General features: G+C 65.1%; 53 protein-coding genes and 1 pseudogene. 26 read left to right on the plus strand and 28 right to left on the minus strand.

Annotated features, from left to right (window positions below):
• The first annotated feature begins 333 nt into the window (after window positions 1–333).
• Together EB835_RS05465 and EB835_RS05470 are read left to right on the plus strand one after the other, a co-directional pair.
• Window positions 334–1,476, plus strand: coding sequence for a calcium:cation antiporter (locus EB835_RS05465; protein WP_135808474.1), 1,143 nt, complete (start codon window positions 334–336; stop codon window positions 1,474–1,476).
• A 99-nt stretch (window positions 1,477–1,575) separates the two neighbouring features.
• Window positions 1,576–2,028, plus strand: a complete 453-nt coding sequence (locus tag EB835_RS05470) for a PaaI family thioesterase (RefSeq protein ID WP_135808475.1) — start codon at window positions 1,576–1,578, stop codon at window positions 2,026–2,028.
• Window positions 2,029–2,044: 16 nt separating this feature from the next.
• Here EB835_RS05470 and EB835_RS05475 read toward each other — a convergent pair whose 3' ends face one another.
• The 3 genes from EB835_RS05475 to EB835_RS05485 form a co-directional block, all read right to left on the minus strand.
• Window positions 2,045–2,329, minus strand: a complete 285-nt coding sequence (locus EB835_RS05475) for a helix-turn-helix domain-containing protein (RefSeq protein WP_135808476.1) — start codon at window positions 2,327–2,329, stop codon at window positions 2,045–2,047.
• A gap of 48 nt (window positions 2,330–2,377) precedes the next feature.
• Window positions 2,378–3,979, minus strand: coding sequence for an AMP-binding protein (locus EB835_RS05480; protein WP_135808477.1), 1,602 nt, complete (start codon window positions 3,977–3,979; stop codon window positions 2,378–2,380).
• A gap of 127 nt (window positions 3,980–4,106) precedes the next feature.
• A complete protein-coding gene (locus EB835_RS05485) occupies window positions 4,107–5,195 on the minus strand; it encodes a GmrSD restriction endonuclease domain-containing protein (protein ID WP_135808478.1) in 1,089 nt (362 codons plus the stop codon).
• Between the two features lie 313 nt (window positions 5,196–5,508).
• Here EB835_RS05485 and EB835_RS05490 point away from each other — a divergent pair, with 313 nt between their 5' ends.
• Window positions 5,509–6,204, plus strand: a complete 696-nt coding sequence (locus tag EB835_RS05490) for a hypothetical protein (RefSeq protein ID WP_168216638.1) — start codon at window positions 5,509–5,511, stop codon at window positions 6,202–6,204.
• A gap of 96 nt (window positions 6,205–6,300) precedes the next feature.
• On the opposite strand, the gene EB835_RS05495 is transcribed toward EB835_RS05490, so the two are convergent.
• Window positions 6,301–7,092: a sulfite exporter TauE/SafE family protein gene (locus tag EB835_RS05495; protein ID WP_135808480.1), complete on the minus strand. Its 792-nt coding sequence runs from the start codon at window positions 7,090–7,092 to the stop codon at window positions 6,301–6,303.
• Between the two features lie 84 nt (window positions 7,093–7,176).
• Here EB835_RS05495 and EB835_RS05500 point away from each other — a divergent pair, with 84 nt between their 5' ends.
• From EB835_RS05500 to EB835_RS05520, 5 genes are all read left to right on the plus strand, one after another.
• The gene (locus EB835_RS05500; protein WP_135808481.1) at window positions 7,177–7,932 is read left to right on the plus strand and encodes an AraC family transcriptional regulator; all 756 of its coding nucleotides are present in this window, start codon (window positions 7,177–7,179) and stop codon (window positions 7,930–7,932) included.
• Window positions 7,933–8,048: 116 nt separating this feature from the next.
• A complete protein-coding gene (locus EB835_RS05505; protein ID WP_135808482.1) occupies window positions 8,049–9,314 on the plus strand; it encodes an MFS transporter in 1,266 nt (421 codons plus the stop codon).
• Window positions 9,315–9,429: 115 nt separating this feature from the next.
• The gene (locus tag EB835_RS05510; protein WP_135539022.1) at window positions 9,430–10,836 is read left to right on the plus strand and encodes an MFS transporter; all 1,407 of its coding nucleotides are present in this window, start codon (window positions 9,430–9,432) and stop codon (window positions 10,834–10,836) included.
• Window positions 10,833–11,492, plus strand: coding sequence for a GntR family transcriptional regulator (locus EB835_RS05515; RefSeq protein WP_135539024.1), 660 nt, complete (start codon window positions 10,833–10,835; stop codon window positions 11,490–11,492). The genes EB835_RS05510 and EB835_RS05515 overlap by 4 nt, the downstream gene beginning before the upstream one ends.
• Window positions 11,493–11,791: 299 nt before the next feature.
• Window positions 11,792–12,097 carry a helix-turn-helix domain-containing protein gene (locus EB835_RS05520; protein ID WP_135539025.1) on the plus strand — a complete coding sequence of 102 codons (306 nt, stop codon included), beginning with the start codon at window positions 11,792–11,794 and terminating at the stop codon, window positions 12,095–12,097.
• 42 nt (window positions 12,098–12,139) lie between these two features.
• Here EB835_RS05520 and EB835_RS05525 read toward each other — a convergent pair whose 3' ends face one another.
• Complete coding sequence (locus tag EB835_RS05525; RefSeq protein WP_240688565.1) at window positions 12,140–13,264, minus strand: helix-turn-helix transcriptional regulator; 1,125 nt, start codon at window positions 13,262–13,264, stop codon at window positions 12,140–12,142.
• On the opposite strand from EB835_RS05525, the gene EB835_RS05530 reads away from it, so the two are divergent.
• Complete coding sequence (locus EB835_RS05530) at window positions 13,255–13,620, plus strand: VOC family protein (protein ID WP_135808483.1); 366 nt, start codon at window positions 13,255–13,257, stop codon at window positions 13,618–13,620. The two genes, EB835_RS05525 and EB835_RS05530, sit on opposite strands and share 10 nt — an antisense overlap.
• A 54-nt stretch (window positions 13,621–13,674) precedes the next feature.
• Window positions 13,675–14,685, plus strand: a complete 1,011-nt coding sequence (locus tag EB835_RS05535) for an aldo/keto reductase family protein (protein ID WP_135539029.1) — start codon at window positions 13,675–13,677, stop codon at window positions 14,683–14,685.
• 77 nt (window positions 14,686–14,762) lie between these two features.
• On the opposite strand, the gene EB835_RS05540 is transcribed toward EB835_RS05535, so the two are convergent.
• Window positions 14,763–15,203, minus strand: a complete 441-nt coding sequence (locus EB835_RS05540; protein WP_135808484.1) for a hypothetical protein — start codon at window positions 15,201–15,203, stop codon at window positions 14,763–14,765.
• Between the two features lie 502 nt (window positions 15,204–15,705).
• Here EB835_RS05540 and EB835_RS05545 point away from each other — a divergent pair.
• Window positions 15,706–17,256, plus strand: a complete 1,551-nt coding sequence (locus tag EB835_RS05545) for an MDR family MFS transporter (protein ID WP_276605984.1) — start codon at window positions 15,706–15,708, stop codon at window positions 17,254–17,256.
• Between the two features lie 28 nt (window positions 17,257–17,284).
• Here the strand turns inward: EB835_RS05545 and EB835_RS05550 are convergent, their stop codons facing one another.
• Window positions 17,285–17,836 (minus strand): TetR/AcrR family transcriptional regulator, encoded by a 552-nt coding sequence (locus tag EB835_RS05550; RefSeq protein ID WP_205749871.1) that lies wholly within the window; start codon window positions 17,834–17,836, stop codon window positions 17,285–17,287.
• Between the two features lie 114 nt (window positions 17,837–17,950).
• Here EB835_RS05550 and EB835_RS05555 point away from each other — a divergent pair, with 114 nt between their 5' ends.
• Window positions 17,951–18,457: a DoxX family protein gene (locus EB835_RS05555; protein ID WP_135808486.1), complete on the plus strand. Its 507-nt coding sequence runs from the start codon at window positions 17,951–17,953 to the stop codon at window positions 18,455–18,457.
• 147 nt (window positions 18,458–18,604) lie between these two features.
• Complete coding sequence (gene cycA, locus EB835_RS05560) at window positions 18,605–20,119, plus strand: D-serine/D-alanine/glycine transporter (protein ID WP_135808658.1); 1,515 nt, start codon at window positions 18,605–18,607, stop codon at window positions 20,117–20,119.
• A gap of 92 nt (window positions 20,120–20,211) precedes the next feature.
• Here the strand turns inward: cycA and EB835_RS05565 are convergent, their stop codons facing one another.
• Complete coding sequence (locus EB835_RS05565) at window positions 20,212–21,444, minus strand: MFS transporter (protein ID WP_135808487.1); 1,233 nt, start codon at window positions 21,442–21,444, stop codon at window positions 20,212–20,214.
• A 322-nt stretch (window positions 21,445–21,766) separates the two neighbouring features.
• Entirely contained in the window at window positions 21,767–22,954 is a 1,188-nt protein-coding gene (locus tag EB835_RS05570) for an integrase (RefSeq protein WP_135808488.1), read from the minus strand.
• Window positions 22,955–23,118: 164 nt separating this feature from the next.
• On the opposite strand from EB835_RS05570, the gene EB835_RS05575 reads away from it, so the two are divergent.
• Window positions 23,119–24,243: a helix-turn-helix transcriptional regulator gene (locus tag EB835_RS05575; RefSeq protein ID WP_135808489.1), complete on the plus strand. Its 1,125-nt coding sequence runs from the start codon at window positions 23,119–23,121 to the stop codon at window positions 24,241–24,243.
• A gap of 282 nt (window positions 24,244–24,525) precedes the next feature.
• Window positions 24,526–25,029, plus strand: a complete 504-nt coding sequence (locus EB835_RS05580) for a hypothetical protein (protein WP_135808490.1) — start codon at window positions 24,526–24,528, stop codon at window positions 25,027–25,029.
• Window positions 25,030–25,041: 12 nt separating this feature from the next.
• Here the strand turns inward: EB835_RS05580 and EB835_RS05585 are convergent, their stop codons facing one another.
• Window positions 25,042–25,497 (minus strand): NUDIX hydrolase, encoded by a 456-nt coding sequence (locus EB835_RS05585; protein WP_135808491.1) that lies wholly within the window; start codon window positions 25,495–25,497, stop codon window positions 25,042–25,044.
• Entirely contained in the window at window positions 25,494–26,114 is a 621-nt protein-coding gene (locus tag EB835_RS05590; RefSeq protein WP_205749873.1) for a DNA-3-methyladenine glycosylase I, read from the minus strand. The genes EB835_RS05585 and EB835_RS05590 overlap by 4 nt, the downstream gene beginning before the upstream one ends.
• 118 nt (window positions 26,115–26,232) lie before the next feature.
• On the opposite strand from EB835_RS05590, the gene EB835_RS05595 reads away from it, so the two are divergent.
• Complete coding sequence (locus EB835_RS05595) at window positions 26,233–27,087, plus strand: aspartate dehydrogenase domain-containing protein (protein ID WP_135808493.1); 855 nt, start codon at window positions 26,233–26,235, stop codon at window positions 27,085–27,087.
• Between the two features lie 131 nt (window positions 27,088–27,218).
• Here the strand turns inward: EB835_RS05595 and betT are convergent, their stop codons facing one another.
• From betT to aztD, 4 genes are all read right to left on the minus strand, one after another.
• Window positions 27,219–29,288: a choline BCCT transporter BetT gene (betT, locus tag EB835_RS05600; RefSeq protein WP_135808494.1), complete on the minus strand. Its 2,070-nt coding sequence runs from the start codon at window positions 29,286–29,288 to the stop codon at window positions 27,219–27,221.
• 266 nt (window positions 29,289–29,554) lie between these two features.
• On the minus strand, window positions 29,555–30,934 hold the full coding sequence (locus EB835_RS05605) for a short-chain fatty acid transporter (protein ID WP_135808495.1): 1,380 nt from the start codon (window positions 30,932–30,934) through the stop codon (window positions 29,555–29,557).
• 186 nt (window positions 30,935–31,120) lie between these two features.
• Window positions 31,121–32,500 (minus strand): NAD-dependent succinate-semialdehyde dehydrogenase, encoded by a 1,380-nt coding sequence (locus tag EB835_RS05610; protein WP_135808496.1) that lies wholly within the window; start codon window positions 32,498–32,500, stop codon window positions 31,121–31,123.
• 313 nt (window positions 32,501–32,813) lie between these two features.
• Window positions 32,814–34,091, minus strand: a complete 1,278-nt coding sequence (aztD, locus tag EB835_RS05615) for a zinc metallochaperone AztD (protein ID WP_240688566.1) — start codon at window positions 34,089–34,091, stop codon at window positions 32,814–32,816.
• A 226-nt stretch (window positions 34,092–34,317) separates the two neighbouring features.
• Here aztD and EB835_RS05620 point away from each other — a divergent pair, with 226 nt between their 5' ends.
• Window positions 34,318–34,671, plus strand: a complete 354-nt coding sequence (locus EB835_RS05620; protein WP_135808497.1) for a nuclear transport factor 2 family protein — start codon at window positions 34,318–34,320, stop codon at window positions 34,669–34,671.
• A gap of 110 nt (window positions 34,672–34,781) precedes the next feature.
• Here EB835_RS05620 and EB835_RS05625 read toward each other — a convergent pair whose 3' ends face one another.
• Complete coding sequence (locus tag EB835_RS05625; protein WP_135808498.1) at window positions 34,782–35,702, minus strand: 3-hydroxyacyl-CoA dehydrogenase NAD-binding domain-containing protein; 921 nt, start codon at window positions 35,700–35,702, stop codon at window positions 34,782–34,784.
• Window positions 35,703–35,810: 108 nt separating this feature from the next.
• Between EB835_RS05625 and EB835_RS05630 the strand changes: the two genes are divergently transcribed.
• The gene (locus tag EB835_RS05630) at window positions 35,811–36,674 is read left to right on the plus strand and encodes a hypothetical protein (RefSeq protein WP_135808499.1); all 864 of its coding nucleotides are present in this window, start codon (window positions 35,811–35,813) and stop codon (window positions 36,672–36,674) included.
• Window positions 36,675–37,004: 330 nt separating this feature from the next.
• Window positions 37,005–37,976: a hypothetical protein gene (locus EB835_RS05635; protein ID WP_135808500.1), complete on the plus strand. Its 972-nt coding sequence runs from the start codon at window positions 37,005–37,007 to the stop codon at window positions 37,974–37,976.
• A gap of 109 nt (window positions 37,977–38,085) precedes the next feature.
• On the opposite strand, the gene EB835_RS05640 is transcribed toward EB835_RS05635, so the two are convergent.
• From EB835_RS05640 to EB835_RS05660, 5 genes are all read right to left on the minus strand, one after another.
• Window positions 38,086–39,717, minus strand: coding sequence for a long-chain-fatty-acid--CoA ligase (locus tag EB835_RS05640; RefSeq protein WP_135808501.1), 1,632 nt, complete (start codon window positions 39,715–39,717; stop codon window positions 38,086–38,088).
• Between the two features lie 161 nt (window positions 39,718–39,878).
• Window positions 39,879–40,640 (minus strand): enoyl-CoA hydratase, encoded by a 762-nt coding sequence (locus EB835_RS05645; protein ID WP_135808502.1) that lies wholly within the window; start codon window positions 40,638–40,640, stop codon window positions 39,879–39,881.
• A 269-nt stretch (window positions 40,641–40,909) separates the two neighbouring features.
• Window positions 40,910–41,488 carry a GNAT family N-acetyltransferase gene (locus EB835_RS05650; RefSeq protein ID WP_135808503.1) on the minus strand — a complete coding sequence of 193 codons (579 nt, stop codon included), beginning with the start codon at window positions 41,486–41,488 and terminating at the stop codon, window positions 40,910–40,912.
• Window positions 41,488–42,720: a trans-sulfuration enzyme family protein gene (locus EB835_RS05655; protein WP_135808504.1), complete on the minus strand. Its 1,233-nt coding sequence runs from the start codon at window positions 42,718–42,720 to the stop codon at window positions 41,488–41,490. Before EB835_RS05655 ends, EB835_RS05650 begins: the two co-directional genes overlap by 1 nt.
• Window positions 42,721–42,797: 77 nt before the next feature.
• Entirely contained in the window at window positions 42,798–43,715 is a 918-nt protein-coding gene (locus EB835_RS05660) for a LysR family transcriptional regulator (protein ID WP_135808505.1), read from the minus strand.
• Window positions 43,716–43,801: 86 nt separating this feature from the next.
• Here EB835_RS05660 and EB835_RS05665 point away from each other — a divergent pair, with 86 nt between their 5' ends.
• The gene (locus EB835_RS05665) at window positions 43,802–44,974 is read left to right on the plus strand and encodes a YeiH family protein (protein ID WP_135808506.1); all 1,173 of its coding nucleotides are present in this window, start codon (window positions 43,802–43,804) and stop codon (window positions 44,972–44,974) included.
• A 287-nt stretch (window positions 44,975–45,261) separates the two neighbouring features.
• Window positions 45,262–46,701, plus strand: a complete 1,440-nt coding sequence (locus EB835_RS05670; protein WP_135808507.1) for an SLC13 family permease — start codon at window positions 45,262–45,264, stop codon at window positions 46,699–46,701.
• Window positions 46,702–46,728: 27 nt separating this feature from the next.
• Here the strand turns inward: EB835_RS05670 and EB835_RS05675 are convergent, their stop codons facing one another.
• Window positions 46,729–47,316 carry a GNAT family N-acetyltransferase gene (locus EB835_RS05675; RefSeq protein ID WP_135808508.1) on the minus strand — a complete coding sequence of 196 codons (588 nt, stop codon included), beginning with the start codon at window positions 47,314–47,316 and terminating at the stop codon, window positions 46,729–46,731.
• A gap of 127 nt (window positions 47,317–47,443) precedes the next feature.
• On the opposite strand from EB835_RS05675, the gene EB835_RS05680 reads away from it, so the two are divergent.
• Entirely contained in the window at window positions 47,444–47,770 is a 327-nt protein-coding gene (locus EB835_RS05680; protein ID WP_135808509.1) for a GNAT family N-acetyltransferase, read from the plus strand.
• A gap of 9 nt (window positions 47,771–47,779) precedes the next feature.
• Here EB835_RS05680 and EB835_RS05685 read toward each other — a convergent pair whose 3' ends face one another.
• Window positions 47,780–48,334, minus strand: a complete 555-nt coding sequence (locus EB835_RS05685) for a DUF2306 domain-containing protein (protein ID WP_135808510.1) — start codon at window positions 48,332–48,334, stop codon at window positions 47,780–47,782.
• Window positions 48,335–48,525: 191 nt separating this feature from the next.
• Between EB835_RS05685 and EB835_RS05690 the strand changes: the two genes are divergently transcribed.
• Window positions 48,526–49,227 (plus strand): MerR family transcriptional regulator, encoded by a 702-nt coding sequence (locus EB835_RS05690; RefSeq protein ID WP_168216639.1) that lies wholly within the window; start codon window positions 48,526–48,528, stop codon window positions 49,225–49,227.
• Window positions 49,228–49,424: 197 nt separating this feature from the next.
• Here the strand turns inward: EB835_RS05690 and shiA are convergent, their stop codons facing one another.
• From shiA to galU, 4 genes are all read right to left on the minus strand, one after another.
• Entirely contained in the window at window positions 49,425–50,750 is a 1,326-nt protein-coding gene (gene shiA / locus EB835_RS05695; protein WP_135808512.1) for a shikimate transporter, read from the minus strand.
• A gap of 394 nt (window positions 50,751–51,144) precedes the next feature.
• Window positions 51,145–53,286: a hypothetical protein gene (locus EB835_RS05700; protein WP_135808513.1), complete on the minus strand. Its 2,142-nt coding sequence runs from the start codon at window positions 53,284–53,286 to the stop codon at window positions 51,145–51,147.
• A 109-nt stretch (window positions 53,287–53,395) separates the two neighbouring features.
• Window positions 53,396–53,998, minus strand: a complete 603-nt coding sequence (locus tag EB835_RS05705) for a GNAT family N-acetyltransferase (protein WP_135808514.1) — start codon at window positions 53,996–53,998, stop codon at window positions 53,396–53,398.
• Between the two features lie 65 nt (window positions 53,999–54,063).
• Complete coding sequence (gene galU / locus EB835_RS05710; RefSeq protein ID WP_135808515.1) at window positions 54,064–54,966, minus strand: UTP--glucose-1-phosphate uridylyltransferase GalU; 903 nt, start codon at window positions 54,964–54,966, stop codon at window positions 54,064–54,066.
• A 45-nt stretch (window positions 54,967–55,011) separates the two neighbouring features.
• Here galU and EB835_RS05715 point away from each other — a divergent pair, with 45 nt between their 5' ends.
• Window positions 55,012–55,755 (plus strand): 5-formyltetrahydrofolate cyclo-ligase, encoded by a 744-nt coding sequence (locus EB835_RS05715; protein WP_240688567.1) that lies wholly within the window; start codon window positions 55,012–55,014, stop codon window positions 55,753–55,755.
• Between the two features lie 123 nt (window positions 55,756–55,878).
• Window positions 55,879–56,019 (plus strand): annotated as a pseudogene (locus tag EB835_RS20815) (FmdB family zinc ribbon protein); the annotation flags it as partial.
• Window positions 56,020–56,033: 14 nt separating this feature from the next.
• Here the strand turns inward: EB835_RS20815 and EB835_RS20820 are convergent.
• Window positions 56,034–56,219, minus strand: a complete 186-nt coding sequence (locus EB835_RS20820) for a hypothetical protein (protein ID WP_346763141.1) — start codon at window positions 56,217–56,219, stop codon at window positions 56,034–56,036.
• Between the two features lie 128 nt (window positions 56,220–56,347).
• Between EB835_RS20820 and EB835_RS05725 the strand changes: the two genes are divergently transcribed.
• Complete coding sequence (locus EB835_RS05725) at window positions 56,348–56,977, plus strand: SAF domain-containing protein (RefSeq protein ID WP_135808517.1); 630 nt, start codon at window positions 56,348–56,350, stop codon at window positions 56,975–56,977.
• Window positions 56,978–56,996: the final 19 nt, after the last annotated feature.

Here is a 56,996-nt window from a genome sequence, read left to right on the forward strand (position 1 = left end):
GAACAAGAAGATCCGGGAGTTCATCGACGGGTGGAACAAACGCAAACACCCCTTCGTGTGGACGAAGACACCCGAGCAGGTGCTGGAGAAAGCGAAACCTAAACCAACTTCAGAAACGCGACACTAGCTCGTCTGCCTACCAGCAGACTTGACGCAGTCGTTTCCGTCGACGGGGCGTTCGCCCACCTGACCCTCTTTGCGGCGGCACTCCCCCCGCCCCGATTTGCCCGGCTAGATGGGCCTGGATAACCTGAAAGCGGAAGGACCCGGCCGGGACGACCCGGTCGCAGTGAAGTCACGATGAGGACGGCCTCAGAGACAGGAAGACCCCTCATGACCGCCGCCCTCCGCAGCATCATCACGCCGACCGCGATTCTTCGGCTCATCCTCGGCTGGGGTGCCTACGTCGCCCTCCTCATCGCAGGCCCCCTCCTCGAACCACCGGTCCCGGGTGCTCTGCTTGTCACCGCACTCATCGTCATCATCGCGGTCATCCTCATCTGCGCCTTCGGCGTCGTCCACGAGGCCGAGCACTTAGCCAGCCGCCTCGGCGATCCCTATGGTTCGCTCGTGCTGACCATCTCGATCTGCCTCATCGAAGTCATCCTCATCGCCGCCGTCCTGCTGGGCCCCGGCGACCACGCCACGATCGCCCGCGACTCCGTGATGGCGGTGTCGATGATCATCCTCGGCGCGGTCGTCGGCCTGTGCCTGCTCATCGGCGGACTGCGCCACGGCGCGATGGTCCACAATCGCACGGGCGTCTCGTCCTACCTCGTCATGATCGTCGTCTTCGCCGCGCTCGCTTTCGCCGTACCCGGCCTCATCGGGGCGAACGGCAGCTACGCGATATGGCAGGAGATTCCGATCATCGTCATCACCGTGGCCGCCTATGCCTTCTTCCTCTACCGGCAGATGGGCCCGCAGGCCCACGAATTCACCGAGGTGGCCACCCCAGCTCAGTCCGAATCGCGGAGTTCCGACGACGAACCGCAGGGAATCGTCGAGATCCTCTCGACCCATCGCTTGGAGATCACCCCCCGCCTGATCCTGCTCGTGGCCACGGTTCTGCCGATCGTCCTGCTCTCCCACGATATGGCCACGCTCCTCGATGACGGTTTGGGCCGCCTCGGCGCTCCGGTGGCTCTGTCCGGGGTGATCATCGCGATGATCGTGTTCCTGCCCGAGACGCTGACATCGCTGCGTGCGGCATGGAACGGCGAGATCCAGCGCGTGAGCAACCTCTGCCACGGCGCACAGGTGTCGACGGTGGGGCTGACGATCCCGACGGTGCTCGTCATCGGGATGCTCACCGACCAGCAGATCGTACTCGCCGAATCCCCGATCAATCTGGCGCTGCTGGCGATCACACTGCTGGTCACGATCATCGCGTTCGCGGGCAGACGGGTCACCGCCATCCACGGCGTCGCGCTGCTCGTCGTCTTCGCGGTCTTCGGGCTCGCGCTGTTCTCGTGAGCCGGGCCCACGACAGTCGGTGCGATCTGAACGCACACGGGTAAGGTGGATTTCGAACGTTCAATCAGCCTCTGGTTGTGCACCCTCGAAGGAGAACCTATGAATAACGACGCCGCCTCACAGCCCAACAGTGCGGCACTGCCCGATGTCTCTTTGCAGGGTTCGAGCCGGTTCGTTGCGGCCACCGGCCTCGTCGTCGAGGAGGTCACGGCCACCTCGGTGCGGGGACATGCGGATCTTGATGAGAACCACCACACTCCGTGGGGCGTCGTCCACGGCGGCGTCTACACCAGCATCGTCGAAAGCGCCGGCAGCATCGGGGCCAGCCACGCCGTGGCCGATCGCGGCGAGTTCGCCGTCGGCGTCCACAACGCCACGGACTTCCTCAGGCCCAGCCAGGGCGCCAGGGTCGCCGTCGAAGCCACCGCCCTCTACCAGGGACGGACTCAGCAGCTGTGGGAGGTGATCATCACCGATTCGGCGACGGGCAAACAGCTCTCGCGCGGTCAGCTGCGCCTGCAGAACGTGCCGCTGCCGAAGCAGGACAGCTGATGTGACGCTGCCCGCCTCAGACCAGCGCGACGCGCTTGTGCGCAACACGGGCCAACCGCTCCAGCATTCCTGTGCCGGGCATGACAGCTCCGTTTTCGATTCGGGCGATGGCCGCCTGGGTTGTGTGCATTCGCTTGGCCAGTTCAGCCTGAGTCAGCCCGAGCTCCATCCGCTCGTCGTAGAACAGCTGAGAAATGCGAATGCCGGCGTCGATCTCCTCATAGCCAGCTTCATATTCGGTGCGCTCTTTTTCGGACATCCGACCGAGCCGTTCCGCACTCATCTGCTCCAAAGTCGTCATGCCGCGAATGATACTCGCACCTCCACAGAGCCGTCGTCCCAGAAGACTTCAGCTCCCCGCCATCTCCCGCAACGCGTTCTTGCGGATCTTGCCCGTCGACGTCGTCGGCAGCGCGTCGACGAATTCGGTGCCGGCCGGTGCCTTATACGAGGCGATGCGGGTCTTGACGAAGGCGATCAGTTCGTCCGCGTCGAGGCTCGCTCCTTCTCTCAGCACCACGTAGGCCAACGGTCGCTGTCCCCACTTCTCGTCGGGCATTCCGACGACGGCCGCCTCGGCGACGGATTCGTGGGCGACGATCGCCTGCTCGACCTCGATGGTGGAGATGTTCTCTCCACCGGAGATGACGATGTCTTTGGCCCGGTCGAGGATCTGGACATAGCCGTCGGGGTGCATGACCGCGAGGTCTCCGGTGTGGAACCAGCCGCCGCGGAAGGCCACCTCGGTGTCCTCGGGAGAATTGAGATACCCCTTCATCACGTTGTTGCCGCGCATGACGATCTCGCCCATCGTCGCCCCGTCACGGGGCACGTCGGTGAGCACATCATCGTCGCGGAGCTCGACGACGCGCATGCGATCAGCGCTGATCATGCCGATCCCCTGCCGTGATTTCAGGGCCGCGCGTTCCTCGACGGGCAGGCCGGTCCATTCGGGCTGCGGTTCGCACGAGGAGTACGGGCCGTAGGATTCGGTGAGTCCGTAGACGTGGATGACCTCGATTCCCAGTCCCTCCAGGAGGGCGATCGTCGTCGGCGACGGCGGGGCTCCGGCCGTGGTGATCGACAGCGCGCCGTCCATGGAGTGGGCTTCCTTGGCACCGGCGATGGTGTTGAGCACCACCGGTGCGCCGGCCATGCGCGTGACTTGCTCGTCGTCGATGAGCCGCCAGGCCTCGGGTCCGCGCACGGCCCGGATGCACACGTGCGTGCCCGACACCGCGGTCAGTGCCCAGGTCGTGCACCAGCCGTTGCAGTGGAACATCGGCAGCGTCCACAGGTAGCGGGTCAGCGGTGCGAAGTCCTGCGTGATGACCTCGCCGAGCGAGTTCAGGTATGCCCCGCGGTGGGTGTACATCACGCCCTTGGGTCGGCCCGTGGTGCCCGAGGTGTAGTTGACCGTGATCGTCTCGGTCTCGTCTGCGACCTCATAGGCCCGGGGTGATTCCGGCGCCGAGGCGGTCCAGTCCGCATACGCTTCCACGCTGAGATCCGCGGCGCTGACGTCACCGGGGGTGCCGTCTTCGTCGGGGTGGACGACGATGGTTTCGACCGCGTTCGCTGCACCGGCGTCGATGACCGGCTGGAGGAGGCCGGCGTCGCCGAAGAGGAACTTCACCTCACTGTGGCCGAGGATGTACTCGACCTCGGGCGGGGCCAGACGAGTGTTGAGCATGACGAGCACCCCGCCGGCCAGAGGGACCGCGTAGTGGGCGATGAGCGCCTCGGCGCTGTTCGGGGCGAGCACGGCGACAGTGTCGCCGTCCTTGAGGCCGCGGCGGACCAAGCCTTCGGCGAGGTTCTGCACGGTCTCGGCCATGTCTCGGTAGGTGAAGCGGCGGGGCCCGTCGACGATCGCCTCGCGATCGGGGTGAGCTTCGAGCGAGCGCTCGAGGAAGCGCAGCGGGGTCAGGGCGGTATCCAGTCCGGACATGGTGGGGCTCCTCTTCGTCGGTGACCAGGGTCGGTGTTCGCGGCGGGCTCGCCGACGACGAACATCGGGTCTGCGCTTAGATTACCTACCGGTTTTGTGAGCCAACACACCCACCCCGCCGAGGCGGCTATTCGCAGCCGACTCCGTCGCCGTCCCGGTCGAGGTGGGAACCGTACCCGGGATCTCCCCGGTGGACAGGGGTGGCCCCGGCCTCGCGTGCGGCCGTGCAGTTTTCGAAGGATGTCGATGAGTTCGACGATCCGCTCGATGACGAGCCTGAACCTGACGCTCCGGCGCCCGACGGCGAGCTGCCCGAGGATCCCGAGCTCGAGGACTTCTGTTTCGCTGGGCGGGTCTCTTCTTTCGTGGTGACGTTGTCACCGTCGCCGGGGCCGGGCCAGTCGACATCCTCGGTGAAGGCGGGCTGGTCCTCGCAGGTGTCGAGGACGCGCTCCATGGCGGCCTTCTCCGGTTTGACCACCCAGAGGTCGTACTTGTGCTTGACCGCGATCTGTCGGGCGACGTATTCGCAGCGGTAGGACTTGTTGGGCGGCAACCAGGTCGCGGCATCAGCGTCACCCTTCTGCCGGTTGAGGCTCGAGCTCACGGCGAGCAGGTTGAGCGGATCGTTGCCGAATTCCTTCAGCGTCTCCTCGTCGAACTGTGCGGCACCGGTCTGCCAGGCATTCGATCGGGCGACGACGTGGTCGATGTCGACGGCATTCGCGCCGCGATCGAAGTCATAGGTCTCGCCCTTGTACGAGTCGGCGATCGTGCCGGCCAGGACGATGCAGCCCTGCGTACCCGCCTTGAGTGTGATGTCCGTGAGGTCGCGGCGGAGCACATCGTTGCGGGTGTCGCAGCCGTTGTGGTCGGTGTCCGAACGCCATTTGAACAGGTCACCGTCGTAGCCGGTCTTCGGTGCCCGGCCCTTGACCGCAAGTTCGTCCAACATCGCCGAGGCGGTGCCGGGCGTCGAACTGCCTGCTCGACCTTCGTCCCCGTCCTGGCCGTCGTCGCCGTCATCGGGTGTCGTCGGCGCAGCGGAATCGCTGGTCGTTTCCGGGGCCTCCCGACTGGGCTTGGGGTCGGCCGTGCTGGATGAGGCGGTGTCGACGGTCGGCTCGGTCGCCTCGGCGCATCCGGAGAGGAGGCCGAAAGCGAGGACTGCCGCGAGTGCCGCAAGGGCGCGGCGTGGGGAAGAGAGCAAGGGCATGGACTTTCGCAAGGTGCAGGCTCGCCGGTGGGGCGAGATCGTTCAGACGTGGTCGTGGACCGAGCCGACACGAATGCCGCTGCTCGATCCACTTCGATCAGTGTAGAGCGGGCGGAGTGTCGATGGCGCACGATAGGCCAGAACGTATCCCATTCGTTAGATCAGCGGAGAGTTCGTCGGTGGCGTGTTCTTCTCAACGCACGAACCGACTCCGGGCTACGGCTCCTTCCGCCGGCTGTTAACCCTGACCCCACCGGCGGGTGGGTGCATGATGGAAGGGGACGGTGAGCAACCTCGGCGAGGAGGATTGTCGATGCGACACGATGAGGAGCGCCCGCGCACCAGCGGATTCCTGGCAGACGGAATAGTACCCGGGCACTGGACGCAGGTGCTCGGGTCGATGCGGGCGAATCCGTTCACCCATCTTTCGCCTGATGAGGTGCGCACCGAGGAGGTCCACCAACTGATCGTCGCGCCCTCCCCCGAGGTGGCCTGGGCGTGCTTCGGGGAGTTGCTCGCCGCAGTCGAGGAAGGGTCTCTTCACGAGTCCCGCGTCACGATCACAACGCCAGATGATCTCAACCCCTCCGACGTCTCCGCGGGGACGTGGGTGTTTCTGCCGCACCGACAAGACGGGTGGACGGAACTCGAGGACGCTTCGGCGAAACTGCGGGCGAATTTGGTCAAGGAGAACTCGACGCGAGAAGCAGGCAGCAAGCTGGTTCTCATGGAGTACGGGATCAACCTGTGGATGTGGGCCGAGCCGCCGTCAAGCGGAGGCGACCCCGTCTGCCACGCGGGCGAGCTCATCAGCTGGGAGAGCGCGTGGGCCCTGGGCGCCGGCGGTGCCGCCGATGCGAGCAGCTCCGGTGGCTCAACGTCTGCCGCCGACCACGACACCCCTGCTGCCTCGGCGCATGCAGCCGACTCAGTGCCTACCGCCCCGGCGCGCCCGCCGATCTACTTCGGCCTGCCGCCGATTCTGCGCAAGCGCCGCTGGGAGAGCTGAGCACCTTCCTCGAAACCACTGTCTTGCGCCGAGACAACGGTGCACACACAGTGGTCTCGGCGCTCAGGCGTTGTCTCGACACTGAGCTGCCACCCCTCACGCCACGGCGACAACGACCCCGGCGGCGATGAGCAGGATGAAGTAGCCCCAGGCGTGGAGGATCTCCGGGATCTTCGGGACGCGCCTGCGCAGGAAGACGATGATCGGCATGCCGCCGATGAGCAGGGCAGCAGCGGACACCAGGTCGAGGGCTCCGACGATGCCGGGGGCGTCGATAGAAGCCGGGGCGAGGATCGTCACGAGCACGGCCGGGCTCATGATCACCAAGGTCAGTGGGTTGGCCAGGGTCGTGGCCACGGTCATCGTCGCCCCCGACCGGCGCATCATCGGCACGGTCATCACCGATCCGCCGACGCCGAGGAACGACGCCAGTCCGCCGATCGGCACACCCCAGATCGCTGCGATTCCGCGTCCGCCCTCGCCGGTCTCCTCCCTAATGCGGGCGGCGGGGCGGAAGAAGCCCGGACGCAGCAGGAGGTCAACGGCGGTGACGGCGATGTAGATGACGAATCCCCACTGCAGCATCGTATCCGGGGCGAAGCCTGCGCTGAGCGCCCCGAGCCCTCCGCCGAGGGCGAGCAGCCCGAGCAGCCACCACCGTCCCTTGAGATGGGCGAGCGTTTCCCGTTTCGTCGAGACCGTGGCAACGATGGCATTGACGAGCATGACCAGCGCCGAGGTGGCCGCCGCCACCCGTGCCGTGTCTGATCCGAGATCGGCATCGACGAGCGTGATGATCGGGACGGTGACGAAGCCGCCGCCGAAGCCGAAGAGCACGGTCGTCAGGCCGACGAGGCAGCCGATGAGAATGAGTCCGATAAATTCCACTCACCTATCTCAGCGCACAGCACCCAAGGCAGGCAATCGATAGTCTGCCGCCGATCTGTGAGAATTCGCCACTACACTCGAGTCGTGCCCAACCTCGCCATCGACGACGTCGACTCCCATCCGTGGGACGTGCTGTCCGTCGGCACGCAGTACCCGCCGGACACGGTCCTGCCCTATCACCGCCACCGGCGAGCGCAGCTGCTCTACGGGTCGACCGGGGTCATGCTCGTCGAGACCCAGGACGGTTCGTGGACAGTCCCGACGCATCAGGCCGTGCTCATCCCCGCCGAGGTGGACCACCTTGTCCGCTTCCTCGACGTCACGACGTGGAGCCTCTACATCGAACCGACCAGCGTTCCGTGGTGGCCGGAGACGTGCACGGTCATCACGGTCACACCCTTACTGCGTGAGCTTTTGAAAACCGCGGATTCGTTCGAGATCGCCGAGGATATGACCGCCTACCAGCATCATGTGTTCGCGCTCATCCTTCTCGAACTCCAGCGAGCCTCGGCGGTTCCGTTCGAAGTGCCGCTCCCCCGTGAGACCCGTCTGCGGCAGGTCTGCATCGACTACCTCGACGGACCCGAGCTCGGGCTGAGCAATCGCGACTGGGCCGGGCAGCTGCAGATGAGCGAACGCAGCCTCGACCGTGTCTTCCGTGCGCAGACTGGGATGAGTCCGGCGGCATGGCGGACCCGCGCACGCATGCTTGTCGGGCTGCGGCTGCTCCGGTCGGAAACGATCACGCAGGTCTCCGAGCGACTCGGCTATTCTTCACCGGCAGCGTTCTCCACGGCCTTCTCCCGCGAGATCGGCCGCGCCCCGTCCTCGTTCCAGTGAGAACTTCTGCGCCTAGGCAGTCCGCGAGCACATCAGCCGCCGCACCTGCCACGGCCGCCGTCTCAAACTGAGGCCGCCCATCGGCCTGGGACCAGCCGCGGCTAAGGTTGGCAGGGATGTCAGACGCACCCGATTCCCCATCGCCGCGGGGTCGACTTCCCCACCCGCTCGCGGCCCTGATCCTGGCCATGGCTGCGATCCTCCTTGTCGGGCTGAGTCTGCGGATCCCGACCATCTCACTGTCTCCACTCGTGCCCGCCATGATGGACGACACCGGACACGGAGAGACCTTCGTTTCCCTGCTGACCAGCGTGCCTCTGGCCCTGACGCTGCTGGCAGCGCCGATCGCTCCGGTGTTGGCGAATCGCCTCGGGCGCAGCCGCACTGTCAGCCTCTCCCTCCTGGCGATCGTGGCCGGAACGGTCATCCGCTCCATCCCCGGAGAGGCCCCGCTGCTCATCGGAACCGGGATGCTCGGCTTTTCGATCGCGATCGTCACAGTGCTCGCCCCTTCGATCATCTCCGCCGAACGCACCACCCTCCGTTCCCGCCTCACCGGGGTCTATTCGATGTCATTGAGCCTGGGCCCGGCACTGGCCCTGGCACTGACCGTCCCTGTCGGAGAGTTCCTCGATCTCGAATGGCGCGGCACACTGCTCATCTGGATCGTGGTCTCCGCCGGTGCGCTCGTGTTGTGGTGGTTCTACTCGCGCACCTACGCCGAAGGCACCGAAGGCACAACTGATGAATCGGTTGACCCCGCAAACGAACCGCGGGGCAGTAATCCACGTGGCGGGCACGATCCGCGCGGCGGACACGGGGCGAAGGCCGTCCTCGGCGATGTCGATGTGTGGATGCTCGCGCTGTTCCTCGGTGTCACCTCTCTGATGTTCTACACCACCTCGGCGTGGCTGCCTACGGTGTTCGTCGGCGACGGGATGTCGGCTCAGGTCGCCGGAGGGTTCGTCTCCCTCATCAATGTCATCGCCATCCCCTTCGGGCTCATCGCACCTGCTCTCCTCGGCAGAGGAGCCTCTCGCATCCTCGCTCCGTTCGCTCCGCTGCTGGCCGTCGGCGGCGTCGTGCTCCTGCTCATCGCAGGCTCTCAGACCGCTCTGATCGTCACGATCCTCCTCGGTGTGGCCCAAGGTCTGTGCCTCGGGGTCTCCTACGACCAGATCATCGGATACGGCCGATCACCGGCTCACACCGCGTCCGTCTCGGCCGTGACCTCGGCAGTCGGCGTGGCACTGGCAGCACTCGGGCCCTTCGCCTTCGGCCTCGGCCTTGAAGTCGCAGGGTCGGCGGCGGTTCCGCTGCTCGGTCTCGCACTTGTCGCTGCTGCCCAGTCGGTCATCGGACTGCGCACCTCGCGGCTCTGAGCTGTCCCTGAGCCACCGTCTCAAACTCCGCACCCACATCTTGTATCCAAGATGGATCCAAGATAGTTTTGGCGGGTAACTCGACAGCACTACTGCGCAGGGAGGCGAGGCATCGATGACGAGTCGCGCTCGCGAACAGGCCAAACTCATCACCGCCCAGCTGCTCTCCGGAGCCGGCATCGCCTCGGGATATGCCGTCGGCGGTCTGCTCGCCGAGGAGATCACCGGCCAGACCTCGATGGCCGGACTCGCACAGATGAGCGTCATCCTCGGTGCCGGTCTCATCGCCTATCCCCTCGCGGTGCTCGCCGGCAGGTCCGGCCGTCGCAAGGCACTGACCCTGGGCTTCGGCATCGGCACGCTCGGCGCGGTAGTCGTGCTCATCGGTGTCGCCCTCCAGCTCCTCCCGGTGTTCATGCTCGGGATGATGATGTGCGGGTCCTCGACCGCCTCGGGGCTGCAGGCCCGTTACGCCGCCGTCGATCTCGCCGATCCTGCAGCCGCGGGCCGTGCGATGTCCCTGGTCGTGTGGGCGACGACAGTCGGGTCCGTACTCGGCCCGAATTTCACCGATCCCGGCGCCCACCTCGGCGAGGCCCTGGGCATGAACGGTCTGGCCGGGCCCTACATCATCTCGATGGCCGCGTTCGCTCTCGCAACCCTGTTCGCCTCGACCCTGTCGCGGTCGATCGCCGCAGGCACGGAGCAGCCGCCCGCGAACGCCGACCTCGACGCCGATCCGGCCATCGAACACGATGCCTCATCCGACGCAAACGCAGCGGCCACCTCGGCGAACGCTGTCGACGGATCCCCCGCCGAGGTGGTCCCCGCCCGATCCGCTCGATCGGAACAGACGGCACCGCCGGCCCAGTTGAGACTCGGCCAGGCGCTGCGGTTCGCGCTCGCACGCCCGGTGCCGCTGTTCGCGATGATCACGATCATCACCGGGCAGATGATGATGACCAACGTCATGGTCATGACCCCGGTGCACATGGATCACCAGGAGTTCAGCCTCGGCGCGATCGGCATCGTCGTGAGTATCCACATCGCCGGCATGTACGCCCTCTCCCCCATCTTCGGATGGATGGCCGACCGGTGGGGTGCGGGCGTGGTCATCGCCGGCGGCACGGTCATCTTCGCCGCCACGATCGCCCTCGGCGTCATGGACGCCCTCGCCCCGGTGTCGTCGATGGTCCTGCTGAGCACTGCGCTGTCGCTGCTCGGAATCGGGTGGTCGATGTTCCTCATCGGCGGTTCGGCGCTGCTGACCGCCTCGGTGCCGGCCCATGCGAAGGTGCCGCTGCAGGGGGCATCGGACTCGGCGATGAACCTCGGCGGGGCGCTCATGGCGGCCATGGCCGGCACCGTGCTCGAGGCCGGTGGATTCCTCTGGATCAATCTCATGGCGACGTTCGTCCTGCTCATCACCCTCGCCTTCGCGATCCGCGCGGTCCCGCTCATGACCTGGCCCGGCCGCCGAGCATCGACCCGCGCCGAGGCGCCCGCCGAGGTGTCCGAATGAGCACGAAGACGGAGTCGAAGAGCGCGGCCGAGCGCGCCTATTCATTCATTCGCGGGCAGATCCTCGATGGCGACCATCCCCCGGGAACGATGCTCGGCGAGGCAGCACTGGCGGCCGAGATCGAAGTCAGTCGCACCCCGGTGCGCGTGGCTCTGGCCAGACTGCAGGACGAGGGATGGATCCACATCTACCCCAAGCGTGGGGCAATCGTGCAAGGCGTCGACGAACGGACGATCGTCGAACTCGCCGATGCTCGCTATGTGCTTGAGACGACCGCAGTCGAGCGCGCTTCTGAACCTCTGAGACAGAGTCTGACCGACACACTCACTGAGCTCATCAGCCAGCAGCGGGCAGCCTTCGCCGAAGCGGACATCGCCCGGTTCATCGAGCTCACCCTGGAGTTCCACCGTGGCTTCGTCGAGGCCGGTGACAATCAGGTGATGCTCGAAATGTATTCGATGCTCTCCGATCGGCACAGGTTCATTCTGTTCATGAACGGCAGGCACCTCCTCAATCGCTGCGATGAGATCATCGCCGAACACGAAGCGCTGGTGAATCATCTCCGGGCAGGCGCTTCCGAGGAATTCGCGGCCACACTGCAGGGGCATATCGAGGAGAACGCCGGCCCGCAATCGGCCGGGTTCGGAGTACGCTGAGAGCCTTCTGCCGGTGACGGCACAATTCGAAACGAGCTGCGCCGGTTTGACCACGCCTGTGGCACCGACGCTGTCCAAGCCGAACGTTCAATAGACGGCCGACCAACTTCGCGGCTCCAGTAAGGCACCACCTCGGCGTTCATCCGTCCCACGCCATCAATCGTAGAACCTATAGGTTCTGCACTTTGTATATGTGGGAGGTGAATGTCCAACTGGACTCCGGTTGGCTCTCGTAACTGCCTCGATACACAGGAGCTGCTTGACCAACACCTGATGAGATTGAGAGGAAAGTGAAAACTATGGTTGAAACACTGAGCGATTTCCTCGACCACAATGCAATCAACCGTGAGAACGTTGACAACCACAGGCAGAGGATGCTCGCGGAAGTCCGCGCCTACCGTCTGAAGGAACTCCGATCAACCGCCGGACTCACTCAGCACGAGCTCGCGGACAGAATCGGCGTTTCACAACGTCAAGTCTCCAAGATTGAACACGGAGACCTAGAGAACACCAAGATCGGCACGGTTCGACGATACCTGGAGGCAGTTGGAGGAAATCTGACGCTCGACGTCGTCTTCGGAGAAACTCGAATCCAAATCGCCTGATCCGTTCTACTGGTTTTCACCGCTTGTCACACCGGCGATACCTCAGTGTCGTGCCGCCATGTCTCCGGCCAGCTTCTTGACCAGCTCCCGTGCCGAAGGAGGATCGATGACTTCGATGTGATCGGTGAACTGCATGAGCTGTCTGACCCCGTCGAGCTGGTCATAGGCGACAGTGATACGCATTTTCAGATCATTGGTCGGTAACGGTTCGACTGACCGCAGTCGACTGCCGAGGATCCTGTGAGCCAAGTCCTCTCTGTCAGCATCGAGATACGCAGTCACGATGACGTCATTCCTGCTCTCGAGCCGATCGACCAGATCACCCGCGACGTCCTGCAACGTCGCTTCCGGCCTGGTCCTCCGGTCGGCGTCAAGTTCAGTCCACCCCCTCAACCGAGACATGGCGAACATGCGTGGACGGCTATCGACATCGCCAACGAGGTACCACCGCCCACCGCGCAGGTAGAGCCCATACGGGTCGACCTCATAGATTCGCGATTCGGCTCTCCCGCTTGATCGGTACTCGACGCGAAGCCGTCGAGTCGACCGGAGAGTCTCGACGAGGTCAGCGAAGTCGACTGCTGCTTCGTCGGCGAACCAGCCCGAACTGTCGATCTCGACGACCTCGCTGAGAGGAACCCAATGCTGATCAGCCCGCCCCAATGGCTTCGAGCGACGTGTGTCCAGCCGCTGAAAGGCGCGAAGCATCCCTTCTTCGAGACCGAGTTGACGTGCGCTCCTGCTATCCAGACCGACCAGCGCCAATGCTTCAGCTTCCGTCTCCGAAAGCCGATTGACATCGATCTGAGTCCCCACTTGCAGGGAGATTCCGCCGTAGCGGCCAGGCTCGGCAGCGACTGGCACATCGGCCTCGATCAATGCTTCTATGTCACGCAGAATCGTTCGCGCCGAGACACCGAACTGTTCGGCGAGGCGGGCCGCCGTCGTCTGCCCCGCGGACTGGAGCGCCACGATGATCGACAACAATCGCTGCGGACGTTTCACTGCAGACTCCCTCCGACCACTTTCTTCCGAACCGCATCGCCAAACACGACATGGACTGTCACCTATTGCTGTCAGTGTAGAACCACGGCCCCGCAAAGAGTGGTTGCCGAGTACAAGAAGCCCCAAGACTGAGCAAAGAAAAGGAGTTGCCCGTGCCCACACCCAACCTGTTCCTCACTTACGTCACCGACACCGCCTCCGCAACGGATTTCTACAGCCGCCTCTTCGAGATGGAGCCCGCCATGATCACACCCCGGTACGTCTCGTTCGAAATCGCACCTGGCGTTCTGTTCTCCCTCTGGAGCGGCGCCAGCGATGCGGTGACGGCAACACCGGTACGCACCTCAGAAGTCGGGCTCATGGTGCCCGGATCCGCCGAGGCAGTCGATGCCGTCTTCGCCGACTGGTCTGCAAAGGGCGTCGATGTCGTCTCAGAACCTAACGACGCGGTCTTCGGCCGAACTTTTGTCGTCGCCGATCCGGATGGGAATTACATCCGCGTCTCACCGGTGGACTGAACCTCGGGCCCAGTGTGCACCTCACCCCTTGACCTGCGGACGTAGGCTGGGGACATGGAGCACAGATATCTGGGAAACAGCGGCCTTAAGATCTCCGAAATCACCTACGGAAACTGGCTCACGCACGGTTCACAGGTCGAGAACGACACGGCGACGAAATGCGTCCATGCCGCACTCGACGTCGGCATCTCGACCTTCGACACCGCCGATGTCTACGCAAACACCGTGGCCGAACAGGTCCTCGGCGATGCCCTGAAAGGTCAGCGACGCGAATCGCTCGAGATCTTCACAAAAGTCTACTTCCCCACCGGCCCGAAGGGTCACAACGACACCGGCCTGTCCCGCAAGCACATAATGGAGTCCATCAACGGGTCGCTGTCTCGACTCGGCACCGACTACGTCGACCTCTATCAGGCGCACCGGTATGACTACGAGACCCCACTGGAAGAGACGATGCAGGCCTTCGCCGACATCGTCCGCGCCGGCAAGGCCCTTTACATCGGGGTCAGCGAGTGGAATGCCGATCAGCTGCGGGCGGCCCATCATATGGCCCGCGAGCTAGGAATCCAGCTGATCTCGAATCAGCCGCAGTACAACATGCTGTGGCGAGTCATCGAGTCGCGAGTGGTGCCGACGTCGAAGGAGCTCGGCATCTCTCAGATCGTCTGGTCCCCGATCGCCCAGGGTGTGCTGACCGGGAAGTACAAAGTCGGGCAGCCGCTGCCCGAAGGCTCCCGCGCCACCGACGAGGAAGGCGGCGGCGCTGACATAATCAAGAGCCGCTACCTCAACGACACCACCTTGTCTGCGGTCGCGAAGCTCGAACCCATCGCCGCTGATCTCGGACTGACGATGGCGCAGCTCGCCGTCGCCTGGGTGCTGGCCAACGACAACGTCGCCACCGCCCTGGTCGGCGCCTCTCGCCCCGAGCAGATCGCCTCGAATGCCGAAGCAGCCGGTGTCACACTCGACGCCGAAGTGCTCACCCGCATCGACGAAGTCCTCGGCGACCTGCCCGAGACGGCCCCGTCGAAGACCCGGTCACCCGAGACCCGCCTGGTCTGAGCTTTCCGCAACGAGCTGACGGTCCGGCGCTGGGCTGAGAGCAAAGCGTCGGACCACGTGCTGCGCGGCCCTGCTCTTCAGCTCGGCAGGAGGGTGCCGTAGTGGGCGGTATCGACGGGGCGCAGGATGATCGGGCCACAGGCCGCCGTGAGCAGTCCCGAAATCACCGGAAGAGCGAAGGCCAAGGGTTCGATTTCTGTGTTGGACACCGTGTACACCATCGGAATATTGCCGTGGAAGAACAGCGCCAAGACCCCTAATGCGACCACCGCCGAGGCGGCACCAAGTCCGAAGAGAAACAACAGCGACGATGCACGGCTGGAGAGGCGACGGACGAACAGACGCAGAATCGCATAAGCCGGGGCGCTTGTCACGAGACCCAACGCGGCTCCGGCAACAGCAAAGAACGGGGCCCACGCGAGATTTCCCGCCAGGTCACCTAGTCCGCTGGATACGCCCATCAGGACGAGACTCCAGATGGCCGCACTGACAGCCCCGATACCGGTGACAACGAGCACAAATCGTCCCAGAGTGCTCCACTTCCCGAGACTCATCTGCCTGACCGCTCCTCATTGACAACGTAACCTGACCTCAACCGTACTGCCTTTCGGCCAAGATCTGGGAGAGCTTCCAGGCGAAGCTCCCCTTCTGGTCCCGGATCACGGGCAATAGTGACTCAGTCGTGCCGTCTGCTGGACCCACCGCGCTTCCCCTGGCAGGTCTCTTCCGCCACTCCCTGACCGGCAGTTTGGTCGTGAGGGGAATTCTCTGGTCGATCCACGGCGCTGTCGACGCTGAGACCGCGGTGGATCGACCAGAGAATACCGGTCAGATACCGCTGCGAAGACACTTCCGTCGTGCGATGGCGCACAACCCGATTTTCGATGGCGCCTTCGCCGAGGCGGTCGGCCTCCTTCCGAACCGAACGACAGATGAACTCGATGAATCTCACACTGCCCCGGGGCCGCCTCGGCGAGGGTGGTGCGCTAAACTGCATGAAGCGGTTATATAACCAAGGAATTGACTTCCGGGCGCGATGAGGGGCCGATTCAGCGCACCGCCTCAGGCGGGCTGGCGCTGAAGGACGAGAAGAGACGCAGACGACGAACAGGTGAGGGGATGCCATTGGCGGACGGAGACAGCAACCAGAAGGACCCGGCAGAAGGCACCCCGATCAACCGGAACCTCGTGCTTGCGGTTCTCGTCTCCGGTGCGTTCGTCATCATCCTCAATCAGACGCTGCTCAACACCGCTCTGCCGGCGTTCATGAACTACTTCCACATCACCTCCGGCGCTGCCCAGTGGGTGACGACGAGCTTCATGCTCGTGAACGGCATCATGATCCCGGTGACCGCGTTCCTCATCGAGAAGTTCACGACGAGGGGCCTGTTCTTCACCGCCATGGGCCTCTTCATCATCGGCACCCTCGTGTGTGCGATCGCTCCGGTCTATCCGGTGATGCTCATCGGCCGTGTCATCCAGGCCTCGGCCGGCGGCATCATCATGCCGCTGATGCAGACGATCCTCTTCGCCATCTTCCCTGTGGAGAAGCGCGGCACGGCTATGGGCACGTTCGGACTCGTCATCGCCTTCGCCCCCGCGATCGGGCCGAGCCTCTCCGGCTGGATCGTCGACCACCTGCCGTGGCAGGTCCTGTTCTACATGATGCTGCCGATCGCGATCATCGACCTCATCATCGCCTATTTCCTGCTCAAGAACGTCACCGAGCGGACCTTCCCACGCCTCGACGTGCTCTCGATCATCCTCTCCACCCTCGGGTTCGGCGGACTGCTGTTCGGCTTCGGCACCGCCGGTGACGCCGGATGGCTCAGCGCCGAGGTGCTCACGCCCCTGATCATCGGCGCGATCGCACTGACGTTCTTCATCACCCGGCAATTCAAGCTCGAACAGCCGATCCTCGAGTTCCGCATCCTCCGCTACCGCATGTTCACCCTCAACACCCTGCTGGGCATGTGCGTGTTCATCGTTATGGTCGGCGGCATGATGGTCCTGCCGCTGTACATGCAGAACATGAATGACTTCTCGGCGATGGAGTCCGGCTTGGTCCTGCTTCCGGGCGCCGCGGTGATGGGACTGATGTCGCCGGTGACCGGTCGCGTGTTCGATGCCATCGGCGCGAAATGGCTCGCCGTCGCCGGCTTCGTCCTGCTCACCGGAACCACGTTCCTCTTCGCTCGGCTGGGCCCGGACACCTCGTTCGTCTACCTCGCCGTGGTCAACACGGTCCGCATGTTCGGAGTCGCCATGGTGATGATGCCGGTGACCACTGCCGCGCTCAACCAGCTGCCCTCGCACCTCATCCCGCACGGCACCGCCCTGAACAACACGATGCGCCAGATCGCCGCCTCGGTCGGCACCGCAGCACTGGTGACGATCATGGTCTCGGCCGCGCGGAATCCCGAAACCTACGGCATGGCGGGCCTGGTCCACGGTGCGAACGTCGCCTTCTTCGTCGCCGCCTGCGTCGGCATCCTCGGCATCGTCGGAGCATTCTTCATCAAGAACTCACACGGACTCGAACCAGGACAGAAGAAGACCACCGGAAAGTGATTCCGGGGTCGCCGAGGGGACCGACCCGTCAACGATCCGTGTCTGCCCCTTCGACGAGGTGGCCCGCCACGATGCGCGCCTGCTTGAGCACGTCGTCGGGCTCCACCGCCCCGCTGAGAACCAACGTGGCATATCCGTGGACGATCGACCACGCTGCCACCCCGAAATCGGAGTCCGGCTCCGATCTGGTCTTCGCGACTCCGACGGAGAGCGCAGCCCACGCTCGCTGTCGGGCCGCAACCAGCTCGGCATCGTCGTCGTGGAGCAGCCGGGGCTGAAACATCACCGTGAAGTGAGACGGGCGGGCGAGCGCGAATTCGACATAGGCGACCCCGCGGTCAATGAGTCCGCCGTCATCGTCGACTCCGGCCATCGCTTCCGCCAGGAGGTCGAACCCCTCAGCCGCGAGGGCCGTGAGAAGACCGGATTTGTCACCGAAATGATAGGTCGGGGCAGCGTTCGAGACTCCGGCCCGTTTGGCCAGCGCACGCATGCTCAGTTTGGCCACGCCATCGTCGGCAATCGCCGAGGCGGTCTCCGCCAACAGCGTGCGACGCAGATCGCCATGATGATAGGTCACACTCCGATCGTACCGGAGCAAACTTTCCATTGACAAGATGCTTCTCAACGGCCTATCTTTTCATTGTAAAGATTCGTCGTGGCCGCGAGGCTTCGTCCTTCGAAGGAGCCGCTCATGGCACCCCTGCTCTTCCTACTCATCACCACACTCGCCACCTACACCGTCGGACACTTCAGCACCGCAGCGGCCCGGCATGACTTCAGCACATGGCCGGTGGCGATCCGGTTCGGGCTGGCGGTGATGTTCATCGTCACCGGCGTCTCCCATTTCGTCGGCATGCGCGAGGCCCTCATCGATATGGTGCCGCCATGGCTTCCCGGCGCACCCATACTCGTCACAATGACCGGGGTGCTCGAACTGCTCGGAGCGATCGGGCTGCTGCTGAAGCAGACTCGTCCGTGGGCGGCCGGCGGGCTGGGGCTGATGCTCATCGTCATGTTCCCGGCTAATGTGCACCTGGCACTGACCGGCGAGAACCTGCCGTGGGACGATCAGCTGCTGCCGCGCACGGCCATGCAGCTGATATTCTTCGGCGCCGTGCTCACGGTGCTCGTGCCCGAGATCCAGTCCCGGCGGAAGCTTCACAGACTCGCCGAGGTGGAGCGGCAGCGGCAGCGCTGAGCGGGATGGCCCAGCCGATCCGGGCATCTGCTTTCGCCCAATGATCCCTGTGCTGGAGCCCCCTAGGAACCCGCTGTGAGTCCCGCGTCACAGTCGTGTGTATGCTGACCGACGGACCTGTTCGATGTGAGTCCGATCTCGCCTTTGATGATCGCCCCATCACCTCGGCCCTTCCCTCATCAGCCGACCACCGTCAAGGAGCAGAGAAGCACTGTGACCTCCCAGAACCCCACCGAACTCAAACGCGCGCTGTCGAACCGCCATATCCAGCTCATCGCGATCGGAGGTGCGATCGGAACCGGCCTATTCATGGGCTCGGGCAAGACGATCTCGGTCGCCGGGCCTTCGGTCATCCTCGTCTACCTCGTCATCGGCTTCATGCTCTTCTTCGTCATGCGTGCGATGGGCGAACTGCTCCTGTCCAACCTCGAATACAAGAACTTCAGCGACTTCGCCGGTGATCTGCTCGGACCGTGGGCCGCCTTCTTCACCGGCTGGACCTACTGGTTCTGTTGGGTGGTCACCGGTGTCGCCGACGTCGTCGCGATCGCCCACTACGTCTCATTCTGGTGGCCGCAGCTGCCGCTGTGGATCCCCGCGGTCCTGTGCATCCTCGTCCTCGTCGGACTCAATCTGCCCACCGTGAAGTCCTTCGGCGAGACTGAGTTCTGGTTCGCACTCATCAAGATCATTGCGATCCTCGCCCTCATCGTCGTCGGCCTCGTCTTCATCCTCTCCGGATTCGAACACGGCGGAGACCGCGCCTCATTCGCCCACCTGTGGGATCACGGCGGCTTCTTCCCCAATGGCTTCATGGGCTTCGTCGCCGGCTTCCAGATCGCCATCTTCGCCTTCGTCGGCATCGAACTCGTCGGCACCGCCGCAGCCGAGACGAAGGATCCACACACCACCCTGCCCAAGGCCGTGAACTCCATCCCGGTGCGCATCCTGCTCTTCTACGTCGGAGCGCTCATCATCCTCATCTCGGTGCGGCCCTGGGACAGCTTCAGCGCCGACGAGTCCCCCTTCGTCGCCATGTTCGCCCTCGCCGGACTCGCCGGTGCGGCCGGTGTGGTCAACTTCGTCGTCCTCACCTCGGCGACCTCGAGCGCGAACTCCGGAATCTATTCGACCTCCCGGATGGTCTACGGTCTCTCGCTCCAGGGCGATGCCCCCAAGGCCTTCTCGCGACTCTCGAAGCGGCGGGTGCCGCAGAACGCGCTGCTGTTCTCCTGCATGTTCCTGCTGGCCGGCGTCGTCCTCCTCTACGCGGAGGGAAGCGTCTCATCGGCCTTCACCCTCGTGACCACGGTGTCGTCGCTGTGCTTCATGTTCGTCTGGACGATCATCCTGCTCAGCTACATCGTCTACCGTCGCCGTCGCCCTCAGGAGCACAAGCGCAGTACGTTCAAGATGCCCGGCGGCGCCTTCATGCCGTTCGTCGTCCTCGCGTTCTTCGCCTGCATGCTGTGGGCGCTGACGACTCAGCCCGACACCCTTGCCGCAGAGCTCGCCACACCCGTCTGGTTCGCCGTCCTCGGTCTGTTCTACCTGCGTGTGCGCCGCAGTCCGGAACACCGTGCACTCCGTGAGGCTCACCGCGTCAAGGTCGCCGAAGAGCACCGGCAGGCATCGGCGTCGAGCGCTCACTCACCGGTCTGAGGAGCCCGCTCCCCCGCCGATGGCGAGAGCGATGACTGCCCAGGGACTGCCGGACACTGCCCGTGCCCGGCAGTCCCTGAGCGTTGTGCGGTTCAGTCGGCGTTGCCTCGTCGGCCCTGCAGCGTCCGTGCGATCCATGACAGCGCCCCGGTAAGCAGCAGGACCAGGGCGCACACTAGGAAGGTCGACGAGGATCCGAGGTAGGTGAAGCCGAGTCCGCCGACCACTCCGGCGATGGCGAGGCCGATGTCGAAGTTCATATTCCAGGCGACGCTGGCCCGGCTCGGTGAGCTGACCGAGGCGAAGGCCATGACGAGGCTCGCCGACTGCATGGCACCCAGCCCCAGACCGATGATGAGCATCGCAGCGAACAGCGCCGCACCGTAGAAGACGACAGCGCAGACCAGGCCGATCGCTGTCAGGACGAGGCCCAAGATGTTGAGAGCGAAGGGCGGGAAGTTGTCCGAAACGGCCCCGACGACAAAGCGTCCGATCACTGCCGAGATCTGCATGCCCGCGATGAACAGCGCCGCCACCGCGACATCCTCGCCCGGTCCGAAGCCGACGATGATCCCGAAGACGATCATGCCGACGAGGAACGGAGAGAGCATGAGGACGAGCCCAAGGGCCTCCCCCGCACGGCGTCCCACCTTCCGCAGGCTCCGTTTCTCATTGCGTCCGGCCCGAACACCGACCGTCGCGTCGTCGCCTGCCGATGCTCCCGCTTCGCCCTCCCCTCGCCGAGGCGGCCGTCCGGGAACGTATTTCAGCACCGTGGGGATGGCCAGGAGCAGACAGGCGCAGACGATGACACGGAAGATCCCGATCGGAATCGTCTCGACCAGCCACAGTCCCAGCGGCGCTCCGACGGCGGCAGCCAGGGATGTGATCCCACCGAAGAAGCCGAGTGCCTTGCCGATCCGCCCGGGTGAGGTCGTTCCGGGAACCGCCGCATTGGCGAGGACGACGAAGAGTCCGAACCCGACACCGCCGCAGAGCCCGGCGAGGACGAGCGCCAGCAGGGGCGGGGTCACGAAGAGCCCGAGCAGCTGGCCGAGGAACTGCAGCACGAGAGCGAACAGCAGCGAGGCCTTGAAACCGAAGACCCGCCCGGCCCATGGGGCGAAGGGCTGGACGGCGATGACACCGATCATCATCGTCGTCAGCACGGAACCGCCGGTGACGGTCGACAGTCCGTCTGTCGCAGCGATCGTCACCATCGTCGAATAGCTGAAGAAGAAGGCGGAGAACCCGAACATCGCCGTCCACACCAAGCCCAGCAGGGCCGGGGTGTATGTCCGTTGAGGCTGGTGTTCGGGGCTCATAGTCCGAGGTTACGACATCGGCACTGCATCTGCCGTGTCCGAGATGTCTGCTGCCCATCCGGCGGAGAAGTGTTCACCTGCGCGTCAGAATTGTCGCCTGCCATCGGCCCGAAGACGAAGGTCCGCGAATCGTTCACACGCCAGCACTTCCTCAAGGACGCCGAATGGAAGGCCGTCGGAGTCCTGCCGAGTCTCGAGGAGATCTCACCCGACGACATCGATTTCGTCACCGGCATCGTTCTCGAGGACGGCACGCCCAATCGCTTCTGTCTGCCGCTGCTCCTGATGCTGCCCGGAGTGGCAATCCCCGACCCAGCCGTACTCAGGCGGCCAGCTCCTGCAGACGCTTCTGCCAGAACACGATCTCTTCGGTCAGCCGGGCCGGGTCGAGACCGTGCGCATATTCGCTGAGCTCGCGCTCCTGGGTCGGTGACATGACCCCGGCTGCGCGCAGACGTTCGAACGGTGTGCTCGGTTCGTCGTAGATGCGCCTCTGCTCGCCGTGACCGTCATCTGCCCAGCCCGCGGGCTTGCGCGTGGGAGTGAAGTAGTTGAGTCGGTCGTCGACGGCACGCCAGAGTTCGTTGAGGGCAGTCCGGGCCTCCTCGGTGTCATAGCGACGGATATTGCCGTACTCGTGAACGAGATGCTGATGCCGCGACGCTTCCGGAAGCCGATCGCGACGGAGATCTTTGAGCACCGGACTGAAATGGATGTCCAGGCCGCGTGCCCAACGGTCGGCCGCCTCGTGGACGGTGTCATCGGCATTGCTCAGCTCAACGGCGTTGACCCAGAAGGGAATCCCCTGCACCTCATCGAGTGACCACTGCAGCATCTCCACCATGGTGTCCGGAGCGTTGTCGGCAATGCTGCGCGTGAAGACCCAGCCGGTGTGCAGGCATGAGGCACTGATTGTGAACACGCAGTTCGAGGCTCGGGTCGGTCCGGCATGGGCGATGGTGTCGACGAGGAAGAAGCCCGGTTCGTACTCATTCGGTCCCGACGCGAAATCGAGAAAGTCTTCGCTGGGACTGGTGAACCGTTTCGTCGACACTCTGCGGTCGCGGAAGTCATCGGCTCGCGCGGTGCGCAGATACCGGTCGATCGAAGCCGGACTGACGGCGAGCAGTTCAGAGCGGACCTCGAGACTGTAACCCTCCCGGTCAGGCACCAGTGCGCCGTGGCGTTCTGCCGCATCGAGCAGCTGCGGCATCACCGCGGCCAGGTACTTGCCGCTCTGATACCCCGACCATTCCCAGATCCGAACGAGGAGTGCCCGTGATTCGGGTGAGTACTTGCAGCACCGCGACCGTGGATGTTCGGTGGTCGGATCGTCGTATCCGGTCTCGTCGTCACCGACGCGGAAGGCAGCCAACCGGCGCCGTGCATGGTCACGCGACCACCCGGTGAGGATCATGACTTCGTCCAGGATCCACCCTTTGTCCTTCTTGCGTGCCGACGAATACAACTCGAGATAGTCGTCGACATCGAATTCTGTGTCTGTTGTCATCGGGTATGAAATACCTTGAATACTCTGCTGATCGTGCATCAATTTCGCTTGATCCTCCGAAATCGGGAAAGCCATTTCATTGTTTCGCTCTGTCCCGGAACGATTTGCATAATGCTATTCTGAGTTCAGGCAGGAGGTCTTCCTAAACGACGGAAGACGCAGAGATGTCACAGACTGCAGCACGGCTGCTCGGGTTATTGTCACTGCTGATGGTGCCCCGAACCTGGTCGGGAACGGAATTGGCAGATCGTCTGGAAGTGAGTCCGCGGACCGTCCGGAACGATATCGGCACGTTGCGCGATATCGGATATTCGATCGACGGCACGCGCGGAACCGAGGGCGGCTACCGCCTCTCTTCCAACGGCGCAGGAATCCCGCCGCTCATGTTCGACGCCGATGAGGCAGTGGCGGTCGCCGTCGGCCTGCATTCCGGGCTGAGCTGCATCATCGGCGGGATGGAAGAGACCTCGGCCCTGGCATTGGCGAAGCTTGAGACGATTCTTCCCGCCGCGGTTCGGGCACGGGTTCACAGCCTCGCGCACTTCACTGTTCCGGTCGTCGGCAACCAGCCGATGCCGATCGTCGACCCCAACCTCATCGTCACCCTCATCGACCACTGCCGTCGGCATGAGCGCCTGCGCTTCACGTATCGCAGCGAGGCGGCCGACCGCCCGCCCGGCCGCACCGCCGAGCCGGGCCCCGTTGAATCGGGCACCGTCGATCCGGGCACCGTTGGGCCGGAGGCCGCGAGCAGTTCCCCAGCACACGAGGCCCACCTCGAAGTCGAGGCCTACCGGCTCGTCAACCGTCAACACCGCTGGCACCTGCTGGCCTTCGACCCCCGAACCGAGGCCTGGCGGGTCTTCAGCGCCGAACGCATCGTGCCGAAGACGCCCAGCGGTCGCAGCTTCACTCCGCGCCCGCTGCCGGCAGACGACATCGGAGACTTCGTCGAACGACACGTGGCCGAACCCAAGTGGCGGCATACGGCCTCCGTCATCGTCGACGCTCCCGCGGCCACGGTGATGAAGAGACTGATGTCCGCCGAAGGCACGGCCGAAGCCCTCGAGGATGACCGCTGCCTCGTCACCGTCGGCGGGCAGAGCCTGACCACCATGGCCCTGGCATTGGCCCGATTGGACACCGACTTCACCGTCATCGACAGCCCTGAACTCCGCACATGTCTGAATCGGCTCTCGCAGCTGCTCAGCCGCGGAGCCGACGAGGGCGCATTGCCCGATCTCGCGGCTGCAGACACGAGGAATGCGGTTCACCGAAGGATGAAATAGGGATAAAGGCACAACCCGGCATAAAGACCTTTGTGCGAATATGTAGATTTTCGCGGGCATGACACGTGAGTCATGACCATTCCTTGTCTCCTGAGAACACCGAGCGGTAACTTTCCTGGATACGTTTCAGGTCCTGGCCCGCACGGCGGCGACTAATCCGTTCGGGCCATTGTCGACCACAATCCCTTAATTCCCTGATTGGAGAATTGCGATGCTTCTGTCGTGCTTCGGCACAACAACGAGTCCTCATGCCACCTGCCTCGACTCCGACGGAAGGCCACAGTGACAGCAACAGACGGCGACCGGTCGATGACGACCGGGCACCTCCGCAATGCCGACGACCTCGCCGAGCGCATTCGTCGCACCAACATCAACTATGCCCGCTTCTACGGGCCGCTGGCGGTGTTGGTCATCGCCGCATCGTTCTTCCCCTACTACTCCCCCGAACCGGACAGTTCCGTCACATACGGAAACCTGTGGCAGGAAGTCCTCATCATCGGTCGCGGAGTCGATCTCTTCACGCTCTTCGCACTGCTGTTCACCACCGGTCTGCTGTGCTTGGCAGCAGTGGGCCGAACGACGACCGCTGTCCTCATCGCGATCCTCACCGGCTCGATCGTCATCGGATGCACTCTCCTGCAAGCGCCCGGCTATGTCAGCCCACCGGCGCTGACGATCTTCGGCATCATCGACATCGCACTCAGCTTCCTCATCGCAGCGATCACCCTGGTGCACTCCCTGCACCTGTTCACCCTCGACCTCGGGTTCCAGCGCCGCACCGCGTGAGACCATCTCAGCTCAACCGGCCGATTTGGCCTCCGAACGTCCCGCGGCGTGCAGTGCGGGGATGACCTCATCGCGGGTCAGCGGTGCGAACTGGCGGACATCGGTGTCAGCAGGCAGCGGATCGATGGGGAACCATCCGGCCTCGGCGATCTCGGCCAGATGGGCGATGTTCTCCACATCGATCTCTTCCGGCAGACCGTCGTAGCAGAACACATCACCGATGACTCGGTGATCGGCTTCGTTCGCCGCCGCTGCCGCAAATGTGCCCAAAGCGTGCAGCCGATGGCGGTCCAGAGTGAGTCCGAGCTCCTCGGCGATCTCCCGGACGATGGTGTCCTCGGCGGTCTCCCCCTCCTCGGGTTTGCCGCCGGGCAGCATGAATGAACTGGTTCCGGCTTTGCGGACCATGAGCAGCTCCGGGCGCTGCGGATGGAGGAGGACGAGCGCGGAGACGCGGATATCGTTCATTCCGACCACACCCCGGAAGTGCCTCGGCGGTGGGAATCGAGCAGGTGCGTATCGACCATGCCGATGGCCTCCATCAGCGCATACATCGTCGTCGGTCCGACGAAGCGGAACCCCTTCTTCTTCAGTGCCTTCGACAGGGCCGCGGATTCCGGACCGGTCGTCGGGATCTCGGCGATGGTGCGCGGTCGCGGTGTCTGCGCAGGCTGGAACGACCACAGGAAGGCGTCGAGTCCGCCGTCTTCACGCAGTTCGATCACGCGAGCGGCATTGTTGATGCAGGCTTCGATCTTGCCGCGGTGGCGGATGATGCCGGGATCGGCCAGCAGCGTGTCGATCTCGGCTTCACCGAAGCGGGCGACGGCGTCGGGGTCGAATCCGGCGAAGACTTCGCGGAACCGCTTCCGCTTCTTCAGGATCGTCAGCCACGACAGTCCGGCTTGGAAGCCCTCGAGGCTCATCCGCTCGAACAGTCCCGCTTCGTCGTGGATGGGCAGTCCCCATTCGCTGTCGTAGTAGTCCAGCAGCATCGGGTCCCCATACGCCCATGGAGTGCGGGCCAGACCGTCGTCGCCGATGACGGCTGCGCCGGAGGGGCTCGGCTGTGATTCGTCGTCCATTCTGCAACCGTATCGCGTCGCACTGACATGGCGCGCGGGCCCCATTCTCCGGCCCTCTCCCTCGCTCTGTTCTCAGCGTTCTGAGCCCCACGTCAGTCGTCTCCGATAAGGTGCGGCCATGACCTCAGTGCTCCTCCTCGGATTCGGTGCCATCGGCCGTCACGTCGCCCAACTGCTCTCTCCTGAGCTCGATTCCGGAGCGCTCAGCCTGACCGCTCTGGTCTCGGATCGGACCAAACATGTCGACCGTCCGGATCACGGCGCCGAGGTGGTCGACGTCCTCCCTCCGCCGAGGCTGTTCTCCGGTTTCGACGTCATCGTCGAATGCGCCGGGGTTCCCGCCGCAGCCCAGTTCGGCCCCGCGGTCATCGCGTCCGGCCGTCCACTCGTCCTCACCAGTGTCGGTGCCCTGGCCGATCCTGAGACCCGTTCGAGCCTGCTCGCCGGGCCCGGCCGGCTGCACGTGACCAATGGGGCGATCGGCGGACTCGATGTGCTCGAAGCGGCTGCGCAGGCAGGCGGACTCGACACCGCCCGGCTCACCACGTCGAAAGAGGCGACCGGACTCATCCGACCGTGGATGTCCGAGACCGAAGCCGATCGGCTGCGTGCCCTCCGCCCCGACGACGGCCCCCTGACCGTCTTCACGGGCAACCCCGCCGAGGCGATCGAGAAGTTCCCCGCCAACGTCAATATCGCGGTCGCTCTGGCCTGGGCCACCCGCGGGCTGCCGCAGTCCCCCGCCGACCCCGCCACTGATGCCGACCTGCTCGCCGCCGCGCTCAAGCGGGTCCGGGTCGACCTCGTCGCTGTGGCCGGCCAGACCCAGTCGGCCCACCGCATTCGAGCCGCGGGATCTGCCGGAGAATTCACCTTCGACATCCGATCGACGCCGAGCCCGGAGAACCCCGCCACCAGCGGACTCACTGCCCTGTCCGTCACCCGCACCCTGCGCCAGGTCATTGCCCAGTGAGCACGCAACGATCGCGCCGCCTCGGCGAGGGAATGACGACGCCCGGGGCACACGACCTGAAGATCGCGGTTCCCGGGCGTCGCTGAGGAATCGAACCGCTGACGGACCGATTCCCTTGACGGATCGAGCCGTCAGTCCTCGCCGTGAGCGAAGTTCTCCTGCATCTGCAGGAATTCGACGTGGCGTTCGTACTTATCGAGCACGTCGTTGATGAGCTGATCCTTCGAATAGCCCATGATGTCGTAGCCCTGACCGACCCCGCCGTCGAGGTAGACCTCCATCCGGTAGTAGTCCTCGGTCCCGCGCGGGACGCGTCCGCCGAAGGACGGGACGCTGACCTTGCGTGGCCACACCTGATACCGGAACGGGAACTCGCCGGAGCCGTCGACCTCGAGTTCGATGAGCTCTCCGTCATCGACGAACTGTCCCTCGGAATCGACGCGACCACAGCGGGCCGCGATTCCCCGGTCCTCGAGCTCAGAGGCGACCTCACCGAGGGTGGGCACGAGCGTCTTCTCGACGAATCCTTCGGCCTTCGACCGATTCGGGAACGACAGCACCCGGCCGAGCTGACGCTGCCAGGACTCGTGCCCATGTCCGGAGGCGGAGCGGCGAGCCAGGGAAGCCGGCAGGCTCTGGTCGACGCTGTCGACGCGCTGCCCCTCGATCCGCAGCGCGCGGTAGAGGCCGATCATAACGAGGATGACGACGAAGGCGAAGGGCAGCCCCATGATCACCGTGGCGCTCTGCAGTGCGCCGATTCCGCCGACGATGAGCATCGCGATCGTCAGGGCACCGGTGGCCAGTGCCCAGAAGATGCGCAGTCCGGCCCGACCGTCGTGCTGCGGGGTCGGCAGGCGCGAGGACAGGTTCGCCATCACCAAGGCCGCGGAGTCCGCCGAGGTGACGTAGAAGAGCAGCGCGGTCAGCGTCGCCACCGCGGCGACGACGACGAAGGCCGGATAGTTCGCGAGCAGTTCATAGAACCCGCCCTCGGGGCTGAGCACGGTCTGTTCGCCGAACTCCTTGTTGCCGCTGCGGATGATGTCGAGCGCCGAGTTCCCGTAGATCGAGATCCACATGAAGATGTAGATGAACGGGATGGTCAAGGTGCCGATGACGAACTGACGGATGGTCCGCCCGCGCGAGATACGGGCGAGGAAGAGGCCGACGAACGATGCCCAGGCGATCCACCAGGCCCAGAAGAACAGGGTCCAGTCGGTCATCCATGTACCGGTGTCCTCGAAGGCGAAGGTCTGACCGACCATGTCCGGGAAGAGGCGGACGAAGTCGGCGGCGTTGAGGACGAAGGCGTTGAGGAGGAACTTGGTGTTGCCGGCCACGAGCACCCAGATGCTCAGCGCGATCGCGAGGAAGACGTTGAGGATGGAGAGGAACTTGATGCCCTTGTCCACGCCCGAGACCGCGGACAGTGTGGCCACGGCGACGCCGACGACGACGATTCCGATCTGCGCACCGGTGCCGACGGGCAGGCCGAAGACCTGGTTGAGACCGACGTTGACCATGACGACGCCGATGCCCAGCGAAGTGGCCACACCGAAGATCGTGCCAAGCAGGGCGGCGAAGTCGACGGAGTCACCGAGGGTGCCCTGCACCCGTTTGCCGAAGATCGGGGCGAGCGCCGACCGGATCGCCAGCGGCATGTTCATCCGGTAGGCGAAGTAGGCCAGGGCGATGCCCATGAGGGCGTAGAGGCCCCAGCCGCTCAGCCCGTAGTGGAAGAGCGTCCACACCGTCGCCTCGCGTGCGGCGTCGACCGTTTCGGGTTCGGTGCTCGGCGGGGCGAGGTACTGAGTGACGGGTTCGGAGACCGCGAAGAACATGAGGTCTGTGCTGATGCCGGCGGCGAAGAGCATCGACGCCCAGGCGAGGAGTCCGTATTCGGGCTTCGAATGCTCGGGGCCGAGCTTCGTCGAGCCGTATCGGGAGGCAGCGAGATAGATGACGAAGACGAGGACGATGGCCACGAGGAGGACATAGAACCAACCGAACCAATCGGATGTCCAGCCGACCACGGCGCCGAGGACCGCCTCGGCGTTGGTGGGTGCGAAGAATGCCCACAGGGTGATGGCCAGGGTTCCGACTGCCGCAGCGATGAAGACTCGCCAATTCACGGGCGGCAGGGACAGTTTCACATCCTTCTTCGGTTCCCCTGGCGGACTCTCGACTGATGCTGACATGGTTCTGCTCCTTATCCGGACGCGGTGGCGTCGTGGCGTCGGTTCCGGCCGAACGATGCGGACGGCCGGGCGTGATCATCGGCTGGTACGTGGGTGAGGGGGGTTTCGTGCTCGCTTCTCTTCGCTGGATTCCACTAGGTCAGGGGCCCTCCCCGGCTCGGGGGAGGACCAACAGTGGAGGTTACCACAGAGACACTTACGGTCACTTTCCCGGTCGGTCATCCCCGTCATGTGTGCGAGCATCCCGCACCGGGTATGAGCCGAGATCACAGCGAGACGAGCAGCAGCGCAGCAGCCATCACCACCCCGGACCCCAGGAACGTGATGACGGTGTAGCCGAGGATGTCGCGCATCTTCAGCCCGGCGATGGCGAGCACCGGCAGAGCCCAGAAGGGCTGCAGCATATTCGTCCACTGGTCGCCGTAGGACACGGCCATGATCGCGATGGACGGATCAACGCCGATCTGGTTGGCCGCGTCGAGCATGATCGGCCCCTGCACAGCGAACTGGCCGCCGCCGGAGGGGACGAAGAAGTTCACGAGTCCTGCCGAGAGCAGGGCGAGGACGCCGAAGGTCGTGGTGTTCGAGATCGAGACGAAGGCATCGGAGAACACGGCGATGAGTCCGGTGCTCGACATGATGCCGAGGATGCCGGCGTAGAGCGGGAACTGCAGGAGGATCTCGCCGACGTTCGAGGCGGCACCCTTCGTGAGGTGGATGAGTTCGAAGGGGTTGCGCACGAGCAGCAGGATGAGCGCGAGGAACGACCAGTTGACGACGTCGAGGGTCAGTCCCCCGCCCTGCGCGAAGTGGATGACCAGGTAGGCCACGAGTGCGAGGCCGACGACGAGGGTGAGGATCCGCGAGGCGTCGATGCGGTCGGCCGGGGTGACGACCTCCTCGTCGATCTCGGACTGCTTCTCCGAACTCACCGAGGCGGGAAGTTCGTAGACGGGCGCGCCGGGTTTGGGAGCGATGAAGAAGAGGAGGAGCCCGCAGACGATGATCACGCCGAGGATGGCGAGCAGGTTCCAGCCGGCGAAGATCGTCTCGGACACGGGGACCGTCTTCCCGCCGAGGGATTCGGCGAGGAACGAGTCCGGGGTCGCCGCAGTCAGTGGGCCCGAACCCGAGTAGCCCATATGCCAGACGACGAAGCCGGAGTAGCCGGCGGCCACGAGCAGCGGGAAGTGGACCTTGATTCCGCGTTCGCGTGACTGCACGGCGATCTCGCGTGCCAGCAGGGCACCGACGACGAGGCCGAGGCCCCAGGTGATGAGGCTGGCGATCGCGGCGATGAGGAAGACGAAGACGTAGGAGAAGGTGGCGTTGCCCGGCACACGGGCGAGCCGGGCCAACAGCTTCCGCACGGGTCCGGTGTTGGCGAGGATGTGGCCGAGCAGGAGGATCAGACACATCTGCGTCATGAACTCGAGCAGGCCGGCCAGTCCCTCGCCCCAGCCGGTGACGACGGCGGTGGGGCCGGCATCGGTGAAGATGAACGCGAGGACTGCGACGATGAGGGTGAGAACGATGGCGAAGGTCAGTGCCGAGGGGATCCACTGTTCGAGGAATCGGTTGACCGGCCGCATGATCCCTTTTGAGGCTGCGGCATTGACCTGGGTCGACGGCTTCGGTGCCGACATGGTGGAGACCTCCCGCTGAGAATCTGCTGTGTGTGGTCTCAGCATACAATCAGGGCGCTGTCCTCGGTAGCGAACAGCGCCCTAATCGATCACCCCTCGGCGAGGACGGTCACCCGCCGGAGCGGGCGGCCGGCCCTCGGAGTGGGCGGTCACCCCTCGGAGTGGGGCTCAGGTCTGCGGGGTCGGTCAGTCCTGCTTGTACACGAGCTGCTTGTTGACGAATTCGTCCATCGCCAGCGGGCCGAGCTCGCGGCCGACGCCGGAGCGCTTGACTCCGCCGAAGGGCAGATACTCGCGGCTGCCTTCCGGAGCATTGAGGAAGACCATGCCGGAATCGATCTGGTCACCGACGCGTTCTGCACGGGAGATGTCGGTCGAAAACACTGCGGCGCCCAGGCCGAAGGGAGTGTCATTGGCGAGCTCGACGGCCTCCTCCTCGCTGCTGACCTTGTAGACGATGACGGCCGGCCCGAAGAGCTCTTCGTAGTAGCCGCGCATGCCCTTCTGCACATCTGTGAGGACGACGGGTTCGACATAGGCTCCGCCGCCGTCGTACCTCTTGCCTCCGGCCAGCATCGTCGCACCCTCGCTGACGGTGTCCTGGACCTGTTCGACGAAGCGGTCGGCCGCGGCCACCGAGGACAGCGGGGACAGCCGGGAGCCTTCCTCGCCGGGAACGGCCGGGGTGTTCTTCTTGGCCGCCTCGGTGATGGAGGTGACGAAGTCGTCGTATATATCGTCCATGACGATCATCCGCTTCGGCGAGTTGCAGGCCTGGCCCGTGTTGCCCATGCGGGTGTTGAAGAAGGTCTTCGCAGACTTCTGGACGTCGTCGGTGTCGAGCAGGATATAGGGGTCGGAGCCGCCGAGTTCGAGCACGACCTTCTTGAGGTTCTTGCCGGCCTCGGCCGCGACGGCGGCACCGGCGCGTTCGGATCCGGTCAGGGACACACCGTGGTTGCGGGGGTCGGGCAGGATGATGTCGGCGACCTGCTCGTTGCTGGCATAGATGTTGATGTACGCGCCTGCGGGCAGGCCCGCCTCGATGAAGATCTCTTCCATGATCTGCGCCGAACGCGGGCACTGCGGTGCGTGCTTGAGCAGGATCGTGTTGCCCAGTGCCAGGTTCGGGGCGGCGAAGCGGGCGACCTGGTAGTAGGGGAAGTTCCACGGCATGATGCCCAGCAACGAGCCGACCGGCTTGCGGCGGATCATGGCGGTGGCGTCCTTGGGTCCGCGCAGGGGCTCATCGGCCATGAACGCCTCGGCGTTGTCGGCGAAGTACTTGTAGATCATCGAGCTGAGCTGGACCTCGCCCTTGCCCTCGGGCACGGACTTGCCCATTTCGAGCTTGATGACTTCGGCGAGCTCCTCGGCGCGCTCGGCGTAGATCTCGGACACGCGGGTCAGCAGCGCGGCACGCTCGGCCACGGAGGTCTGGCTCCACTCGCTGAACGTCGTCGCCGAACGATCGAGGGCGGCAAGGATCTCGGCATCGGTGGAGGTGGCGAATTCTTCGGCGACTTCGCCGGTCGCCGGGTTGGTCACACGATACATAGTGGTCATGACTGTCCTCTTTCAGTTCGACGGGGTTTGCGATCACCGGTGGTGTGATCGCAGGTCCATCCCCCACGCTATGGCCGAAACCCGGCGGCGGCAACGCCGATCTCACCTCCTGGGCGGATTCCCAGCCACCACCGAGGCGGCAGCCACAGAGGAGGCAGTCGTAGAGGAGGCGGACCCAGAGGCAACCCCCGCGGCGACGGACCCCGACCGACGCTGCGCTGGCCGACACCGCCGGTCGGGGTCAGGCCAGAATCGTTCCGCCGGTCGGATTCAGCCCAGGATCGTTCCGCCGGTCGGGATCAGGCCAAGGTCTTCAGCCGGTGACGCCGGTGAGTTCGTTCGGTGCGTGCGGCAGCGTCGCATCCGCCATCACCTCACCGGATTCGAGGTCGACGATGTGGATCTTCTTCTTCGCCGGTTCGCTGACATAGGCGACTTCACCCTGGACGAAGAGCGTCGGACGCGTCTTCTGCCATTCGACTGGTTCGTCCCATTCGTCGATGACCGGGTATTCCTCCGTCACCGAGGCGGTGGCGGGATCGATGATCTTCAGCTTTCCGTCCGTGGTCAGGACGACGCCTTCCCCTTCGGGTCCACGGCCCAGTGACCGGAAGCTGTAGGAGGCGCCGAGGTCGACGAGTGAGAGTTCGCCTGCCTTCGTATCGGTCACGCTCACCTGCTCGGGACGTTCGAGCTCGGCGTCCTCGTCGACCTTGTAGTCACCGAGGATGTACTGAGATTCGTCGCTTCCGGCCTGATTGCCGATGCGCCCGAAGGAATCGGGGGCGTCGATCTTCTCGAAGTTCCCGTCCTTGTAGAGAAGGATTCCGTCTTCGCAGCCGAGCGCGATGACTTCGTCCTCCGCGGCGGCTTCGCCGTGGACTCCGGGGCAGTCGTCGCTGCGGGCGATCTCCTTGCCGCCGTCGTCGATGACCTTCGCCCCGGTGCGCTCATCCTCGGTGCCGACCGTAAGCAGGGTCTTCCCTCCGGACAGTCTCACCGCGACTCCGTGGTGGGCCTCATCGGCCTCGGTGACTTCGGGTTTCGGGTCGTCCTCGGAGAAGTCGTCGGTGTCGAAGGTCTGGATCTTGCCGTCGCCGTCGCCGAAGAGCACGGTGGAGTCGCCGTGGCTGACGACGTGTCCGGGCAGTTCGGTGTCGAAGACGGTGTCGGTGAGCTCGGGGTCGGCGGCGTAGCTGTGGGTGTGGTCGCCGTGGGGTTGGGTCCAGACTCCGGCATCGAAGAGGCGGAAGCCTTCAGCCACGGAGACCATGAGGTGACGGCCGTCGCCGACGGGACTGAGCCGGTTGAAGCCGGGCAGATTCGTATCGTCGATGACGTCGAGCGTCGTCGCATCGAGTGTGAGGATCCCACCGTCGTAGGTGGTCACGATCCGCGGCTGAGCGGCGGCGAGCTCCTGCGCGTGCCCCTTCTCATCAGTTTTGCCTGCGTCATCTTCCGCACCGGCGGTCTTCTCGTCCTTGCCGACCGCGTCATAGTCGGTGGCGTCGTCGCCGGCCTGGCAGCCGGAGAGCAGGAGCGCCGAGGCGACCACCGCCGATCCAAGCATCGTGTGGTGTCGTTTCATCATCACAGTTCTCTTTCTAGTGAGAATCATTATCGTTAGCAGGTTGATACTAACCCGATGTGGTGTTGAGATGCGAAACCCGTGCCATATGCTCGGCGGCGGCGAGCCGCAGTGCGATACACCCGTGCAGCGACGCAGGAGATCCGGATCAATCCCCTGACGTCGAGGGTCAGCCGGCGAGTTCGCGGGCCGGCCCGACTATGTCATGGCTCACTGTTACGGTAGTGCCATGGCCAGTGTGACTGAACTCGTGAAGCGCTACTACTCCACCGTCGATGCCGGAGATGCGGGTGCCACCTCGGCACTGTTCGCCGCCGACGCCAGCTATGATCGCCCCGGCTATCCGACGATGGTCGGCCAGCAGATCACCGACTTCTATCACGGCGAGCGCGTCATCGAATCAGGTGCGCATTCGCTGCAGGAGATCCTCGTCGACGGCGATCGCGCTTCCAGCCGCGGTGTCTTCAGCGGTCGACTCAAGGACGGCTCGGAGACCTCGGTGGGCTTCGCCGACTTCTTCCTCTTCGACACCGAGGGCCTCATCGCCGAACGCACCACGTACTTCTACCAGGCAGCGGTCTGAGGCCTGGGCCGTCCTGAGCCTCAGACCGTCCTGAGTCTCAGATCTGCTCCGCTGGGCCGAGCGCCAGTTGCCGGAGTCAGGTCCAGTCGCCGCCTGAGGGGCCAGTCACCTCAGATGTCTTTGCCGCGGGCTTCGAGCACCGCTTTCTGGATCCGGTCGCGGACCGCGGCGGCCTGCGGGGTCGGCTGTGGCCCATAGGCTTCTTCTACCTGTCCGAAGACCTCTTCCATGCCCGCGGGGTCGACGTCGACGGGCAGGTCTTCGATAGCGGCGAACGCCGGACCGATATGCTCCATGAACCCGCGGATCCCGGCTTCTCCCCCGCCGAAGTGCATGCCTTCGAACTGGCCGACGGCCGACCACCGCAAGCCCAGGGAATTCTTCATCACCGTGTCGAGCTCCTCGGCCGTGACGACTCCATTCTGCACGAGCGAGATCGCCTCCTTCATCAGCGCATTCTGCAGACGGTTGCCGACGAATCCACGGATCTCGCGCCCCAGCACCACCGGTTCGCGACCGCAGCTGCGGTAGAACCCGACCGTGGCGTCCACGGTCTCCTGCGAGGTCTGCGGGGAGGGCACGACCTCGACGAGCGGCATAAGGTGCGGCGGATTGAACGGGTGGCCGACGATGACGCGGGATGCCGCCGGCTCCGGCAGCGCGGACGCAATCGATGAGGCCGGGATCGTCGACGATGACGTTGCGAACACGGCCTGCCGCGGAGCCGCCTCGGCGATCTGGGAGAACAGCTCCGGCTTCGCTTCGGGATCCTCGGGACCGCATTCCTGAACGAAGTCGACGCCGGCCACGGCGGCCTCGACGGATTCGGCGGCCTCGACGGTGCCGACGTCAGAGGCCAACTCGCCCCTGGCCGAGGCATCAGCGGTGACCTCGGCCTGCAGGCCGGCGACCACCTCGGCGAGGTCGGATCGGGGGTCGAAGACCCGCACCGTGTAACCGCTGCGCGCGAAGAGGAAGGCGAACGATCGACCGATGGTCCCGGCTCCGATGACAGCGACTGAAGAGCTCATGCGTCCAGGCTATACCCGCCCCACCAGCTCAGGCGGCGGCGTTCGCCGTAGTCGAATCGTTGCCGTGCACGGCACGCCGAGGCCGGGATCGGGTGGCACAATGTCACCATGAGTGCGAACCCAGAGCTGAGAACAGTGGACTCGGAGATCCTCGCCCTGGCGGAGGACGAATACGCCGCCGCGGCCGAGACCGCGCGCATCGACGTGCGCGAGATCCACACCGCCGAGGAGGCGGCCCGGGCCTCGCTGCTGCTCGATGAGGTGTGGAGCGTCGACGAGACCGGGTCGACCGTCTTCGAACCCAGCCTCATCATCGCCTTCGCCCACGCCGGCAACTATGTCTCGGCTGCGTACAGCGTCGACGAACCCGACGAGATGATCGGTGTGACCATCGGCTTCTTCGGCCAACCTCTGGGCACAGTCATGCACTCGCATATCGCTGGGGTCCGCCACCAGGTCATCGGCCGAGGCGCGGGATCGGCGATGAAGCTGCACCAGCGCCTGTGGTGCCTCAACCTCGGCATCACCGAGATGACCTGGACCTTCGACCCGCTGGTCGCCCGCAACGCCTACTTCAACTTCCAGCGCCTGGGCGTCGGCATGGTCGAATACCTCGAGGACTTCTACGGGCAGATGCGCGACGGAGTGAACTCCGGGCAGGCCAGCGACCGGATGATGGTCTCGTGGCCGCTCGGCCGGCCGGCACGGGTCTCGGTCGTCGATCCTGGCTCCGCGTTCCCGTGCCTGCGCGCCGATGACGACGGGGAGCCGCTGGTCAGCGAGGTGCCGAAGGAGACCGAGTTCGTCTCGCTCGACTTCCCCTCCGACATCGAGGACCTGCGCGGCCAGGATGCCGAGCTGGCCAGCCGATGGCGACTGGCGCTGCGCACGGCGCTGACAGGCCTCGTCGGTGACGGCTGGGTCGTCGACACCTGCCTCAAGGGCGGCACCTACCTCCTCCACCACCCCTGAGGCGCCACCTCATCACTCCTGAGGTGCCTCCTCATCACCCTTGAGGGACCACCTCCACCACCTTGGCTGAATCACCCCTGAGCAGGCCATCAGGCACCCATTTCACCAGCCTCTTCCTCGAGACAACGGTGGAGGGCCGAGACCACGCTGTGTGCACCGTGGTCTCGGCCCTCCACCGTTCTTTCGGCTGATTCGCCTGGGCAGGGGGCTTGAAACAGGCAAGCACCTAACCCGTCAGGCGGAGTCCGAGCCGCCTGCTATTTGATATCTATATATAGTTTTTGATGTTATTTGCTTGCGCTTAATGATCCAGAACATCAGAATGGACTCATGTTCCGGACTGTGACGCGGGTCGAACTCGCCGAACTCGATATGCCTCGCGCTGACCTTGCAGAGGCCCTGGACTGCTGTCTGGAGAAGGTGCGCAGAGGCCACTTCATCGTCAAGTCGATTTGCTCGCACACTCACTTCGACACCATTCGCCACTTGCTGAGCGGGCCAGGCATCACATTTCCCACATTCCGCGGCGACATCAGAGACGATGCAGAGAAACTCCGGATGAGCATCGCCACTCGGCGGGAGTCTCTGCTGCCCAAAGACGCCTTCTCACACATGTCAGCAGCACTGCTGCATGGTCTCGACCCTGTTGAGCTCGGGACGGAGAAGGTGGAGATCACCCGGCCCGACTACTCTCGCTCGTACTCGGACCTCGTGTTCTACGCTCGCGATCTTGCCGAAGACGACGTCGATCGCACCCTCGGCAGCCCAGTGACCACGCTGGCCAGGACTCTTGCCGACATCGCCCTCGACCACCGCCTCGAAGTTTCGGTGCCGCTGATCTCGGAGGGGCTGAGAGAACGACACATCAGCAAGGAGGCACTCAGGCCGAAACTCGCTCCGGGCCGCCGGGGCCGGAAGCGCGCTCTGCTCGCACTCGAGCTGGCAAGCGAACTCCACGAGTCAGCGGCCGAGGCGTTCTGCGCGGTCAAGTTCCACCGGCACGGCATCACTGGAATGACACCACAGGTCACCGCCTACTCCTCGACCGGAGTATTCATCGGCAGGAACGACTTTCGGCAGGAGGAGGCCCGCGTCATCGTGGAGGTTCACGGGGTCGGCAAGTACTACATGCATCCCGATGGCCCCGACACGGCCGCACGCCAGAATCACCAGCGCAACATGAACCTCATCAACGCCGGATTCACAGTCTTCAACCTCACTTTCGGCGACCTCTTCCGACCACAGATCTTCGAGCAGATCAAAAAGACAATCGCCCAGGCCCTTGGGCAGCGACACCAGTGAGCCGCAACTTTGCGCCCAAACAACTGCGGAGCGCCGAGACCACTGTGCACACAGCGTGGTCTCGGCGCTCCACCGTTGTCTCGGCTGCTATTCCCCAGCCGAGGTCAGCTCACTTCTCGTCCCACTCCTTGCGCAGCAGCTTCTTGTCCAGCTTGCCCACTGAGGTGCGCGGCATCTCCTCGACGACGTTGACCTCGTCGGGCATCTGCCATTTCGCGAACCGTTCGCCGAGGGTGGCGATGATGTCTTCGCGAGTCACTTCGGAGCCGTCCGCGGCCACCACGTAGGCCACGGGGCGCTCGTCCCACTTCTCGTCGGGGACGCCGATGACGGCCGCCTCCTTGACGTTCGGGTTATCGAGGATCGCGTTCTCCATATCGATCGACGAGATCCATTCGCCTCCGGACTTGATGACGTCCTTGAGACGGTCGGTGATCTTGAGGTAACCGTACTCATCGATGACGCCGACGTCGCCCGAGCGCCACCAGCCGTCGAGGAACCGGTCGGCATTGTCGGGGAGCTTGAAGTACGACTCGGTGATCCAGGGTCCGCGCATGAGGATCTCACCCATCGACTTACCGTCGCGCGGCAGCTCCTCACCTGTGGGATCGACGATCTTGAGGTCGACGCCGACGATCGGCAGACCCTGCGAGCGCTTGAGATCCCAGCGCTCCTCCTCGCTGAGGTCCATGCCCGGTTTGAGCTTCCAGTTCGTCGTCGCCAGCGGGGTCGTCTCAGTGGCGCCGTAGCCGTGGATCACCTCGGCGCCGGTGATCTCCTTGAACCCGCGCATCATCGACAGCGGGGGTTCGGAGGATCCGGACACGAGGCGGACTCCGTTGAGGTCCGGCGGCTGCGGCATGTCCTTCATCATCGCGAGCATCGGGCCGAAGATCGCCGGTGCGCCGTTGGCCAGAGTCACCCCCTCCTCGATGAAGGCCTGACCGATCGCGCCGAATTCCTCGGCAGCGAACTTGCCCGGCAGCACGAGCTTGGCTCCGGAGGCCACAGCATTCTGCGGGAAGCCCCAGGACAGGACGTGGAACATCGGAGTGATCGGCATGACGCAGTCGTCGAAGGTCGCGTTCAGGGCCGCGAGCCCGCCCATGGTGTGCAGGTAGATCGAGCGATGAGAGTAGTAGACGCCCTTCGGCCGGCCGGTGGTGCCGGTGGTGTAGCCGGCGTAGGCGGCGGTCTTCTCGTCGACGACGGGCCAGTCGTAGGTCTCTGGCTTGTCGGCGATGAGGTCCTCGTAGAAGACGACGTTGTTCAGGCTCGTCTCGATCTCGGATGCGGGCTTGTCGGTCATGACGACCCAGCCCTTGACGTCGAGTTTCGGGGCGAGCGCCTCGGCGACGTGGAGGAGCGATTCGTCGACGAAGATCCAGTCGGACTTCGAGTGGCTGACGACGTAGGCGAGGTCTTCGGGCGCCAGGCGCAGGTTGAGTTGGAGCATGGTCGCGGCGACGCCGGGCACGGAGAAGTAGAGCTCGAGGTGGCGACGGGAGTTCCAGTCGATGACACCGACCATGGAGCCGGCGCCGACGCCGAGTTCGTCGAGGCCGTGCGCCAGCTGAGCCATGCGCTTGAACTCGTCGGCGTAGTTCGATCTGCCCCACGATCCGTCCGAGCGGCGGTAGACGACTTCGGACTGGCCGAAGACCGTGGCCGCATGGCGGATGAGGGTGGTGGTATTGAGCTGGTAGCTGTCGCCCAAGGTGGAGGGGATACCGGTCAGCATGGGACTCCTTCGGTCGTGCTGGGCTGCCGGCGAACCGCTCGGTTCGCCGGCAGCGGGTGGTCATTGCCGTCAGACTATCGGCTCAGGTGATGCCGATCACATCCGGCGCGGCAGGTGTTATCAATCAGAGACCCGACACCGAGGCGGGGCCGAGGCTGAAATCATTCGCCGGTGAACGTCGGGGTGCGCTTCTCGAGGAACGCGGCGACGCCTTCGACGAAGTCCTGCGAAGCCCGCAGTCTGGCCTGCCCTTCGACCTCGCGGGAGAACGCCCCGTCGAGTTCGGTGAGCGTGGCATCGTTGATCGCGGATTTGGCCGCGGCCATGGCCTGCGGTGCTCCTTTGGCCCACGCCTCGGCGAGTTCCGCGGCGCGTGTGAGCTGCTCTCCGGCGGGGACGACCTCGCTGGCCAGGCCCCAGGCGAAGGCGTCGGCGGCGGGCAGCTTCTCCCCGGTCAGGGCCAGACGCAGGGCACGGTGCCGCCCCGCTGAGGCGGCGACGAGTGCCGTGGCGCCGCCGTCGGGCATGAGACCGATCTTCGCGAACGGAAGCATGAGGTAGGACTTCTCACTCATGACGAGATAGTCGCAGGCCAGGGCGAACGAACAGCCGATTCCGGCGGCCGGCCCGGAGACCGCTGCGATCGTGGGCACAGGGGTGTCGACGATCCGGCGGATGATCGCATTCGCCTGGTCGAGCTCGATCCCCTGCCTCTCGGCGGCTCCGCCCTGCAGGTCAGCCCCGGAGCTGAACGCCCGGTCATTGCCGGTGAGGACGATGGCCTGCGAGTTCGCCTCCGCCTCGGTCACGGCGTCGCCGATTGCCAGCACCGCCTCCTGCGTGAGGGCGTTGAGGCTCTCGGGCCGGTTGATCGTGATCGTGGTGACGCCACCACTGACGCTGACGAGAACGCTGTCGGACAATGCGACTCCTTACGTGCGAGCCCGGTGACCCGTGAGGTCGGGTGATCGGGGCGGCTGTTGGCACTCCTGCTTCCATGCGCTCAGAGGAGCGCATGTGCTTCCACCGCCACTTTAACGCACGTTAAGTTGATCTGCGTCACATGTCCGCGGCGGGCTGATGGCGCTGAGCCTGCCCGAGGCGGATTCGCGGCGCCGAGCCTGTCCGCGGCAGACTCGCGGCACTGAGCCAGCCGAGCCCGGCGAGGAGGGGCGCTCACCCCGACGCTGCTTCAGCGCAGGGTCGCGTCCAGTTGGGAGGCAGTGAGTTCGCGGTCGGCGAAGACGAGCCGGATGGCTGCAGGGTCCGGGTTTCCGGCGTCCGGTGCCCGGTGGACGAGTTCGAATCCGAGCTTGCGCGCGACCTTCGCCGAGGCGGTGTTGTGTTCGAGCAGATAGGCCACGACCGGCAGTTCGGCGTCGATGGTCGCTGCCGCTTCGGTCGCATCGCGGGAGACCGCGGTCGCCAGCCCTCTCCCCTGAGCCTCGGGCCGAAATCGGTAGCCGAGATTCCAGAACGCTCCGGGCACACTGCGGGAGGCCCCGGGTTCGGACACCCCACGCAGAGAGCAGCCGCAGTGGCCGAGGATGTCTGCGCCGGCGGCCTCCCGGACCATCCACGGTCCGAGCCCGTCGAGTTCCCATTGCTGAGCCAGGCGTGCCAGGATCGCCTTCGCCTCGCCCTTTGCCGTCATCCTCCCGCTGGGCAGATGCGTCCATACTCGCCGGTCGGATTCGACGGCGAAGAACTGCTCCACGTCCTTCGCACTCGGCCGGTCGAGCACGTAGCCCCCGACCGGAGTAGGACCCATCAGCCCAGCGCCGCCTCGAGGTCGACCCACAGATCGTCGAGGTTCTCGATCCCCACGCTCAGTCGGATCAGTCCCTCGGGCACCGTCTCCGGCTCGGCGGCGTGCCGGCGCCGGCGTTCGATGAGGGATTCCACGCCGCCCAGGGAGGTCGCCGGTGTCCACAGGCGGACCGCCTCGGTAATGGCGGTGGCCTTCTCCGCCGTATCGACGGTGAAGGCGATGATCGCACCGAAGCCCTTCATCTGCCCGGCCGCGCGGGCGTGGCCGGGGTCGTTCGGCAGGCCCGGGTAGCGGGTCTCGACGACGGCGGGGTGGGCGGCGAGGCGCTCGGCGATGGCTTGCGCGTTGGCCTGCGCGCGGTCGAGGCGGACGGCCAGGGTGCGCAGCCCGCGCAGAGCCAGCCAGACTTCGAAGGGCCCGGCGATTCCCCCGCGCATCGAGCGTTCTGTGTGCAGCTGCTCCCGCAGCTCGCCGCTGCTGGTCAGGGCCGCGCCGAGGACGACGTCGGAGTGGCCTGCCAGGTATTTCGTCACTGAGTGCACGACGATGTCGGCGCCCAGATCGAGCGGAGTCTGCAGCAGCGGAGTGGCGAATGTGTTGTCCACGGAGATGAGGAACCCGCGGTCCTTCGCTGCCGCGATCAGCACGGGAACGTCGGCGACCTCGAGCATCGGATTCGTCGGCGATTCGATCCACAGCATCCCCGGGGATCCGGCTCCGCCCGTTCTCGCCGAGGCGGCCGTCCCCTCCGCTGCCACCTGGTCCGTCCTCGCGTGCCCCGCTTCGTCGAGGGAGGCGATGACCGCCTCGGTGTCGGAGATGTCGACGGTGACGAGGTCGAAGTTCTGACGCTTTGCGATCTGCTCCGCGGAGGCGAGCGCACCCTGGTAGCTGTGGGCCGGGATGATCAGAGTGCCGCCGGCGGGCACGAGGCTGATGACGGCCGAGATCGCCGCCAGACCGGAGCCGAAGACCAGTCCGGGAAGTGCCGCATGCTCGAGCTGCCCCAGAGCCTCTTCGAAGGGCGTCCATGCAGGGGTGTCGAAGCGGGCGTAGGCGTAGGGAGAAGCGGAGATGTCGCCCGTGCTCACGAAGGTCGAGGACAGATCGATCGGCGGGTTCACCGCAGCGCCGTCCTGGCGCTGCGGGCGTCCGGTTTCGACGACGACGGTGTCCGGAGCGAGATCGGAACGAGTGGCGGGTGAGGAGGAGTCGGGATCAGGCTGTGTCATATGTCCAATATAAGGGTGCGACCGCCGCCGGTGCTGAGCCGTCCGAGGGCCGCTGCTCCAGACTGTCGACCAGCTGGCTACTTGAGGCTGTCGACCATATGCTCGAGCAGCAGACATGCCCCGGGTGACTGCCGTCGGCTCCTCGTCCACACTGCGTGGAGTTCGCGGGTGAGATCGACGTCTTCGGCCACCGGCAGCGGCACCAGACGTCCGGCCCGGAAGTCATCGCGCAGCGCGAGTTCGGAGAGCACGGCGGGCGCGACGGCGGTGGCCGCGGCGATGCGCAGGGCGGAGTTCGACCCGTACTCCCCCGCCACGCGCACTCCCTCGGCTCCGGCGAGCGCCGAGTCGATGACTTCCCTGGTTCCCGAGCCGATCTCGCGCACCAGCAGCGGCACCTGCGCCAGCTCGACGGCGGTGATCGGTTTCGTCCAGGCGTGGGCGAAGTCCGGGGCGCAGGCGATCATGAGTCGGTCACGGCCGACCACCTCGGCGTTGAGGTCCTGTGGCAGGGACACGGATTCGATGAGCCCGAGGTCGCAGGTCTGGCGGCGCACTCGGTCGATGACGGTCGCGGAGTTCTCCACCGACAGTCCGATGTCGATCTTCGGGTGTGCGGCGCGGAAGGTCGTGAGGTGGTGGGGCATGAGGTATTCGGCGACCGTCAGCGAGGCGCTGACCTTGACTGTTCCGGCTCGGGCGTCCTGGATAGCACGGGCCCCGGCGTAGAGGGTGTCATAGGCCTCGATGACCTTCGAGGCCCATTCGGCGACGGCGCGGCCTTCGACGGTGAGTTCGGTTCCCCGCGGCGAGCGTCGCAGCAGGGGCACTTTGAGATCGCGCTCGAGGTTGCGCAGGCTGCGGGAGGCATTCGGCTGGGCGAGATCGAGCTTCGCCGCGGCTTGGCCGATCGATCTGGCATTGCCACTGAGGGCCACCAGCAGCCCCAGAGCCTGGAGCTCGGGCCAGTTCTTCATATTCCCGAGATCATGCATATGCCCATCATGGCATATCAGATCCATATGGGTTGCTTAGAAATCACCGTCTACTGCGTCCGTGCCGGCGTTGACAGACTGAAGTCATGAACCGCTTCACGTCCCTTCTGCCCGGACTCGCCGTCGCCGCTGTGGCCACGGCCGTCGCGTGGCCGATCTCCATGCTCCTGCCCGTGCTCTCGCCGCTGCTGGTGGCGATCGTGCTCGGCATCCTGTTGGGCAATCTCGTACCCGATCTCCCCGAGGCACTCATGCCCGGGCTCAACTTCGCGGCGAAGCCGCTGCTGCGGCTGGGCATCGTCGCCCTCGGCGCGCAGGTCGTGCTCGGCGACATCCTCGACCTCGGCTGGCTCGTCCTCGTCCTGGCCGCCGTCATCGTCGCCGCCGGGATCCTCTCAGCCATCGCCCTGGCAGGACCCCTCAAGGTCGACCGCCCCCTGGCAGTGCTCATCGGCAGCGGCTTCGGCATCTGCGGGGCCGCCGCCGTCGCCGGAGTCGAGTCGACTCTGAAGTCGAAGAAGGAGGATGTGGCGGCGGCGATCGGCCTCGTCGTCATCTTCGGCACCCTGATGATCGCGATCGTCCCCGGTCTCTCGACCGCGCTGGGCCTGTCCCCGGAGACCGCCGGAATGTGGGGCGGCGCCTCCACCCACGAGGTGGCCCAGGTCGTGGCGATCGGCGGCATCATCGGCCCCGCAGCCCTCGAGATCGCCGTCCTCGTCAAGCTCGCCCGCGTCATCATGCTTGCGCCCACCGTCGCCGTGTTCAGCTACGCGGTGCGTCGCAGCGAGGCCAAGGCACACCAGGATGCGCAGTCCACCCTCGCCGAGGCGGGGGCCGAGTCCGGCACGGCCCGTGGGCAGAACGCCGGGTCGAGTTCCGGCGCCGAGGCGGATGTCCGGTCGGATTCGGCGAGCGCGGCCGGCATGGGGGCCGAGTCCGGGGCCGGTGCCAGTTCCGGGGCGGCGGGCGCGGCCACGACGCCCGCGAAAACCGCGCGTCCGCCGATCGTGCCGCTGTTCGTTCTCGGCTTCCTCGCCATGGCCGCGCTGCGCACCTTCGGCCTGCTGCCCGAGATCGCGGTCACCGGACTCGGTTGGATCCAGACGGTGTGTTTGGCGATGGCGATGTTCGCCCTCGGACACGGAGTGCAGTGGCGGTCGCTGAAGAACCTCGGTGCCCGCCCACTCGCACTGGCCGCGCTGGTCACGATCATCGTCGCCCTCATCGCCCTCGGCGGAGCCCTCCTGCTCACTTGAGACCGCCCCAAATTACTACCTGACGGCGGCTCAGCAACCTTGCGCCAGGTTGCTGAGCCGCCGTCAGGTAGTTCTGAGGCCGCACCCTGCCGGCACTGGCCGACGGACCTTGATTCTGCTGATGGTGCCTGCGGAATCTCGGGGCCGCCTCGGCGAGGATTTTCCGTCTGTCAGGACTTTCCGGCGGGTCGGACACGCCTACGCGGTACCTGCCGGTAACACTGGTAGTGTCTCTCAGCGAATCAGCCAGCGATGCTCACTGTCGCTTCAGCCTCTGCGAGGACATCATGCTCATACAGATCATCGCTCTGCTCATCTTCGTCGCGCTCTTCGCCATCGGCGCGGTCCGCGGCGTGCAGATCGGCGTGCTCATGCTCGTCGGCGCTGCCGGCACCGGACTGCTGTTCACCGACATGGCCGTCGATGACATCATCGCCGAATTCCCGCTCGACATCATGGTCCTCCTCGCCGGAGTGACCTACTTCTTCGCCATCGCCCAGGAGAACGGCACCGTCGATCGGATCATCGACTGGGCACTCGAACGCGTCGGCTCCTCGGCCGTGCTCCTGCCGGCGGTCTTCTTCGTCATCACCGGCTGCATCGCCGCGATGGGCGCACCGCTGGCGGGACTCGTCATGATGCCCGTGGGCATGCAGGTCGCCCGCAAGTACGGAGTCGACTACGCGCTCATGGGCCTGGCGATCTGCTTCGCCATCGGCGCCGGCGGCTTCGCCCCGACCAGCCTCTACGGCATCGTCACCTACAGCACCGCGCGCGGGGCCGGCATCGACCTCTCCCCCTATGTGCTCTTCGGCATCGCCGTCGTCACCTACCTCATCATGCTCGTCGTCGCCTACTTCATGTACGGACGGTCGCTGTTCGGCGGGAAGTCCGCTGCGGCCGTTGCGAGCCGGGCGGGGAGCAGGTCTGCCGAGGACAGCGCGGACGGCTCCGGCACCGCCGACATCGATTCCACCGACACGACCGCGGGTGCGAGCTCACGGATCTCCCGCGGCTCCGCCTCGGCGACGAAGGTGGCCTTCGGTGAGGACGACGAGGACGAGGCCCTCTTCGACTCCTCGAGCTCGGAGCACACCGGCGACTCCTCACCGTTCACATTCGTGCAGATCCTCACCGTCATCTTCATGATCGGCCTCGTCGGCAGCGTCGTGGTCCTCGCCGCCCTCGGCAATGATCCGGACATCGGCCTGCTGTGCTTCCTCTTCGGCGCGATCCTCTCCCTCGTCGACCCGAAGACCGGCAAGGCCGCGCTGCCGAAGATCGACTGGTCGACGGTGCTGCTCGTCGGCGGCATCATCACCTTCGTCGGGGTCCTGCAGAACATGGGGGCCGTCGACCTCCTCGGCGAGGGTGCGGAGTCGATCGGTTCGCCGCTCATCGCGGCCTTCGTCCTCTGCGTCGTCGGCGGGCTCGTGTCCGCGTTCGCCTCCACCACGGGCATCCTCGCCGCCCTCGTACCACTGGCACTGCCTCTCATCGCCGCAGGTGGGGTACCCGGTTGGGCGCTCATCGCAGCCCTGGGCGTGTGCTCGGCCGTCGTCGACGTCTCACCGTTCTCGACACTCGGCGCCACGGTCGTTGCGACCGCCCCGGTCGAGGACAAGCCGCGGCTGACGCGCATCCTCGTGAAGTTCGGCATGTCGATGGTCGTCATCGGCCCGGTCGCCCTCGTCGGCGGCCTGGTCGTTCCTGCGATGCTGTTCTGAGGCCGACTCGCCCCTCACCCGCTCCCTTCAGCCCAAGGGCTTGGACAGCAGCACGAACTCGAGATCGTCGACCTTCGGGACGCCGAAGCGTTCGTCACCGTAGGGGAAGGGCTCGACTTCGCCGGTGAGTTCGTACCCGCGGCGCTCGTAGTAGGCGATGAGTTCGTCACGCTTGTTGATCACGCTCATCCGCATCGACGTCGCTCCCCAGTGTTCGGCCACCCATGCCTCGGCGAGGTTCATCAGCGCCGACCCTACTCCCCTGCCCTGGCCCAACGGCGAGACCGCGAGCACCCCGAGGTAGGCCGCTCCGTCTGCGGGTTCGCGCACGTATACGCTGGCCACGGCGCGGCCCTGCCCATCACGGACGAGCAGGATCTGGGAGTCCGCCTCGGCGAGCATCTCCTCAGCCATCGGGGCGTCGAGCCGCTGTCCGCCGAGGATGTCCGCCTCGGTGGTCCATCCCTGCTTCGATCCCTCACCCCGGTAGGCCGAGGAGACGAGCTCCACGTAGTCGGCAAGGTCAGCGGCGGACAGTTCGGCGACCTCGAACCCGGATTCGCGCAGCTTCCGGCGCTGCGCATCGACCATGGTCGCCGAGGGATGTGCGGTCATAGATGGACTCCTTCATGACGTTGAGTGCGGATCATTTCACCAGGCTAGTCGTATCGCTCGCCCCAGAACTATAGTGTCAACTGTCAGGACAGCGCCCCACCGGCACGGACATTCGGGAGGAATGACCATGGACATCGACATCTCGGGAGAGACATTCACCATCGCCGAGGATGCTGCGGCCAAACGCTTCACCGTCTCCCACGCGGGTAAGGTCATCGGCCTCGCCGATTACATCGACCGTGAGGCGGGTGCCGATGACACCGCAGACGGTCCGGTGCGCATCTTCACCCACACCGAGGTGGCCCCGGAGTGGGGCGGCCGCGGTCTGGCCGCCGAGCTGGTGCGCTATGCACTGGAGACCAGCGCCGAGGAGGGGCTGAAGTTCCGCACCACGTGCTCCTATGTGCAGAATTTCCTGCACAAGAACGACGAGTTCGACAAATTCGTCGCCTGAGGTTCCGCGTCACGTCGCGGTGATCGGGGCAGCGTTGTTCAGATCTGAGGGCGTCAGCGGTTCGCCGCCGGCGCCTTCGTGCGTCTTCGCCGTGGTCGTCTCCCGGTCGTGCCCGGAGACGAAGCGCAGGACGAAGATCGCCCACGCGGTGACAGCCACGACGATCCCGGCCACAAGAGACCACAGCAGCCCGGGGTCGCTCACTGCCAGCTGCGGGATCTCACGGCCGGGAACGACCGCTGCGAAGATCCCGGCGACCAGTGCGCCCAGGTAGGAGCCGACCATCATTCCGATATGGCGGCGGACGTTGCCACGGCGGATAGCGATCACCCCGAGAGTGGTGGAGATGAAGGTCCAGATCGCCAAGGCGTGGAAGAGAGTGAAGGAACCTGTGAGTGAGTAGATGAACATTCCGCTGGTGCACACGAGGTACATGAGAACGACCCAGGACCGCCCGATGAAACGGTGTCTGCGGTCTTTGGTGCGGCGGAGGATCTGGATGGGTCCCAGCAGGACGACACCCGTGGCGGCAATGGCATGGATGGCGATGACGAGTGAGAACATATCATTAAGATAGTGGCACTAACCAAGCACGGCAACGTAGATAGTGAACGCCGTTTCCACTATCCATTCGACGCCGTCGAGGACAGAAGCTGAGAAATGTCGGGGTCCAGCGTTGGGAGACGTTGAGAAGCGTTGAGAGACGTCGTTGAAGTCAGCCGCGGACGACATTCGCTGACGACAGGGGGATTGTTGTGAAGCTCAGTGCGTTGGCCGAGGCCGCCGGAGTGTCGCCGGCGAGCATCAAGTACTACATCCACGAGGGGCTTCTGCCACCAGGGCAGAAGAAGAATGCGACGACCGCGGTCTACGACGAGGCGCATCTGCACCGGTTGGCGCTCATCCGCTGGCTGCGCGAGGAGCTGACCACTCCCATCTCCGACATCGCTGAGCTGACACGCGCCATCGACGATGATTCGCTGCCGACGATCGAGCTGATGGGTGTGTGCCAGGAGCTCGCCCTGCGCGGGAATTCCGGACTGCCCGCCTCGGCGCAGCGTGAACCGGGCGCCCCGCCGTTCGCGCTGCGTTCCACCGGAGCCGCTCCGCCCGAGGCCTCCCCCGCCCCCGACCGGTTCGACGATCTCGTCTCCGCGGCGATCGACCGCCTCGGCTGGCCCGATGAGGAATCGGCGGCGAGGAATGCGCTGGCCCGTGTGGTGGCGATGGTCGATGCGGCCGGCTACCCGGTCTCCGTCGATTCTGTCGTCGCGCAGTGCCGGGCCATCGCCCCGATCGCTCAGGCTCACGTACGCCCGATCAGCGTCGAGCACAGTCGTGACAAGGTCTGTCTGAGCGTCATCCGCGGCATCACAATGTTCAATCGTCAGCTCATCGCGACGAGCGCGTTGACTCATGCCGCACTGTCGATGATGTCGCGCGGCCCCGACGACTGACCGGCTGCGGTCCTCAATGACCCCGCCCCGGGTCGGACGAATCCGTCCGTGCGCAGCACGACACCACACCCGCAGGTCCACCATCCCGGGAGTGGCATTTCGCACCGATACAGCCGGGTCGACTCCGGCCCGGCGCTTCGCATCGTTGCCGCCACAGCCGCCTCGGCGCGGTGTCACGGCCCGGTGCTCCGGGGTGATCAGGCACTGGCCGTGCGTCGTCCCTTCTTCGCGAGGTAGCCGGCGACGGAGATCGAGACCAGGCAGCCCGCAGCGAGGTAGGCGCCGACGAGGTACCAGCTGCCGTTCCCGACTCCGACGAGGTAGGTCGCGATGAACGGGGTGAAGCCGCCGGCGATCGCACTGGCCAACTGGTAGCCGACTCCGGCTCCGCTGTAGCGGAACTCGGGGCTGAACATCTCGGCGAACAGGGGCTGCTGGACGCTGACCACGGCGTCGTGGGCGATGTTGACCAGCAGCACGGCGAAGATGATGACAGCGATCGTGCTTCCCGATTCCAGCGCCAGGAAGAACGGGATCGCGCTGAGCAGTCCGACGACGCCTCCGGTGAGGTAGACGCGCAGGCGACCGTACCGGTCAGAGAGGTAGGCGAAGGCGGGGATTGTGACGATTCCCAATCCGCCGACGAGCAGCGTGATGTTGAGCATGAGCTGCCGATCGAGACCGAGCTCGTCCGTCGCGTACGACAGCGCGAAGGTGGTGACGATGTACATGGTCAGCAGCTCGATGAATCGCAGTCCGACGATCTGGGCGATCTGTGCGGGGAAGCGTTTGAACGCTTCGAGGATCGGCAGCTTCGCGACCTTGTCCTCGTCTGCGTTCTTCACCCGGTCCACGTATTCTTCGGATTCGGCCACCCCGGAACGGATCCAGAGCCCGATCAGGACGAGTCCGGCGCTGGCGAGGAACGGGATCCGCCATCCCCAGGTCAGGAAGGCTTCGGAGGTGAGCCCACCGCTGAGGACGGCGACGAGTCCCGTGGCCAGGAGCAGTCCGACCGAGTAGCCGACCTGAACGCCGCTGGAGTAGAAGGCACGCAGCTTCGGCGGTGCGCTTTCGACGGCCATGAGTGCGGCACCGCCCCATTCGCCTCCGACTGCCACACCCTGGATGCAGCGCAGCAGGACGAGCAGCGCCGGCGCCAGCCAGCCGATCGTCTGGTAGGTCGGCAGGCAGCCGATGAGGGCAGTGGCCACGCCCATGATCGTCATCGTCCAGATGAGCATGGATTTGCGGCCGAGGCGGTCCCCGAAGTGGCCGAAGATGATGCCGCCGAGTGGGCGGAAGATGAACCCCACGCCGAAGGTCGCGAATGCCGCGAGTGTGCCCGCACGGTCGCTGTATCCGGGGAAGAAGAGTTCACCGAAGACGAGGGCTGCGACGATGCCGTAGAGCAGGAAGTCATACCATTCGACGACGGCGCCGATGAACGATCCGGCAGCCGCTCGGCGGGCACGTCGCGCCCCGGCTCTGTCGATGCTCACTCGGTCGTCGATATCGACCATCGGATTCTCCCCTGAACTGTGATTCGGCCTTCTGCCGGCCGCCCTCGCGTGGTCGACGCTGAGCAATCTAGCACGGTCCGAGTTTGCCGGGTCGGGCATGTCCGCCAGAGGGAACACGCGGCCCCAGGCTGGTGCCGGCCGCGAACTCGTGCGGGAGGACCAGGTTCGGCGTGATCCGATCTGTTGGTCCGTCTTCAGCACCTGATCGCTGGCAGCCCAGTCCACGACAGATAGCCCAGTGCGGAATATGGGCTATCTGTCGTGGACTGGGCTGTTCGCAGACCCCCCGGCGGGAAGCAGGCCCCCATTAGCCCAGGAGCCGTGGCACGAAGAAGCCCCGCACGGACGGTGCGGGGCTTGTTTCGAAATCAGTGTGGACTTCGAAATAGCTGCTTCAGGCGCGGCGGCGGGCGAGGACGTCGTTGACGGCGCCGAGGTCGGCACCCTTCGTCGTCCGAATCGCCTTACGGCCGTGTCCGAGCGGTCCTTCTTCGCGAGCGGAGTCGCTGAGTTCCGGTCGGTAGCCGAGCTCCTCGGCGAATTGGGCCGCGATATCCTCACGGCTGCGGGCTTCGGTTTCGTACGAGCTGGCGTCCGCCGCCGTTGCCGAAGGCACCGGGCGGTCGGCTTCGGGAGCGTCGACGTAGCTGGGCACAGGCAGCGGCGTCGGCGACCAGCCGTCACGCGACTTCAGTCGCTGCATGAACGGGTCATCGACCTTCGGTGTCGCAGCATTGAGCGCAGCGTGCACATCGGCATCGGAATCTTCCCGACCGACTGTGCCTGTGACTGAGTCGGGGTCAGCGACGAGGTCGGCTCCGAGCGAGACCGGAGCCTCGGTGGATTCGGCCTGGGCTCTCTCAGCTGGCTCCGTCGAGGTGGCCTCTGCGTCGTTGTCACGATCGGCCGTGCCTGCCCTCTTTGCTGTCGTCTTCTCAACCGGCTGCTTCGAAGTCGCTGTGTCAGCCGCACCCGAAGTCGACGTGTCATCGGAGTCGGCGGTCGCCTCGGCGGAGGGTGCGTCGCTGTCGACGGTGGCGTCTTCCTCAACGATCGGGATCGGTCCGGTGAGGAGGACCTGGCGGGTGGTGTGGCCTTCGGTGGCTTCCTTGCGGATGCGCACGAGTGGGATCTCGCCGGTGTCGGCCTCTTCGCGGGACTTCTTGGCCTCGACGGAGCGGTTCATCGCGGCGCGAGCCTGCGCAGCCTTCGCAGCCGCGCTCGTGCCCGCGGCCGCCGCGGCGATCCGGGCAGCGGTTCCGCTCGAGGTCGGCGCGGCCGCCGTGGGACGCTGCTCCTCGATCGGACCAGTCTTGGGCTGAGCAGCCGTTCGGGCGGTTGCCTGCGACTCGGCTGTGGGCTGAGTGGCTGTCTTCGGTCGAGCAGCACTCGGCTGGGCCATGGTCTTCGGCTGCGCAGCCCGCTCCGTCTTCGGGGCCCGCTCCGACCTGGTGGCACGATTCGACGTGGGGGCAGGCTGCGGCCCGGCCGTCGACTGTGGCCGCGCAGCCTCCTGCAGCCGCCGCAGCTTCTTCTTCGTCTCCCGCTTGCGCAGGTTGAGCGTGCGCACGAGGAACAGCGTGACAACCGCGAGGCCGAGGAAGACACCGGCCAGGGCGATGTGCACGACCGAGAAGGCCGCGAGCACACTCGACACCAGAATGCCGAGGACCGAGGCGAGGAAAACCAGGGAGAAGCCCCTGACCATGGTGTTCAGCGACTTCAGGGACTCCCGCAGGGTCGTGGCTTGCTCAGTCATCGCATGTTCCTCATCGGTTCCGATGGTCGGATTGGAAAATTGTGGATCGTGTCCGTTCGTGCTGGTCGTTCCCTCGCCGAGGTGGCCGCCGCGTCCCGTCCGGGACTGGCCCTCGCGTCGTCCCCCGCTGTCGGAGGTTCGACCGGTACCGGTCGAACCTGTCCGGTTGGTCGACGCATTGCGCCCGACGTCGGTCGCCTGGGGCGGGCGGTCCTGTCCGTCCGACTGCCCGACGGAACGGCTGCTGTCATTGAAGACAGCATGGACCGCGGGGTGGAGCTGCCGAACATTGTGGTCGGCAGCGCCCGCACCGAATCCCGTGTCAGTGCCGGCACCTATGGTGGGACCACCAACAGCGCGACCGACAGCCGCATGGTCGCTGGACAGGGAGGAGGAGCTTTCACCGACCGCGACGGGCAGGGTGCTGAGCTGGGTGTGATCGGCGGCCTCGGTGACGGTGTGTGCTTCGGCGTGACCGTCGATGACGGCGAACTCAGGAGTCGAGGCCGACAAACTCAGCTTCGGGGCCTCGTCTCGCTGTGAGACGTCCGGGGTCGGAACCGACGGCACTTTCCGGGGTTTGTCGTGGAAGACCTGGATGCGCTCCGAATGGTCGTGCCCGGGGATCGCGGTCTCGGCGGAGACGACGGCGGCGTTGTCCGGAACCGTGTCGATTTCGACGCGCGAGAGATCCGTCGCGGACTTCCGAATCATTGCGGGCACAGCAACGGCGAAGACCACGACGATGGCGATGACGACGATGATGCTGGTGTCCACAATGCCACCCTAAGTTGCGGGCATCGGCGAAGACGTCAAGGTGTGAGGTGTGTCGGTCAAACAGGGACGAAGTTCACCGAATTCCCAGGCGGCCCAGCCCGGCCTTCGTTCACATCGGTCCTCCGCCGGTGCCGTGCCGGTATGCGGCAAGCAGCCCATGCGGGACTTCTTCCGAGAGCAGGGCGAACGTACGGTGATCGCACCACCGCCCGTCGATATGCATGTACTTCTCGCGCAGCCCTTCATCGCGCAGGCCGAGCTTTTCGACCACGCGCAGGCTCGCGGTGTTCTCCGGGCGGATGTTGATCTCGATGCGGTGGAGGCCGAGGGCGAAGAAGCAGTGGTCGGCAGCCATAGCCACGGCGATCGGGGTGATTCCGCGTCCGGCCACGCGCGAGTCGATCCAGTATCCGATCTGCCCGGACAGAATCGAGCCCCAGGTCAGTCCCGACACGGTGATCTGTCCGCGGAACTTCCTGTCGACCTCGATGGCGAACGGAGCGGTCTGTCCGCGCTTGGCCTGCTTGTCCTGCATCCGCACCATCGTGCGGAAACCGGGCAGCTCCTGGCCGGGCGCGGGCAGAGTCGCGTCCCACGGGCGCAGCCAATCGCGGTTGAATCGGCGGACCTCCCGCCAGGCCTCTTCGTCGCGGCGGTGCAGCGGTCGCAGCACGATATCGGACTGCCGATCAGTCAGGATGACAGGCCACACGCAGCTGTCCTCGCTCTCGGGTTCGATGCCGGTCCGCCCAAACGGGCTGGACCGAAACAGTCAGCTCAGTCCAGCGTCGGCACGAAATCGCGCAGCCATGCCTTGAGATCGTCACCGAGGTCCTCGCGGTCGCAGGCGATCTGCACGACGGCCTTGAGGTAGTCGAGCTTGTCACCGGTGTCGTAGCGGGAACCCTTGAACACGACGCCGAAGACGCCGTGGCCGTTGTCGTCGCCGGCGAGTTCCTGGAGCGCGTCGGTGAGCTGGATTTCGTTGCCGCGTCCGGGTTCCGTGGTCTCGAGAACGTCGAAGATCTCCGGCGCCAGAACGTATCGGCCGATGATGGCGAGGTTCGAGGGAGCATCCTCGGTGGCGGGCTTCTCGACGAGGTCGGTGACCTTGACGACCTCATCATCAATTGTGGTCTCGACAGCCGCGCAGCCGTAGAGGTGGATGGCCTCTGGCGGGACCTCCATGAGTGCGACGACGCTGCCGCCGGTCTTCTCTGCGACCTCGATCATCTTCGGCAGGATCGGGCTGCGCTCATCAATGAGGTCATCACCTAAGAGGACTGCGAACGGCTCGTTGCCCACATGCTGGCGGCCCTTGAGCACCGCGTGACCGAGGCCCTTCGGATCACCCTGGCGCACATAGTGGATGTCAGCGAGCTCCGACGGATGGCGCACAGCGGCGAGTTTCTTGTCATCCCCTTTCTGTGCCAGCGCGGCTTCGAGTCCGTCGACCCGGTCGAAGTGATCCTCCAGCGGCCGCTTGTTCCGGCCGGTGATCATGAGAACGTCCTGCAGACCGGCGTCGACGGCTTCTTCGATGACGTACTGGATCGCCGGCTTGTCGACGACGGGGAGCATCTCCTTGGGGGTGGCTTTCGTGGCGGGGAGGAACCGGGTTCCGAGGCCGGCGACGGGGATCACGGCCTTGCGAACGGTGCGCTGCGCTTCATCACTCATGAAGTCATCTTAACGAATCCGCCGAACCCGGTTAGTCTGAAATGCGTGGAACCAGAAACTTCGAAGGCGCAGCTGCGGTCCCGTGTCCGCGCCGCTCGCGCAGAACGGTCCCTCGCCGAGGCGGCCCCTGCCTCATCGGCATCCGCGACGTCGGCGTCGTCGCAGGTCACCTCCACCGAGGCGGCTTCGGCGCCGTCATCCTCCGAGGCGGCTTCCGCGCCGTCATCCTCTGTGGCAGCTTCCGCCCCGTCATCCTCTGTGGCAGCTTCCGCTTGGAATGTCATCCAGAAAGCGCCGATCCGCTCCCTCCTTGCCTATGCGGCGCTGCCCGGAGAGCCGGACCTCGACCCGGCGCTCGACCAGTTCCTTGCAGCGGGCGGCACCGTCTATCTGCCGGTCGTCACGACGGTCGGGGAACCGTTGATGTTCGGTCAGGTCACTGGCTCGATGGCCAGTCTGGAGCCCCACGGCAGATGGGGTATCCGCGAACCGGCCCAGGATTCCACACTGCTCACCGCTGCTCAGCTGCTCTCCCCCACGGTCGGTCTCGACCTCATCTTCGTCCCGGCTCTGGGTTTCGGCATCGATGGTGCTCGACTGGGCAACGGAGGCGGTTTCTATGACAGGACCTTCGGCCCTCACGGGGCGGAGCCTCTCGGCTCGGAGCTTCGTGTCGTCGGAGTGTGCTTCGCCGAGGAGATCGGTCTGACTGGCCTCGTCGCCGAGGACTGGGACCTGCGTATTCCAGCGGCTGTCACTGAAGACGGAACTCACTTCTTCGCTGCCTGATCGTTGGGAATCAGCACCCACTCGCGCGTGTTGATATGTGGATAACCTTGTGCATATCCCGGACCGGTGAACCGGTGAGGTTCCGGTGTGCACTATAATCTTGTCGTCGAAGAAAGGTCTCGAATGCCCGTCTACTCCTACGCCTGCAAGAGCTGTGGTCACGCCTTTGATATTCATCAGGACTTCAGCGATGACTCGCTCACCGTCTGCCCGGAATGCCAGGGTCGCCTGAAGAAGGTCTTCGGTGCTGTGGGCATCAGCTTCAAGGGATCCGGCTTCTATGCCACCGACTCCCGCTCGACGAATTCGAGCAGCGTCAGCTCATCGAGTTCCGATTCGTCCTCGAATGAGTCCTCGATCTCGTCGGCGCAGGAATCCTCCGGCTCCTCCTCGGCGAATTCGTCATCGAGCACCTCCTCGGCAGCGAGCACCCCAGCCGCGAGCTGACCCTCCCAGGCATCCACCCTCCGGGGTCCAGGCGCGTCCCAGCGTCCGCTTCACTCAGACGCCGATCGCCTGTGGACGGCACGAACTGTCCACAGGCGACCTCCGCAGCCTTGCCGCCGACCGCATGGCATCGCAGGCTCGATGCATGGGCATCTTCCACCGCATCCGCAACTCGCCTCCGAGCTGGTCACGGCCGTCCCGCATCCGACCTCAACGCCTTCTCGCGGCCGTCTGCCTTGCGTGTGCCTGTGCTCTGGCCGTTTGGGTTCTCACCCCGAACAGTTCGGGCACGGCGATCGTCGTTGCGAAATCGGACCTGGCCCCGGGAACGGAGCTCAGAGCTCAAGACCTCACCGTCACTCAGTTCCCTTCTGACTTGGTTCCCGACAAGGCATTCACGTCCGTTGATGAGGTGAAGGGTCGGGCCACCTCGGCGGGGTTGTCGAAGGGATCACCGTTGACGTCGTCGATCGTGCTCGATCAGCAGGCGCTGCCGAAAGGCAGCCGTGATCTGCTCATGCCGATCCGTTTGGCCGATGATGCCTCGGCGGCACTGCTCCAACCGGGGCAGAACATCCGTCTCTTCTCGTCACTTCCCGACGGCGGATCGGAAGTCGTCGTCGAAAAGGTGACGATCGCCCGCCTTGTGGACAAACCCGAAGGAATTGCCGCGGAGTCAGGCCAACTTGTTTCCGTCATCCTCTCCGCCGAGGATGCCGGTCGTGTCGCCGAGTTCGCAGGACTTCCGATCAGCTTCGCGATCCTCCCTCGCTGATCCGCACGATCGGCCGACC

Origin of the sequence: Brevibacterium sp. S22, assembly GCF_004745485.1 — a bacterium.
Classification (GTDB): domain Bacteria; phylum Actinomycetota; class Actinomycetes; order Actinomycetales; family Brevibacteriaceae; genus Brevibacterium.

Excerpts from the sequence above, each read along its gene's own strand:
- EB835_RS05485 (WP_135808478.1), bottom strand. The coding sequence starts at position 5,195 with ATGCCCTTGCTCTCTTCCCCACGCCGCGCCCTTGCGGCACTCGCGGCA.
- EB835_RS05465 (WP_135808474.1), top strand. The coding sequence starts at position 334 with ATGACCGCCGCCCTCCGCAGCATCATCACGCCGACCGCGATTCTTCGG.
- EB835_RS05610 (WP_135808496.1), bottom strand. The coding sequence starts at position 32,500 with ATGACCACTATGTATCGTGTGACCAACCCGGCGACCGGCGAAGTCGCC.
- EB835_RS05650 (WP_135808503.1), bottom strand. The coding sequence starts at position 41,488 with ATGGGTCCTACTCCGGTCGGGGGCTACGTGCTCGACCGGCCGAGTGCG.
- EB835_RS05675 (WP_135808508.1), bottom strand. The coding sequence starts at position 47,316 with ATGACCGCACATCCCTCGGCGACCATGGTCGATGCGCAGCGCCGGAAG.
- EB835_RS05520 (WP_135539025.1), top strand. The coding sequence starts at position 11,792 with ATGGTTGAAACACTGAGCGATTTCCTCGACCACAATGCAATCAACCGT.
- cycA (WP_135808658.1), top strand. The coding sequence starts at position 18,605 with ATGATCGCCCCATCACCTCGGCCCTTCCCTCATCAGCCGACCACCGTC.
- EB835_RS05630 (WP_135808499.1), top strand. The coding sequence starts at position 35,811 with ATGAGTGCGAACCCAGAGCTGAGAACAGTGGACTCGGAGATCCTCGCC.
- EB835_RS05490 (WP_168216638.1), top strand. The coding sequence starts at position 5,509 with ATGCGACACGATGAGGAGCGCCCGCGCACCAGCGGATTCCTGGCAGAC.
- EB835_RS05680 (WP_135808509.1), top strand. The coding sequence starts at position 47,444 with ATGGACATCGACATCTCGGGAGAGACATTCACCATCGCCGAGGATGCT.
- EB835_RS05595 (WP_135808493.1), top strand. The coding sequence starts at position 26,233 with ATGACCTCAGTGCTCCTCCTCGGATTCGGTGCCATCGGCCGTCACGTC.
- EB835_RS05575 (WP_135808489.1), top strand. The coding sequence starts at position 23,119 with ATGTCACAGACTGCAGCACGGCTGCTCGGGTTATTGTCACTGCTGATG.
- EB835_RS05555 (WP_135808486.1), top strand. The coding sequence starts at position 17,951 with ATGGCACCCCTGCTCTTCCTACTCATCACCACACTCGCCACCTACACC.
- EB835_RS05510 (WP_135539022.1), top strand. The coding sequence starts at position 9,430 with ATGACGAGTCGCGCTCGCGAACAGGCCAAACTCATCACCGCCCAGCTG.
- EB835_RS05655 (WP_135808504.1), bottom strand. The coding sequence starts at position 42,720 with ATGACACAGCCTGATCCCGACTCCTCCTCACCCGCCACTCGTTCCGAT.
- EB835_RS05620 (WP_135808497.1), top strand. The coding sequence starts at position 34,318 with ATGGCCAGTGTGACTGAACTCGTGAAGCGCTACTACTCCACCGTCGAT.
- EB835_RS05480 (WP_135808477.1), bottom strand. The coding sequence starts at position 3,979 with ATGTCCGGACTGGATACCGCCCTGACCCCGCTGCGCTTCCTCGAGCGC.
- galU (WP_135808515.1), bottom strand. The coding sequence starts at position 54,966 with ATGAGTGATGAAGCGCAGCGCACCGTTCGCAAGGCCGTGATCCCCGTC.
- betT (WP_135808494.1), bottom strand. The coding sequence starts at position 29,288 with ATGTCAGCATCAGTCGAGAGTCCGCCAGGGGAACCGAAGAAGGATGTG.
- EB835_RS05725 (WP_135808517.1), top strand. The coding sequence starts at position 56,348 with ATGGGCATCTTCCACCGCATCCGCAACTCGCCTCCGAGCTGGTCACGG.
- EB835_RS05570 (WP_135808488.1), bottom strand. The coding sequence starts at position 22,954 with ATGACAACAGACACAGAATTCGATGTCGACGACTATCTCGAGTTGTAT.
- EB835_RS05665 (WP_135808506.1), top strand. The coding sequence starts at position 43,802 with ATGAACCGCTTCACGTCCCTTCTGCCCGGACTCGCCGTCGCCGCTGTG.
- aztD (WP_240688566.1), bottom strand. The coding sequence starts at position 34,091 with ATGATGAAACGACACCACACGATGCTTGGATCGGCGGTGGTCGCCTCG.
- EB835_RS05590 (WP_205749873.1), bottom strand. The coding sequence starts at position 26,114 with ATGGACGACGAATCACAGCCGAGCCCCTCCGGCGCAGCCGTCATCGGC.
- EB835_RS05635 (WP_135808500.1), top strand. The coding sequence starts at position 37,005 with ATGTTCCGGACTGTGACGCGGGTCGAACTCGCCGAACTCGATATGCCT.
- shiA (WP_135808512.1), bottom strand. The coding sequence starts at position 50,750 with ATGGTCGATATCGACGACCGAGTGAGCATCGACAGAGCCGGGGCGCGA.
- EB835_RS05585 (WP_135808491.1), bottom strand. The coding sequence starts at position 25,497 with ATGAACGATATCCGCGTCTCCGCGCTCGTCCTCCTCCATCCGCAGCGC.
- EB835_RS05515 (WP_135539024.1), top strand. The coding sequence starts at position 10,833 with ATGAGCACGAAGACGGAGTCGAAGAGCGCGGCCGAGCGCGCCTATTCA.
- EB835_RS05660 (WP_135808505.1), bottom strand. The coding sequence starts at position 43,715 with ATGCATGATCTCGGGAATATGAAGAACTGGCCCGAGCTCCAGGCTCTG.
- EB835_RS05535 (WP_135539029.1), top strand. The coding sequence starts at position 13,675 with ATGGAGCACAGATATCTGGGAAACAGCGGCCTTAAGATCTCCGAAATC.
- EB835_RS05625 (WP_135808498.1), bottom strand. The coding sequence starts at position 35,702 with ATGAGCTCTTCAGTCGCTGTCATCGGAGCCGGGACCATCGGTCGATCG.
- EB835_RS05470 (WP_135808475.1), top strand. The coding sequence starts at position 1,576 with ATGAATAACGACGCCGCCTCACAGCCCAACAGTGCGGCACTGCCCGAT.
- EB835_RS05685 (WP_135808510.1), bottom strand. The coding sequence starts at position 48,334 with ATGTTCTCACTCGTCATCGCCATCCATGCCATTGCCGCCACGGGTGTC.
- EB835_RS05565 (WP_135808487.1), bottom strand. The coding sequence starts at position 21,444 with ATGAGCCCCGAACACCAGCCTCAACGGACATACACCCCGGCCCTGCTG.
- EB835_RS05475 (WP_135808476.1), bottom strand. The coding sequence starts at position 2,329 with ATGACGACTTTGGAGCAGATGAGTGCGGAACGGCTCGGTCGGATGTCC.
- EB835_RS05505 (WP_135808482.1), top strand. The coding sequence starts at position 8,049 with ATGTCAGACGCACCCGATTCCCCATCGCCGCGGGGTCGACTTCCCCAC.
- EB835_RS05670 (WP_135808507.1), top strand. The coding sequence starts at position 45,262 with ATGCTCATACAGATCATCGCTCTGCTCATCTTCGTCGCGCTCTTCGCC.
- EB835_RS05605 (WP_135808495.1), bottom strand. The coding sequence starts at position 30,934 with ATGTCGGCACCGAAGCCGTCGACCCAGGTCAATGCCGCAGCCTCAAAA.
- EB835_RS05640 (WP_135808501.1), bottom strand. The coding sequence starts at position 39,717 with ATGCTGACCGGTATCCCCTCCACCTTGGGCGACAGCTACCAGCTCAAT.